At 54.8% G+C, this 57,671-nt stretch carries 48 protein-coding genes and 3 pseudogenes (2 of these 51 only partly in view); 28 read left to right on the top strand and 23 right to left on the bottom strand.

The features are described from left to right. The 3 genes from NYE69_RS01220 to NYE69_RS01210 all read right to left on the bottom strand — a co-directional run. Positions 1-61 carry the beginning of a carbohydrate ABC transporter permease gene (locus NYE69_RS01220; RefSeq protein WP_340923015.1) on the bottom strand. It extends 833 nt beyond the left edge of the window, so 61 of the gene's 894 nt are visible here — the first part of the coding sequence; its start codon is at positions 59-61; its stop codon lies off the left edge, out of view. Positions 62-164: 103 nt separating this feature from the next. Beyond that, positions 165-1,454, bottom strand: coding sequence for an ABC transporter substrate-binding protein (locus tag NYE69_RS01215; RefSeq protein ID WP_316560347.1), 1,290 nt, complete (start codon positions 1,452-1,454; stop codon positions 165-167). A 128-nt stretch (positions 1,455-1,582) separates the two neighbouring features. Continuing rightward, positions 1,583-2,614 (bottom strand): LacI family DNA-binding transcriptional regulator, encoded by a 1,032-nt coding sequence (locus NYE69_RS01210; RefSeq protein WP_340923007.1) that lies wholly within the window; start codon positions 2,612-2,614, stop codon positions 1,583-1,585. Positions 2,615-2,941: 327 nt separating this feature from the next. On the opposite strand from NYE69_RS01210, the gene NYE69_RS01205 reads away from it, so the two are divergent. The 4 genes from NYE69_RS01205 to NYE69_RS01190 all read left to right on the top strand — a co-directional run bounded on the left by NYE69_RS01205 (position 2,942) and on the right by NYE69_RS01190 (position 6,522). Then, the gene (locus tag NYE69_RS01205; protein ID WP_316560345.1) at positions 2,942-3,718 is read left to right on the top strand and encodes a TetR family transcriptional regulator; all 777 of its coding nucleotides are present in this window, start codon (positions 2,942-2,944) and stop codon (positions 3,716-3,718) included. A gap of 131 nt (positions 3,719-3,849) precedes the next feature. After that, entirely contained in the window at positions 3,850-4,785 is a 936-nt protein-coding gene (locus tag NYE69_RS01200; protein WP_340930236.1) for an alpha/beta fold hydrolase, read from the top strand. A gap of 125 nt (positions 4,786-4,910) precedes the next feature. Next, a complete protein-coding gene (locus tag NYE69_RS01195; protein WP_340923004.1) occupies positions 4,911-5,783 on the top strand; it encodes a M15 family metallopeptidase in 873 nt (290 codons plus the stop codon). 199 nt (positions 5,784-5,982) lie between these two features. After that, positions 5,983-6,522, top strand: coding sequence for an NADPH-dependent FMN reductase (locus NYE69_RS01190; RefSeq protein ID WP_316560343.1), 540 nt, complete (start codon positions 5,983-5,985; stop codon positions 6,520-6,522). A gap of 522 nt (positions 6,523-7,044) precedes the next feature. On the opposite strand, the gene NYE69_RS01185 is transcribed toward NYE69_RS01190, so the two are convergent. Next, the gene (locus tag NYE69_RS01185; protein WP_340922999.1) at positions 7,045-7,959 is read right to left on the bottom strand and encodes an IS1595 family transposase; all 915 of its coding nucleotides are present in this window, start codon (positions 7,957-7,959) and stop codon (positions 7,045-7,047) included. A 368-nt stretch (positions 7,960-8,327) separates the two neighbouring features. On the opposite strand from NYE69_RS01185, the pseudogene NYE69_RS33575 reads away from it, so the two are divergent. Then, positions 8,328-8,469: pseudogene (locus tag NYE69_RS33575) on the top strand (IS4 family transposase); the annotation flags it as partial. Positions 8,470-8,614: 145 nt separating this feature from the next. On the opposite strand, the gene NYE69_RS01180 reads toward NYE69_RS33575, so the two are convergent. Then, entirely contained in the window at positions 8,615-9,649 is a 1,035-nt protein-coding gene (locus tag NYE69_RS01180; RefSeq protein ID WP_340922996.1) for a phosphatidylglycerol lysyltransferase domain-containing protein, read from the bottom strand. Between the two features lie 111 nt (positions 9,650-9,760). Continuing rightward, positions 9,761-11,083: an MATE family efflux transporter gene (locus tag NYE69_RS01175; RefSeq protein ID WP_328271946.1), complete on the bottom strand. Its 1,323-nt coding sequence runs from the start codon at positions 11,081-11,083 to the stop codon at positions 9,761-9,763. A 278-nt stretch (positions 11,084-11,361) separates the two neighbouring features. Between NYE69_RS01175 and NYE69_RS01170 the strand changes: the two genes are divergently transcribed. The 3 genes from NYE69_RS01170 (at position 11,362) to NYE69_RS01160 (ending at position 15,366) form a co-directional block, all read left to right on the top strand. Beyond that, on the top strand, positions 11,362-12,378 hold the full coding sequence (locus NYE69_RS01170) for an SDR family oxidoreductase (RefSeq protein WP_340922993.1): 1,017 nt from the start codon (positions 11,362-11,364) through the stop codon (positions 12,376-12,378). Between the two features lie 482 nt (positions 12,379-12,860). Beyond that, positions 12,861-14,156, top strand: a complete 1,296-nt coding sequence (locus NYE69_RS01165; RefSeq protein WP_340922990.1) for a GntP family permease — start codon at positions 12,861-12,863, stop codon at positions 14,154-14,156. 67 nt (positions 14,157-14,223) lie between these two features. Next, the gene (locus NYE69_RS01160) at positions 14,224-15,366 is read left to right on the top strand and encodes a glycerate kinase family protein (RefSeq protein WP_340922988.1); all 1,143 of its coding nucleotides are present in this window, start codon (positions 14,224-14,226) and stop codon (positions 15,364-15,366) included. 173 nt (positions 15,367-15,539) lie between these two features. Here the strand turns inward: NYE69_RS01160 and NYE69_RS01155 are convergent, their stop codons facing one another. After that, entirely contained in the window at positions 15,540-16,568 is a 1,029-nt protein-coding gene (locus NYE69_RS01155) for a CdaR family transcriptional regulator (RefSeq protein ID WP_240752205.1), read from the bottom strand. Positions 16,569-17,087: 519 nt separating this feature from the next. On the opposite strand from NYE69_RS01155, the gene NYE69_RS01150 reads away from it, so the two are divergent. Next, positions 17,088-18,149: an LLM class flavin-dependent oxidoreductase gene (locus NYE69_RS01150; RefSeq protein WP_340922985.1), complete on the top strand. Its 1,062-nt coding sequence runs from the start codon at positions 17,088-17,090 to the stop codon at positions 18,147-18,149. Positions 18,150-18,452: 303 nt separating this feature from the next. Here the strand turns inward: NYE69_RS01150 and NYE69_RS01145 are convergent, their stop codons facing one another. Next, a complete protein-coding gene (locus NYE69_RS01145) occupies positions 18,453-19,088 on the bottom strand; it encodes a flavin reductase family protein (RefSeq protein WP_340922982.1) in 636 nt (211 codons plus the stop codon). Between the two features lie 141 nt (positions 19,089-19,229). Here NYE69_RS01145 and NYE69_RS01140 point away from each other — a divergent pair, with 141 nt between their 5' ends. Then, positions 19,230-19,925, top strand: coding sequence for an ArsR/SmtB family transcription factor (locus NYE69_RS01140; RefSeq protein WP_340922977.1), 696 nt, complete (start codon positions 19,230-19,232; stop codon positions 19,923-19,925). Positions 19,926-19,946: 21 nt separating this feature from the next. On the opposite strand, the gene NYE69_RS01135 is transcribed toward NYE69_RS01140, so the two are convergent. Beyond that, entirely contained in the window at positions 19,947-20,678 is a 732-nt protein-coding gene (locus NYE69_RS01135) for a guanylate kinase (protein ID WP_340922974.1), read from the bottom strand. An 88-nt stretch (positions 20,679-20,766) separates the two neighbouring features. On the opposite strand from NYE69_RS01135, the gene NYE69_RS01130 reads away from it, so the two are divergent. After that, positions 20,767-21,051, top strand: a complete 285-nt coding sequence (locus tag NYE69_RS01130) for a hypothetical protein (RefSeq protein WP_340922972.1) — start codon at positions 20,767-20,769, stop codon at positions 21,049-21,051. 196 nt (positions 21,052-21,247) lie between these two features. On the opposite strand, the gene NYE69_RS01125 is transcribed toward NYE69_RS01130, so the two are convergent. After that, positions 21,248-22,300 (bottom strand): C40 family peptidase, encoded by a 1,053-nt coding sequence (locus tag NYE69_RS01125; protein ID WP_340922969.1) that lies wholly within the window; start codon positions 22,298-22,300, stop codon positions 21,248-21,250. A gap of 70 nt (positions 22,301-22,370) precedes the next feature. Next, entirely contained in the window at positions 22,371-23,657 is a 1,287-nt protein-coding gene (gene serS / locus NYE69_RS01120; RefSeq protein WP_340922966.1) for a serine--tRNA ligase, read from the bottom strand. Between the two features lie 299 nt (positions 23,658-23,956). Here serS and pcp point away from each other — a divergent pair, with 299 nt between their 5' ends. Then, on the top strand, positions 23,957-24,562 hold the full coding sequence (gene pcp, locus NYE69_RS01115; protein WP_340922962.1) for a pyroglutamyl-peptidase I: 606 nt from the start codon (positions 23,957-23,959) through the stop codon (positions 24,560-24,562). A gap of 366 nt (positions 24,563-24,928) precedes the next feature. Here the strand turns inward: pcp and NYE69_RS01110 are convergent, their stop codons facing one another. Beyond that, entirely contained in the window at positions 24,929-26,008 is a 1,080-nt protein-coding gene (locus NYE69_RS01110) for a bifunctional transcriptional activator/DNA repair enzyme AdaA (RefSeq protein ID WP_340922959.1), read from the bottom strand. Between the two features lie 208 nt (positions 26,009-26,216). Here NYE69_RS01110 and NYE69_RS01105 point away from each other — a divergent pair, with 208 nt between their 5' ends. Beyond that, positions 26,217-27,266: an agmatine deiminase family protein gene (locus tag NYE69_RS01105; RefSeq protein ID WP_328274034.1), complete on the top strand. Its 1,050-nt coding sequence runs from the start codon at positions 26,217-26,219 to the stop codon at positions 27,264-27,266. A gap of 25 nt (positions 27,267-27,291) precedes the next feature. Next, positions 27,292-28,170 (top strand): N-carbamoylputrescine amidase, encoded by an 879-nt coding sequence (gene aguB / locus NYE69_RS01100; protein ID WP_340922951.1) that lies wholly within the window; start codon positions 27,292-27,294, stop codon positions 28,168-28,170. 89 nt (positions 28,171-28,259) lie between these two features. Here aguB and NYE69_RS01095 read toward each other — a convergent pair whose 3' ends face one another. Next, the gene (locus tag NYE69_RS01095; RefSeq protein ID WP_340922949.1) at positions 28,260-29,306 is read right to left on the bottom strand and encodes a hypothetical protein; all 1,047 of its coding nucleotides are present in this window, start codon (positions 29,304-29,306) and stop codon (positions 28,260-28,262) included. A gap of 691 nt (positions 29,307-29,997) precedes the next feature. Between NYE69_RS01095 and NYE69_RS01090 the strand changes: the two genes are divergently transcribed. After that, entirely contained in the window at positions 29,998-30,897 is a 900-nt protein-coding gene (locus NYE69_RS01090; protein WP_340922946.1) for a DMT family transporter, read from the top strand. Here NYE69_RS01090 and NYE69_RS01085 read toward each other — a convergent pair. The 5 genes from NYE69_RS01085 to NYE69_RS01065 all read right to left on the bottom strand — a co-directional run bounded on the left by NYE69_RS01085 (position 30,827) and on the right by NYE69_RS01065 (position 35,186). Continuing rightward, positions 30,827-31,237, bottom strand: coding sequence for a hypothetical protein (locus tag NYE69_RS01085; protein WP_340922944.1), 411 nt, complete (start codon positions 31,235-31,237; stop codon positions 30,827-30,829). The two genes, NYE69_RS01090 and NYE69_RS01085, sit on opposite strands and share 71 nt — an antisense overlap. Positions 31,238-31,389: 152 nt before the next feature. After that, complete coding sequence (locus NYE69_RS01080; RefSeq protein ID WP_340922941.1) at positions 31,390-32,298, bottom strand: SDR family oxidoreductase; 909 nt, start codon at positions 32,296-32,298, stop codon at positions 31,390-31,392. A 67-nt stretch (positions 32,299-32,365) separates the two neighbouring features. Then, positions 32,366-33,904, bottom strand: a complete 1,539-nt coding sequence (locus NYE69_RS01075; protein ID WP_340922938.1) for an aminotransferase class V-fold PLP-dependent enzyme — start codon at positions 33,902-33,904, stop codon at positions 32,366-32,368. A 133-nt stretch (positions 33,905-34,037) separates the two neighbouring features. After that, positions 34,038-34,517, bottom strand: a complete 480-nt coding sequence (locus tag NYE69_RS01070; protein ID WP_036618869.1) for a DsrE/DsrF/DrsH-like family protein — start codon at positions 34,515-34,517, stop codon at positions 34,038-34,040. Between the two features lie 93 nt (positions 34,518-34,610). Continuing rightward, complete coding sequence (locus NYE69_RS01065; protein ID WP_328271097.1) at positions 34,611-35,186, bottom strand: DUF421 domain-containing protein; 576 nt, start codon at positions 35,184-35,186, stop codon at positions 34,611-34,613. A 900-nt stretch (positions 35,187-36,086) separates the two neighbouring features. On the opposite strand from NYE69_RS01065, the gene NYE69_RS01060 reads away from it, so the two are divergent. From NYE69_RS01060 to pgmB, 7 genes are all read left to right on the top strand, one after another. Further along, positions 36,087-37,097 (top strand): LacI family DNA-binding transcriptional regulator, encoded by a 1,011-nt coding sequence (locus NYE69_RS01060; RefSeq protein WP_036618872.1) that lies wholly within the window; start codon positions 36,087-36,089, stop codon positions 37,095-37,097. Positions 37,098-37,240: 143 nt separating this feature from the next. Further along, positions 37,241-39,592, top strand: coding sequence for a glycoside hydrolase family 65 protein (locus tag NYE69_RS01055; protein WP_340930234.1), 2,352 nt, complete (start codon positions 37,241-37,243; stop codon positions 39,590-39,592). Between the two features lie 73 nt (positions 39,593-39,665). After that, a complete protein-coding gene (locus NYE69_RS01050; protein WP_340922929.1) occupies positions 39,666-40,964 on the top strand; it encodes an ABC transporter substrate-binding protein in 1,299 nt (432 codons plus the stop codon). A gap of 71 nt (positions 40,965-41,035) precedes the next feature. Further along, positions 41,036-41,932 (top strand): carbohydrate ABC transporter permease, encoded by an 897-nt coding sequence (locus tag NYE69_RS01045; protein ID WP_340922926.1) that lies wholly within the window; start codon positions 41,036-41,038, stop codon positions 41,930-41,932. Between the two features lie 15 nt (positions 41,933-41,947). After that, positions 41,948-42,787: a carbohydrate ABC transporter permease gene (locus tag NYE69_RS01040; protein ID WP_328271095.1), complete on the top strand. Its 840-nt coding sequence runs from the start codon at positions 41,948-41,950 to the stop codon at positions 42,785-42,787. Between the two features lie 21 nt (positions 42,788-42,808). Then, the gene (locus NYE69_RS01035) at positions 42,809-45,016 is read left to right on the top strand and encodes an alpha-L-rhamnosidase-related protein (protein WP_340922923.1); all 2,208 of its coding nucleotides are present in this window, start codon (positions 42,809-42,811) and stop codon (positions 45,014-45,016) included. 374 nt (positions 45,017-45,390) lie between these two features. Continuing rightward, entirely contained in the window at positions 45,391-46,065 is a 675-nt protein-coding gene (pgmB, locus tag NYE69_RS01030; RefSeq protein WP_340922920.1) for a beta-phosphoglucomutase, read from the top strand. Between the two features lie 580 nt (positions 46,066-46,645). Here pgmB and NYE69_RS33570 read toward each other — a convergent pair. From NYE69_RS33570 to NYE69_RS01015, 4 genes and pseudogenes are all read right to left on the bottom strand, one after another. After that, positions 46,646-46,812 (bottom strand): annotated as a pseudogene (locus tag NYE69_RS33570) (transposase); the annotation flags it as partial. Between the two features lie 760 nt (positions 46,813-47,572). After that, a complete protein-coding gene (locus NYE69_RS01025) occupies positions 47,573-47,953 on the bottom strand; it encodes an AbrB/MazE/SpoVT family DNA-binding domain-containing protein (RefSeq protein ID WP_328269676.1) in 381 nt (126 codons plus the stop codon). A gap of 264 nt (positions 47,954-48,217) precedes the next feature. Beyond that, on the bottom strand, positions 48,218-49,543 hold the full coding sequence (locus tag NYE69_RS01020) for a transcriptional regulator (RefSeq protein ID WP_340922915.1): 1,326 nt from the start codon (positions 49,541-49,543) through the stop codon (positions 48,218-48,220). A gap of 78 nt (positions 49,544-49,621) precedes the next feature. Further along, positions 49,622-49,771, bottom strand: a pseudogene (locus NYE69_RS01015) (Tn3 family transposase); the annotation flags it as partial. A 195-nt stretch (positions 49,772-49,966) separates the two neighbouring features. Between NYE69_RS01015 and NYE69_RS01010 the strand changes: the two are divergent. The 6 genes from NYE69_RS01010 to NYE69_RS00985 all read left to right on the top strand — a co-directional run bounded on the left by NYE69_RS01010 (position 49,967) and on the right by NYE69_RS00985 (position 56,319). Continuing rightward, positions 49,967-50,668 carry a response regulator transcription factor gene (locus NYE69_RS01010; RefSeq protein ID WP_328269675.1) on the top strand — a complete coding sequence of 234 codons (702 nt, stop codon included), beginning with the start codon at positions 49,967-49,969 and terminating at the stop codon, positions 50,666-50,668. Beyond that, positions 50,661-51,758 (top strand): HAMP domain-containing sensor histidine kinase, encoded by a 1,098-nt coding sequence (locus NYE69_RS01005; RefSeq protein ID WP_328269674.1) that lies wholly within the window; start codon positions 50,661-50,663, stop codon positions 51,756-51,758. Before NYE69_RS01010 ends, NYE69_RS01005 begins: the two co-directional genes overlap by 8 nt. 155 nt (positions 51,759-51,913) lie before the next feature. Continuing rightward, positions 51,914-52,834 (top strand): carbohydrate ABC transporter permease, encoded by a 921-nt coding sequence (locus NYE69_RS01000; RefSeq protein WP_340922906.1) that lies wholly within the window; start codon positions 51,914-51,916, stop codon positions 52,832-52,834. 29 nt (positions 52,835-52,863) lie between these two features. Further along, positions 52,864-53,736, top strand: a complete 873-nt coding sequence (locus NYE69_RS00995; protein ID WP_036618898.1) for a carbohydrate ABC transporter permease — start codon at positions 52,864-52,866, stop codon at positions 53,734-53,736. Between the two features lie 16 nt (positions 53,737-53,752). Then, positions 53,753-54,913 carry an efflux RND transporter periplasmic adaptor subunit gene (locus tag NYE69_RS00990; RefSeq protein WP_340922903.1) on the top strand — a complete coding sequence of 387 codons (1,161 nt, stop codon included), beginning with the start codon at positions 53,753-53,755 and terminating at the stop codon, positions 54,911-54,913. Positions 54,914-54,984: 71 nt separating this feature from the next. Then, positions 54,985-56,319, top strand: coding sequence for an extracellular solute-binding protein (locus NYE69_RS00985; protein ID WP_328272214.1), 1,335 nt, complete (start codon positions 54,985-54,987; stop codon positions 56,317-56,319). Positions 56,320-56,397: 78 nt separating this feature from the next. On the opposite strand, the gene NYE69_RS00980 is transcribed toward NYE69_RS00985, so the two are convergent. Then, positions 56,398-57,671, bottom strand: the 3' portion of a protein-coding gene (locus NYE69_RS00980; protein ID WP_328272213.1) for an S-layer homology domain-containing protein. The gene runs 637 nt beyond the window's last position; only the last 1,274 of its 1,911 coding nucleotides appear in the window; its start codon lies beyond the right edge, outside the window — the gene reads right to left on this strand; its stop codon occupies positions 56,398-56,400.

Below are 57,671 nucleotides of genomic sequence, written 5' to 3'. Positions count from 1 at the left end.
ACATGAGGTTGAGCCAAAACGGCGCGTTGCGATGGAGGCGCGCAGCCCCTGTACTTTTCATACTAGGTATCCCTTCTTTTGCGTGAAGTAGGTAAAAGGGGCTTCCTGAAGCAAGCCCCTCAGTCATAACGCTTGTAATTCTCTATGTTCGATGGGTGGCCATCTTACTGTTGACTAAGCAAACGATCGACATTTTCCTTCATCGCCTTGGAGAAATCCTGCGCTGTTATGCCGCCGGACAGAATTTCCTCCCCCTTGGTCGTCAGCACGTCCCACATGCCGCTTGGCAAGTACAGGCGGTCGAAGTACGGGAATACGCGGACATCCTTGAATTGCTCATAATAAGCGGTGGCCTGTCCAAGGTCGGCGGTCACGCTTTTGAATGCGGCGGGGGAGCCCGTTGCTTCGGACATCATTTTCATATATTCCGGTTTTGCATAGAAAGCGAGGAATTTCTTCGCTTCTTCGAGCTTCGGCGAATCCTTCCAGGCCGCCAAAGTGTTGCGTTCGCCGCCGGAGAAGTTCGGCGCGTCCCCGGCAGCCATGGCAGGCACCGGCATAATTCCGAATTTCAGATCGGGGTTTAACTTCAGCGCGTCGGCGGTAAACGCCGGACCGGTCATGACAAAGGCGATTTGATCTTGAGCAAACAAAGCCGGGATATCGGAATATTTCGCCGTCAGCACATCTTCATTCATTAAACCTTTGTCGGACAGCTCTTTGAATTTTTCGGCAAGCGGCGTCCAGTTGTTCCAGTCGAACGTGTTGTCCAGCAAAGCTTGCGCCTGATTCGGTTCGGGGCTGATCAGCAGCGAGTTGGCAAAGTAATCGAAAAATTGCCCGATCGTCCATGAATCTTGACCGGCAAAATAGAACGGAATGACGGAGCCGTTGCTTTCGGCCTTGATCTTCTCGCCGGCCGCAATCATCTCATCGATTGTCGCAGGGATTTCGATGCCGTACTTCTCCAGTACGGCGGCATTAAACGTAATGCCGTCCTTCGATTCGTTCAGCGGCAGTGCGTAGACTTTGCCTGTTTCGTCCATCAGCACATTTTTGATCGTATCCGTCAGATCGGCCGTCCAGGCTTCTCCGCTCAGATCCGCAACATAGTCTTTGTAACGGGTTTTTGCCCAGCCGTGCGTGTCGAATAAATCGGGAAGCTGGTTGGAGGCCATCATCATTTTGAGAACGCTGTCATAATCGGCCCCCGGGTATTGCACTTCAATTTCGACATTCGGGTTTTCCGCTTTATAATCGGCGATTACCTTTTTCAGCACTTCTTGCGAAGAACCGTCCGATGCCGTACTGTACAAGCTAAGGGTTATCTTTTCTCCACCCGCTCCGGAGGATGAGCCGGACGTCTGGGCGTTATTATTGCTTTTGGAGCTGCCACAAGCGCTTACAATCAGGACTAAAATCAGCAGCAGCATAGAAATGGATGTTTTTTTCATATTTGTCCTCCATAAACCTGTCGGATGATTGTTTTTTGATTTGGGCCATCATATACTACAGAATGGAATAATCTTTTTCTTGGCTCCCTTTATGGGAGTCCTTTTTTTGCTTGCGCCGCGTTACGATGTCATTTTGTCTTTGCGCCGCAGCTCTCTCTCACTATGAGCCGGGTTGGCACTACAACGCGCAGCGGAACGTCGCGGCCCCGCAATCTTTCGGCCATCAGGTTCACCGCTGACCGCCCCATTTGTTCGCTGTAAATTTTGACGGTCGTGAGGGGTACGCTGGCAAATGCCGCCATTTCAATATCGTCCATCCCCACAATTGCAACATCATCCGGTACCGAGAGGCCCGCTTCCTTAATCGCCCGCAGCGCGCCTATAGCCATGGGGTCGTTGGCAAAGAAAAAAGCCTCCGGCAAATCCCCTTTGGCGATTGCGCTTTGCATCAGTTTGTATCCGCTAAGAATCGTCCAGTCTCCGACATACACATTGCGTTCGCGGTATAGCTTGTTGGCCCGCATGATGTTTTCGAACGCTTTCCGGCGCTTTTCGGGAATTTCGCTCATTGTGCGTTCAAGTCTGTGCATAAATTCCTGGCCGCCGACAAAACCGATGTTCCGATACCCGTGCTCCAGCAAATAGCTGAGCACATCGTTCACGGCCTGCTCCAAATCCACGACAACCGCGTCGATCTCTCCGACTTCCGGGGTGTTGGCCACGTATACTGTCCGATCGCGTTTCGGAAAAATCTCATGCAAATCTTGCGGATCGACGTTACCCACGACAAACAGGCCGTCCAGGTTGCTGAGGTCCCGATATTCCGGCGAGTCCCCGTACATCCGGATTGTTTTGACAATATCAAAGCCCAGTTCGGCACATTGGTTCTCAATACCTTGACGGATCGACAGAAAGTACGGGTCCTGCTGCTCCTGTTCGCCAGAATTCCATAGCAGCAAACCGAGATTATGGCGCTGTTCGGACAGTGCATGCGCTTTCTTTTTGGATTTGCGGGGTTTGTAGTTCAATTGCTCGCACACGGCGTAAATCCGTTGGCGTGTTTGCGGCGTGACCGCTAAAGTGGCGTCTTCATTGAGCACCCTGGATACCGTAGCGATCGAAACTTGAGCCTCCCTGGCGATGTCGCGAATCGTTGCCATTCCAAACCTCCTTCCTTGTTTCGTTAAGTAATGTTTAGTAAATCACGAATACATTATAGCAAACGAATAGCGTATGAACAATTGTTATTTTGCAAAAAACATGTGTAAATTCCGTGTTATTGCAACGTCTGGCAGTTTGAAATAAGGTTGGTTCATTTTTTGGAACGGGTGTCCATTCTTTAATATTTATAACAATGTTTAGTAAACAAATGTGAAACGAACTTTTAGGTTTTACCTTTTTGACAATTTTATCTGTTTAAAATATGATATTTACATACTTGTTGGTATGTGGTGTTGCAAACTTGTTCCTGATAGGAGAAATGAACGTTGAACCACCGCGATAAAATCATTCAGGCATTCATGAAGTTGGCCGGGCGGCTGCCTGCGGACAAAATCAGCTATGAGGAAGTGGCCCGCGCCGCCGGCGTGCATTGGACAACGGTGCGCAGACATTTGGGCGGCAAAGATGATATGCGGGCTATGCTGGCCAGCCGCGGGGCAGAGCCGGAGGGCTTGCCTGCGGATACGCGGACGCGCGTGCTGGATGCCGCCATGGAGGTGTTCGCCCGGCACGGTTATGCCAAAGCCGCGATGGACCAGGTGGCGGCCGAGGCCGGGTTCACGAAAAGCGCGATATATTGGCATTTCGCAAACAAAAGCGAGCTGTATCTGGCCATTTGCGAAAGAAATCTAAGGCAGCAGGAGCAGCTGCTGCCCGCCCAAATCGAAGCGATCGCCCGCGCGGAGGATAAAGTTCGGGCTTTGACGGACTGGCTGAAGGGCCAATTGGCCGCCTGTATGGTAACCCCCGATCGGCCGATGCTGTTTTTTGAGTTTTTAACCTCCAGCCGCAACCCGGAGGTCCAGGACAAGATCCGCGGGCTGTTCGCGGGGTTTTACGCCAAAGTCGCAGAGTTGCTCCGCGATTGCCAAACGCAGGGGTGGCTGCGCGGCGATATCGATCCGGGCTCGCTCACGCTGTACACCCAGACGGTTATGAACGGAATCGTTCTTTCGTGGCTGCTGGCCCCTAAGGAGCTAAAGCTGGATCAATTCGCCCGGGATGCCGCAAGGCTGCTGTGGGACGGATTATCGCCGCGATAAGGGCGGAAGACTTTTTCCGGCTTCATTGGAAATTTATTTCGATGAAGCCGTTAATTATAACATTAACATACTGATTAGTACGTTGCTGCGTTGGCGTTTCGGAAAACCAAAAGGAGGAGAGGGGAGAATTGGTGATACTAACTGTATTGCTGGGATTTGCTGCGATAATGCTGGCGGCGTTCTACGGCTACAACCAATTGAAGTTTCGGCAGGCGGAAATGGAATTCCCGCCATCCGGAAAGTTTGTGGAGGCGGATGGAATCCGCCTGCATTACCTGGAACGGGGGCAGGGCAGGCCGGTGGTATTTTTGCATGGGGGAGTTTTATGGAGCCGTGATTTTGAGCGGGTCATGGAACTTGCGGCGGCCAAGGGATATCGAGCGTTGGCTTTTGACCGCCCCGGATACGGGCACAGCGGCCGCCCGAAGCACGGCCCGGTTACACCGGCCGATCAAGCCCGGCTGCTGCATGAGGCTTTGAACAAGCAGGGAGTGGAGCGGCCGATTCTGGTCGGGCATTCCTGGAGCGGATTGCTGGTCCTTGCATACGGGGCCTTGTATCCCGATGATCTGGCGGGGATCGTGACGCTGGGGGGCGGCATGTATAAAGAAGGATATCCGGCGGAAAAAGGCGATCCGATCTCCAGAATCGTGATGATGCCGCTGGCGGGGCGGATCGTGATGAATCTTCTGCTGGCAACCTTGGGGAGAGTCATGGCCCGACAAATCATGAAAGCGACCTTCGCCCCGGAGCCGGTTCCCTTCGCTTATGAACAGGAAACGTTGGCGCTGTGGCTCCGGCCGTCCCAGTTCCGGGCGAACCGGGAGGACGTGCTGGCTTTTGCTCCGGCGGCCGCCGAGATATCCCCGAACTATCGCCGGATTCAGGCGCCTGCCGTCATCGTCGTCGGGCGGCGGGATCCTTTTCCGACCAAGGAACACAGCTATCGGCTGCACCGGGACTTGCCGAATGCGGCGCTGATGGAGCTCCCCGACGCCGCGCACATGATCCCCCATCATCATCCGCAAGCTGTCATCGATGCCGTGGAGAAGCTGGCTCGCGAATGAACCTTCTGAATCCATCCTCCGGCGGGATAAGCGGAAACTTAAGAAAAACTTTATTTTTATACCCATTTCTTCTTAAAAAATTTTGACTATCCTTAAGGAATGAAAGGTTAGGAGGAATACGAGCCATGAAGAAATGGGTGTTTTGTGTGCTGGTCCTGCTGCTGCTGGGCTACGCTTTCGTTAAATTTAAAGTCAGCGATTTATCCGCGATTCCGTTGGATAAAATTACGCTTACCGACGATAACCCCCAAGCCCCGGCGGACCGGGGATTCACGATAAAAATCACGGGGGAGCAGGTTTATCGGGGCGATCTGCTGCTGGTCAATCAAGACCATCCGGTTCCGGATCAAGGTCCGGAGGAGGAAGCACTCAGTCTGGTTCAACATGATGAATTACTCCAAGGTTTTGGCGTGATGGATAACACGGTTCGGCTGTCGGAAAGATTGGCTGGAAAATTTATCGAGATGGCCGCCGCCGCAGGCGAGGACGGAGTGAATCATTTCCTGATCACCAGCGGGTATCGGGACGAGCGGCGGCAGGATGAGCTGTATCGTCAAATGGGAGCGGAATATGCGATGCCGGCGGGATATAGCGAGCATAACCTGGGTTTGTCACTAGATATCGGCTCGTCAGAAGCGGAGATGAACGTTGCGCCGGAAGGCAAATGGTTAAAAGAGAACGCATGGAAATACGGGTTTGTACTGCGTTATCCGGAGAACAAAACCGCGGTGACCGGCATTCAATACGAGCCCTGGCATTTCCGTTATGTAGGCCTGCCCCACAGCGCCATTATGCAGAGAAACGACATGGTTCTGGAAGAGTATCTCAACTACCTGAAAGTGAAACAAGCCGTTAAGGCCGACGTCAACGGCCAGACCTACCACGTATTTTATTTTCCCGTCACCGATGGCGGTACAATCCGCGTTCCGGTCGAAGGAAGTTATGAGCTTTCCGGAAATAATGTGGACGGTGTGATTGTAACTGTGCATGAGGAATAGAGCGGACGAATATATTTTTAACAAACTTTTTGTAAGCAGCTTGACAAATGGAACCGCCTGGGTTTATGATTGTTTCAGAATCAAGCATCTCAATATAAAGATAATATTTTAGGGATGCAAGCAATATACATGGCGGTGTAAACTCATGGGTCTGTTGGACAGAATATTTGGAAGAACAACGAATAAGGAGGAGACAAACGTGTCAAAATTGAACATTGGGATTATTTTGGGAAGTACCCGCGATGGCCGCGTCAGCCCGCAAGTGGGAGAATGGGTGAAAAAAATCGCCGACGCGCGCGGAGACGCGAACTATGAAATCGTCGATATCGCCGATTATAAGCTGCCGCTTCTGGGTGAAGCCGACGCTTCCGAGCAAGCGGCGAAGTGGAATGAAAAACTGAACTCCTTGGACGGCTTCGTGTTTATCGTGCAGGAGTACAACCACAGCATCACCGGCGCGCTGAAAAACGCGCTCGACTACGCACGCGAAGCCTGGAACAACAAAGCGGCCGGCATCGTGAGCTACGGCTCGGTCGGCGGCGCCCGCGCGGCTGAACACCTGCGCGGCATCCTTGGCGAATTGTCCGTGGCCGACGTTCGCGTACATGTTACGCTGTCGCTGTTCACCGATTTCGAAAACTACAGCGTATTTAAACCGGCTGATCTGCACCTGACCAACCTGAACGGCATGCTGGACCAAGTGCTCGCTTGGAGCGGCGCTTTGAAGACGCTGCGTTAATGGCATAAACGAACGAAAAGGGCCGCCCCAAAAGTAGACTTAAGCTACTTGGGGCGACCTCTTTTTTTAAGATTATTTATAACTCGACTTTCACAGAGCAAAAATCAGCTTGAGTCCCTGCGTTGAAGGCTTGAGGATAGGGAAGTGGGGGGGGGAGGGGCGGCAGATCAACACTCGCTTTCCGGAGACTTTGCACGATTATCCCGTTTGATCAGGTAGCTAAAGAGAAAGACAAGCTCGGAAAATATTTGGTGAAGAAGCAGATAGGTTCGAGATAATTTAGACGGGCTTAGGAGAAGGAATCATATCATATTTAGGGGAGGTGAATATAGACCGGATAAGAGATCAAGACAGGGGATCAAGATAGGAGATCAAGGACAAGATGCGAGGGAAACGAAAAGACCGTGATTTTGCTGTAGCCTGAACTCTTCCGTCTGCAGCAACGCCCGTACTGTTCATGCTAACCCCTACCCAATTAAGTTGATCCGCATCAAGTTAACCCCCACCGTTCAAACATCACGATCAGGCCGCAGCCGCAAGGGGCTGATTCGGTCGGCGCCCGATCAGCCGGCGGTAAGGGATCGCCGGAATCGCCACACACATGCGCAGTAACTTCTGCCGCATCGTTTCTTCCGCTCCGGGCAGTCCTCCGGACAGGCGCAGCCGGCGGCATCCGGTGTATTCGTTTAGATACGCCTGCAGATGCTTCAGTCCCAAGGCTCCATACGTACTTTTCAGCGATTCCCACGCCTCTCTCACCACTCTCCGCAAGGGAGCATACAGCCGAAAGGCCTGAGGAAACAACTGTACCGCCGATGAACGAACATCCACATGCCCGCCAATAAACGCGGTTAGATCGTGACGGTTTGCCCTTTCTTCGCCTCCCCGCTTATACGGCACCAGGCGGATTTTGACCTGCTCCGGCTCGCCCGACTCCGTGATCGTGCAGCCGGCTACGACCGCCGAGGCGTACGGATGCGAAAGCTGACACCGGGACGGATTACGCCCATACTGATCGCTGTTCACCTTCACGTCTCCGGAGAGCAGCTCCCGGGCATCAAACTCCCCGACGGCATGGCGTATTCGGTGCAACATTGACCAGGCGGTCTTGTAGGCGACCCGGATCACCTTGCTCAGCCGCAGCGCCGAGATGCCGCCAGAGAGCAGGAACAACTCCAGCGCATGAAACCACTTCACCAGGGGGAGATGCGTTCCTTCAAAAATCGTGCCGACCAAAGGCGATGTTTGATGCTTGCACTTTCCGCACTCAAACAAAGGGATATGCCGGGAGGTCAGACGGCTGCACCGGGTGTGAGCGCAGCGCGGGCAGACAAAGCCGTTTGGCCACTTCATCGCGATTAGCGCCTCCATACAATCCTGCTCGCCGTTAAAACGGCTGCTGAATGGTTGAAGTTCCGTTCCCGCATTGATCTCCATGTTTACTCGCCCCCGAATCAAGAATACACGAACATAAGTTCCATTTATTTCATTATACCAAACATGCGTTCTCTTATCAAGCTGAAAATCTCACCTGAACCGCCTTATTTTTTCCTCATCTTTTCTGTTTTTTCTTCTCTCTTTTTTTGGAACCCTTTGCTCTAGCCCTCCCGCTCCCTGAACGAAAGGAATAATCGTGCAAAGGCAGGCAGCAGGCAGGAACACCAAGACACGAACCCTTTAGACAGTCCCTTTAGCCCCCTCACCTGGCGTCGATTTGTGACACTGTTCGAACGGCTACGGTGCAAAAGATAGATACGCTGACCCCGCCGGATCGTGACGTCTCTACATCGTTGACGCTTCCATAGTTGCTCGACTTGATCACCGAAGCAGCCCAAAAAGCCGGGAAGACGCTGTCCATCTCTGATTCAGCGTCAACTCCGGCAATGGATTGCTGCTTTATCCAGCTACATCAAGGCTTGTCTGCCGATTTTTTGCTGCGAAAGTTGAGTTATAAGTTTTCAGCGGGGCTGAGCACTTCTATAATCGCAAGAAAACTACCGCTATACGCGGTCTGGCTTCCTTGAGAGTACGTCGATAGACGTTTTTCTTATGGGAGAACAAACGGCGGCTTGCTTTCATATTGGAGCCCGATTTAAGAAACGAAGTTGGAAAGCATCTTGTCTTTTGCCGGCTTCCTGTTCCCGGGAGCAGTATGGATCATCAGCATGAGTACGGTGAGCGTAACCGGGAGGCCCGATGGAGGATAGACCAAGTACACATCCTTCCATGCGGGGGCAAACTTGTTCTTGTAATCGTACAGCCCCTTGAAGTTATAGAACTTGTTCCCGTATTTATAAACCCATTTGGCAAAAAGAAGGTCGTTTACGTTGGCCAAAGGAGCCATGCCCAGACTGCAAAAATCGTATCGCCGCTCTTGCGCCCACAAAAACAGGGAGGCAAACAGCACATCCATGGCGCCATGCGGACAGGCCTTCGTATACCGCATCAGGTCCACGGTGATCTGGCGGGGCGCGGCCGCATCCCGCGAATCCGGCGAGGACGGGGGCGGATCGCCGCCAAGCGTGGCAAAAGCTTCGTATTCTCCATCCGGGCCGATCAAGACGGCGACGGGGAACCGGTTGACATACTCACGGGAGAACGAACCCACGGAGAAGCTTTTCTCTTTCCGCTCACCGAGCCATTCCCCGGAAATCTTGTGCAGCCGGTCCAGGAACCGGTCCTCAAAAGGCGGGTGCAGCACCGCAAATGTGAAGCCGGCCCGTTTCAATTTATTGATCCGGCCGCGCAGCTTCAGCCACGCTTTTCCATGCAAATGGAACTTCGCCAGATCGACCTGGGCCTCCTCCCCGATTTTGGCATACTGGAGCCCGTGCTGCTTGTATAGCTGCAAAAAGGAGGACTTGGCCTGATAAAAAGCCGGGATGTACCCGTGCTCGCGGCAGTGATGCATAAACTGGCCGATCACCCGCGGAATCGCTTCCGGTTTGCCCAGGGGATCGCCCAACGCGATTCTGCGGTTCCCCAGGCTGCGGTAGACGATGCAAGCTTCGTGCTCGGAATCCCAAAACCATTTTTTATCGCCAAGGTAGTATAAGTGCGTATGCGAGTTGTGTCCGCAGCTTTGCAGCAGGCGCTGCAAGCGGCGCTCTTGCGTGGCGTCGATCAAAGGTACCTCTCCTAAACTGGTAATTTCCATGTGATGCAGGACGCCAATTTGCGTCGAATAGATTAATCATCGGCATTTTCCGCAGGCATTTTTAGAGGGACTTGCCGCGCTTTAAATCACTTTATGGGCATACCACTTCTTCCCGCGGAACCGCCACAGGAAAACCGCGCCGCGCACGCCCCATTCGGAGCACATCGCCAGCCAGACGCCGGTAATGCCGAAGCCCAGCGTAATGCCGAGAATGTATCCCAGCACGACCCGGAACAGCCACATCGTCAGCATCGAGGTCAGCGAAGTGAACCGCGAGTCTCCCGCCGCCCGCAGCGCGGAAGGGAGGATGAAGCTGACCGCCCACAGCGGAACCTGGGCGATGGTGCTGATCAGCAGGACCGCAAATATATCGCCGACGATTTCGGCGGGAGGATCGAACAAGCCGACGAGCGGCCGGAAGAACGGCATCAGCAGAAGTCCGACCACGGCTAGGGAAGCGGAGCCGAGCCAAAGGAACGATTTGATGAACTTCCGGGCGTCGGCAATATTTCCGCTCCCGATGCATTGCCCGACGACGGTGACAATCGTCAGCGACAAGGCGCTCGCGGGGATTTGGAACACCATGGCCAGCGAACCGCCGATGGCGTTGGTCGCGATCGCGTAGGTGCCCAGGCTGACGATGAACACCTGGGTGAGCAGCTTCCCGCCATTAAAAAACATCTGCTCCGCGGCGAACGGGAGCCCGATGAACATGATTTTGCGCAGCATCGACAACGGCAGCTTGAACAGGTCGCGCAGGTGCAGCCGCAGCGTTTCCTCCATTTTGAACAAATAAAACAACGCGCAAATAGCGCCCGCATACCGGGCGATGTTCACGGAAAGGGTCATCCCGACCACGCCCATGTGGAGTACGCTGATGAACACCACATTCAGCAGCACGTACAGTAAATTCATGATGAGGGAGAGGGCCAGCGAGGCCCGGGTCTTCCCGATCCCCCGCAGTCCCGCGCATACCGCCTGCACAAGCGCCAAGCCCATGTAGGAAATGCTGCTGCCGATCAGATAGACTCGGGCGCTGTCCAGCACATCCGGGGAGGCGGAGCCGAACAGCAGGCTCATGACGGGGTTGTGCAGCCCGATCAGGAGCAGGCCGATGGCCAGGGCCATCAGGGACACCGAGGTGACCGTGCCCGCCGCGGCCCGGGAGACCATGCGGTCATTGCCGCTGCCTTTGTATTGGGCTACGACCACTGTTCCCCCGGTGGCCACGGCGACAAAAACATTGATCAGGAACACGTTCAGTGAGTCGACCATGTTGACGGCGCTGACCGCGGCGACGCCCGAGGAGCTGATCATCGCGGTATTCACCAGATTAAGGCCTACGATAAAGGCCTGATCCACCAAAATCGGCAAAAACAAGGCGATCACCTGCCGGTAATCCATCGATTCGCCGGATAAATATTTGTCGAGTAAGCCGCCCTCTTTTTGCAGACGGGCCAGAACCTGTTTCAAAGGAATCACATTCTTTTCATGTAATGGAAAAAACTCTTCGGACGAAGAGCTTGAACGAATCGCAAGATTAGCGATAGGGTTGAAGATAACATCACCGGCGCTATCTGTCAATGAAGTCGGATGGATCACCGAAATTTGCCCGCTTTCAACCGATACTTTTAAATGATACCATAAAAAAAGCAAGGCAAAGCCATAGGGGAGGGATTTTTTTGAAAGCGCTGTTTATCGGAGGAACGGGGACGATCAGTTCGGCGATTACGAGACAGCTGGCGGAACAGGGCTGCGAGCTTTACCTTTTGAACCGGGGAAGCCGGAATGGGGATTTGCCGGCCGGCGTAAAAGTCATTCAAGCGGATATCAATCATGAGGACGAAGTCAGGGGGCTGCTGGCGGACCAAACCTTTGACGTGGTGGCCGATTTCATCGCTTTTGAACCGTCGCAGGCGGAACGGGACTATCGTCTGTTTAACGGCAAGACGAAACAATATATATTTATCAGCTCGGCGTCCGCTTACCAGACCCCGCTGTCGGATTACCGCATCACGGAGGGAACGCCGTTATTAAATCCTTATTGGGCTTACTCCAGGAACAAAATCGCCTGCGAGGAGTATTTGATGAAGCAGTACCGGGAGCAGGGCTTTCCGGTGACGATCGTCAGACCGAGCCATACTTATGGCGAGCGGTCCATTCCGCTGGGGGTGCACGGAAGCAAAGGCTCGTGGCAGGTGGCCAAACGCATGCTGGAGAACAAGCCGGTGATCATTCACGGGGACGGCACGTCGCTGTGGACGCTGACCCACAACAGCGATTTCGCCAAAGGGTTTATCGGGCTGATGGGCAATATCCACGCCATCGGCGAGTCGGTGCACATTACCTCGGACGAAAGCGTCACCTGGAATCAAATTTATGAAATTATCGCCGATGCCCTTGGCGTCAAGCTGCGCGCGGTGCATGTCGCTTCCGAATTTCTGGCGGCCAGCGGTCCCTATGATTTGCGGGGCGGGCTGCTCGGCGACAAGGCCAACACCGTCGTGTTTGACAATGCCAAGCTGAAAAGATTGGTGCCCGGTTTCACAGCCACAACACGGGCCGATCAGGGCATCAAACGGACGGTGGAATACATTTTGGCGCATCCTGAGTATCAGACGGAGGATCCGGAGTTCGACGCCTGGTGCGATAAAGTGATCGCAGCATTGGAGACGGCCGCCAAGGCCGTAAGCGAATAGACGAAATTAGACACAATAAACCGAAAGGAATGCGCCTGATTCATTCAGGCCACGGGACGCCAGCTTGGCGTCCCTTTTTGTTCATCCTCCACGCCTGGCCCGAAATAGCGGAGCTTTATGGCTTTATTTTTCGGATTTGAGCACATTTATCCCCATTAGCGGAACTTTATGTACTTATTTTTCAAGAAACGCAGCAGATTTGGGGCATTTCCCGGCGGGTCGGGAAAATAACGACATAAATTTCCTCTATTTCTCTCAAAGTGGGGGGACCGCCGGAATAGCGGCATTTTTTGCTGTTATGTGTTCGTCGCTTAAGTTTGCATCAGGGCGGGCGTGTGATTTTCAAGCGGCTTTTGGCGGATTTACCGTGCGAATTATCATAGTGCATTTGCACAATACATTTCGTCCCTTTATCAATATTTTTTCCGGCGGGGGCCGATTATACTGAAAGCGTGTTCAACAAATGCATAGGAGGAAGACAGATGGAAGGATTAACGATCAGTTGGATTGGCGCTTTGGCGGGGCTGGCAATAGCCATCGTTCTGATATTAAGAAAGTTGAATCCGGTTTATGCGTTGTTTTTGGGCGCGATTGTAGGCGCTTTAATTGGCGGAGCCAACCTGGAAGAGACCGTCGGCGTGCTGGTCAGCGGGACGCAAAGCGTGATGGGGACGGTCATCCGGGTGCTCGCCGCCGGCGTGCTGGCCGGCGTGATGATGGAGTCGGGGGCGGCCGAGACGATTGCCCAGGCGATCGTCAGGAAGTTCGGCGGAAGTAAAGCGATTCTGGCGCTGGCGCTCGCGACCATGATCATTACCGCGGTGGGCGTATTTATCCCCGTTGCGGTATTGATCGTAGCGCCGATCGCCTTGTCGGTCGGGAACAAGATGGGGATCTCCAAGATTGCCCTGCTTCTGGCGTTATCCGGCGGCGGGAAAGCGGGGAACATTATTTCCCCCAACCCGAATGCAATTGCCGCTGCGCGCGGCTTCAACCTGGACTTGAGCCAAGTCATGCTGGCCGGCCTGATTCCGGCGGTTTGCGGCCTGATCGTTACGGTCATCGTCGCCACGCTGCTGAAAAATAAAGGAGCCAAAGTAACCGATGCAGAAGCAGTAGATGAGGCGGTAGACACGTCGAAATATCCCCCGCTGGGCAAAGCGATCGTAGCGCCTTTGGTCGCCGTCGTCCTGCTGATGATCAATCCGATCGGTTCGCTGTCGGGCATCGAGGCGCTGGCGAAGTTTAAAGTGGACGCCATGTACATTTTGCCGATTGCCGGAATCATCGGGATGCTGGCTATGGGCCAGGGCAAGAAGATTTTGGAGTACACCGCCTCCGGCTTGAATAAAATGACGGCAACCGTGTTGATCCTGATCGGCGCGGGCGGCATCGCCGGGCTGATCTCCGCTTCGGATCTGTCGACGCAGGTGGTGTCCCTGATTGAAGCTTCGGGGATTTCGGGTACCTTCCTGGCGCCGATTTCCGGTATCCTGATGGCCGCGGCTACCGCATCCACATCGACGGGCGTCATTTTGGCGACGGGTTCGTTCGGACAAGCCATCCTCAATATGGGCACGGCTCCGCTGGCGGCGGCGGTGATGGTCCATACCGGGGCCACTGTGATCGACTCCCTGCCGCAGGGCAACTATTTCCACGTTACGGCGGGAGCGATGAAAATGACGATCAAGCAGCGGATGGGCCTCATTCCTTACGAAGCCATTGTCGGCGGAACGATGGCCATTGCGGCGACGTTGATTTACGGATTTTTGTTCTAAAGTCAAACTTTAACACCATACGAGGATAGCGAAAGTTTGCTTTTACAATTATAGACGGGGTGAGAAAATGAAAGCGAAAACATTTGTGCTGGCGCCGGACTCGTTCAAAGAGAGCATGACGGCCAAGGAAGTGTGCGCTGCGATGGAAAAGGGGCTGCGCAAAGTTTACCCGCAGGCCGACTTTATCCACGTTCCGATGGCGGACGGCGGTGAAGGCACGGTGCAGTCCCTGGTGGACGCTTCCGGAGGGCGGATCTATACGAAGGTGGTAACCGGGCCGCTCGGGGAGCCGGTGACGGCACAGTACGGCATTCTGGGCGACGGAGAGACCGCCGCGATCGAAATGGCCTCGGCCAGCGGGATTCACCATGTGAGCAAGGAAACGAAAAATCCGCTCATCACGACCACTTACGGTACCGGCGAACTGATCCGCGAATGCCTTGAAAAAGGCATCAAGCGGATTATCATCGGCATCGGCGGCAGCGCCACCAATGACGGCGGGGCGGGCATGGCCGAGGCGCTGGGCGCCCGGTTCCTGGATGCGGACGGCCGGGAGCTGCCCCGCGGCGGCGGAGCGCTAAAGCGGCTGGAGCGAATCGATATTTCCGCGCTTGATCCAAGGCTGCGGCAGGTGAATCTGATTGTCGCCTGCGATGTGACGAATCCGCTGTGCGGCGAGCATGGCGCGTCCCATGTGTTTGGCCCGCAAAAAGGCGCCACGCCGGAGATGGTGCGGCAGCTCGACGCCGGCCTGGCTCATTATGCGGACATTGCGAAGCGGCAGCTCGGCAAGGACGTGCGCGATATCCCCGGCGCCGGGGCGGCCGGCGGGCTGGGAGCGGGGCTGCTGATTTTTACGCAGGCCGTGCTGCGGAAGGGCATCGAGATCGTTATCGAATATACCGGCCTGAAACAGAAAGTGGCGGCGGCGGATGTGGTGTTTACCGGCGAGGGCGGCATCGACTTCCAGACGAAATTCGGCAAAACCCCTTACGGGGTAGCCAAAGCGGCCAAAGAAGCAGGCAAAAAAGTCATCGCCGTCGCCGGTTACATCGGCGAAGGGATCGAAGCGCTGTACGAGGAGGGCATCGACGCGGTGTTTGGCATCGTTCCGGGCGCGGGCGATTTGGAGAAGCTGCTGGCCGAAGGGCCGCAAAACGTGGAGCGCACCTGCGAAAACATCGCCAGAGTGTTGAAGTTGAGCGAGTGATCCAGAGTGCTGAGCTGAGCGAGTAGTCCAATGCTAAGGCTGAGCAAGTATCCTGAGTGCTGAAGCTTAGCGAGAGCCGACGTGGGCGGGCGAATGGAGTCCGCCCTTGTACAACATGGAAAGCCGAGGGAGAAAGGTTGCGTCGTATGCGCCCTTTCTCTTTTCCTTGCCCTTTAGCTGTACAGCGACAGCAAGCCGTGAATAAGCTCAAACAATTGCAGCACATTCCGCGGATCTTTGCCGGTCACGGTTTCGATCCGTTTCAGGCGATACTGGAGTGTGTTGCGGTGGATATTTAGTTCGGCCGCCGTCAGGGAAACGCTGCAGTTGTTGTTGATGAAGCTGCGCAGCGTCTCCAGCAATTCTGCGGAATCCTCTAGCTTGCCGACGGCATGCAGGTCGGCGGACAGTTTTACTTGGCTCAGGTTGACCAGAAACGGAACCTGCTCATAATAGATCGTCCGCACCGGCAGCTTCAAAGCCAGCAATACGCCCATGGCCGACTTCGCCTGCCGGCAGCTCTCCGCGATACTGTTCTCAAACCGGCTGACGGAGATCAATACATCAGGTTGTCTTTTCAGCAGCTGGCGAATCAGCGGCTCTGTGTCCGATTCGTGCTGCACGAGGATGAGGCAAGTGTCTTCTTCCAGGAGAAAAGAAGGATAAGGCCGCAGGAGCTTAGACGCCTCTTCGTCCCATTGGAGATGCTTCAGATAAAGCGCCGCGGTTTTTAGCAGCAGGTCCAGCTTGTAGGCGGCGGCTTCTTTTTTCAGCTTCTGGGTGTACGGTCCTTGCGCGGCAAGCAGCATTTCCAGGAACGCCTTTTTGCGGGTGGCTTCATGCGCCAGATTTTCCAAAGCGGTTTTCTGCTCGATCAGCAGCGCTACGGTCGTCCTTACGATATTGCAAAAAGGCCGGACCTCGTCCGGATTGCCGCTGATGCCAATGACGCCGACGCGCCGGCCGTCGATGACGATCGGTTCGTTGGTGCCTTTTTTCTCAAAACGCTTGTCCTCCCATACCTCCACCATTTGTCCCGTGGCCAACGCTTTGACGGCCCCCTGGTGAACGGTGCCTACCCTTTCTTTTTTGCCGCTGCCGACGATAATCCCCTGGTCATTCATAATATTAATGTTATAGGGAATATCCATCATCATTTTATCTACGATTTCCTGGGCCTGCTTCTCGGAAAGCTGAAACATTTCGGGGTCCTCCTTCGGAAAAAGAATCCGCCTGCCATCATTTTACCCTTTGGCAAAAAAGTATACATCATTTGTGCATTTGCATGAAATGACAAAAGACGTAAGTCCGGTACTCTAGGAATCGGGTTAGTCCGTAACGGACCCTAAAGACTCTGTTCGCCCGAAAAAGCGGGTCCTAAATTGTAGCGGTCACAGGAGGTGTAATTTCCTGCAGATTCGTAAAAATTGCCTCGTTTAGAGCAAAATAAGGTCAGTTGTGTCCGTTAAGATAGGGAATAACCAGGAAACGCCCCTAGCGCTGCATTAACTTTTGCTTAAGATTTCCCGTAAACCTACCCGAAGATCTAACGGTTGTAGCGGCTGCTATTTTATGAAAAAGGACCCTTTCTAAATGAAGAATTTCGAATATGGGTATGCAGAAGCGTACAGTTCATATACAAGCGCTTTTCTTTTGCTTTAATGAGAAAAATATAGTAGAATACAAAAATATAGTTAATATAATGAAGCGGGGGACCGATCATGGAAATAGGAATCAGCACGTTTGTGGAAACCACGCCGGACGTTGTTACCGGTGAAGTCATCAGTCATGCGCAGCGGCTGCGCGAGGTAGTGGAAGAGATTATTCTGGCCGACCGGGTGGGGCTTGACGTTTTTGGCGTCGGCGAGCATCACCGGAAGGATTATGCAGCGTCTTCGCCAACCCTTGTCCTGGCAGCAGCCGCGCCGCAGACGAAACGGATTCGCCTCACCAGCGCGGTGACCGTATTGTCGTCGGACGATCCGGTCCGGGTGTTTCAGGATTTCGCCACGCTTGACGGCATCTCGAACGGACGTGCGGAGATTATGGCGGGGCGCGGTTCTTTTATCGAGTCCTTTCCGCTGTTCGGATATGATTTGAACGATTACGACGAACTGTTTGATGAGAAGCTGGACCTGCTGCTCAAGCTGCGGGAGTCGGAAAAAGTAACCTGGCAGGGCAAACACCGCCCGGCGATTCAAAACCTGGGCGTCTACCCTCGTCCGGTGCAGAATCCGCTCCCCGTATGGATCGGCAGCGGCGGCAATACCGAGTCCGTCGTTCGCGCCGGGCTGCTTGGATTGCCGCTGGTGCTGGCGATCATCGGCGGCCGTCCCGTCCAGTTTGCGCCGCTGGTGAAGCTGTATAAGCGTGCGGCGGCCGAGGCCGGACACGACGTTTCCAAGCTGACGGTGGCTTCGCATTCGCACGGGTTTGTCGGGGATAAGCTGGACGAGGCGGTCGAGAAGTTTTTCCCGCCGACCCAGGCCGGCATGAACATCATCGGCCGGGAGCGGGGCTGGGGCTACTACAGCCGCGCCACCTACGATGCGGCCCGCAGCCTGGAAGGCGCACTGTACGTCGGCGATCCGGAGACGGTCGCGGCCAAAATCATCCACCTGCGCAAAAACGTAGGCATCACCCGGTTTATGCTGCATTGTCCGCTCGGCACGATGCCTCACGAGGACGTCATGAGATCGATCGAGCTGCTCGGCACCGAGGTGGCGCCTCGCGTCCGCGAGGAAATCGCCCGCTGGGAAGCGGAAGGCGGGGAAGTGGAGTAAGTTAAAGCCAAAAAGCGCGAGTAATAGGGGAATGTGTCCTTATCCTCTATGCTCGCGCTTTTTTATACACGAAATAGTTCTTTGGAAGCAGGGGAATTGTTGGATAATAGAGAAATAACGGAAAGGAAGAGATATCGGACTATCAAGATAAGGGAAAAGGCCGGCAGCTTGATTTTTAAATGATGGCTTCGGTCTTCAATGCATTACTTCCTGGTTAGGGGCTTATTTTGTTGAATAGAGAAGCGTTGGGCGATTCTGAACCGGGGATCTCGGGATGATGGATTCCGAATCCCCTTAATCTTCTCAGCTCTCCGCCCGGAACGTCTTCCCCAGCCGCTCCCCCAAGCCGAAATAGTGGCGGAAATTGTAGATGAGCGGGCTCCATTTGCTCGGGGCGATGCGGTTTTCGTCCAGGAGGATGCCGCGGTGGGCGTGAACCCTCACTGCCCGGGTTTCGACGATGGCGAAATCCGGAGAATGTTCCGGGACGCGCAGGGACAACACCTCGGCTTCGATCTGCAAGGGACATTCGCGAATGCGCGCGGGTTTTACTTGATGCGATACCGCCGGCGTTAAGCCGCTGGCCGCAAACTTGTCTTTTTCGAAGTTAAAGCCCATATCCAGCTTGGCTTCCGGCACCGGATTCTTGCCGGTTGTCGGGGCCAAGCGCTCCACGTTCTCCCACATGGACGGGCTGGGAAGATTGATGACACATTCGCGGTGCCTGTCCAAATTTTCCGCCGCTTTTCCGGTCAGCCCGATGCCCAGCACGATGATATCTCCGAGCGCCCACGAGGAAGAGATCGGACTGATATTGACGGTGCCGTCCTCGTTTAACGTATTCAGCAAAATCACCGGGGTTCCGTAATATAAAATTTTAGGCCGGATCACCTTGGTTTCAGTTGGCCCTGCTTCCGTATTGTCCGTGTAATGCTCCATCTTAGCTCCTCCTTTAGTAACTTTCTCCGAACTGCTTTCCCAATTGTATAATAAGGACATTTCCACTATGATCGAAGTATGGATTGCATAGCAAAATAAAGCCGTCATACGAAAATCCACGACAAGGAGGAAGCAACTTATATGGCAATCGTAAACACCAATGTGGCGCTTATCGCCTCGATGGTCAGCGACGCCTCCCGTTCGGCCATACTTAACGCCCTGATGGACGGAAGATTCCACGCGGCCGGGGAGTTGGCCCGGATGGCGGGCATCCAGCCGCAAACGGCAAGTTTTCATTTGGCCAAAATGGTTGATGCCGGGCTGATTGCCGTCGAAAAACAGGGCAGGCACCGGTATTACGGCATCCGGAATCCGGAGGTCGCGCAGGTGATGGAATCGCTATTGTCCATCGCGCCGCCGGTGAAGATTAAATCGCTTAGGCAATCGGCGGAAGAACAAGCGCTGCGCAAGGCACGCACCTGTTACGATCATTTGGCCGGAAGCCTGGGGGTGAGCTTAACCCAAAGCCTGGTCCGGGAGGGGATATTGCTGGAAGGCGAGAACGGATTTGAAGTAACGAAAAATGGGGAAGCTTTTTTTGAAAATTTTCAAATCGATCTGAACCGGGTAAAAAGAAAACGCCGCTCATTTTCCCACAAATGCCTGGATTGGAGCGAACGGCGTCATCATTTGGCCGGAGCGCTGGGCCACGCCCTGCTGGATAGGCTGCTGGAGCTGAATTGGGTGCAGCGTCTGCCGAATACGAGAGCGGTCAAAATTACGCCGCAAGGCAAAGCCGGGTTGAAAGAAGCTTTCTCGCTGGAGGTAGAGGATTAACAGCCTCCGCCTGCTTAGTTCCTATATTCGCTCCTGCAGAAACAATTTGATTTTTTCAAGCGTCGCGGCCGTTTCGATATTTTGCAGCAAAAAATCGCTTTCCCGCTTGTAAATCACCTGGTCGGAGTAATTCCGCAAATACTCTTCGAGCACCTCGGGAGGAGTTCCTTCCCGCTCCAGGCGAAGCCGGATATCTTCCTTGGTGACATACAGAAAAATCCGGATAGCGTCATCGCCGTATAACTTCCGGAATGTCCGGACGCCTTCGTGGTTTACGACGACGATTGCGGCCTGGCGCTGCTGCAGCGCCTGCTCCAGCTCAAGCTTTGCGATGCCGTAGCCGCCCCGTTCGAGGCGAACGGCCTCGCACAGCTCGTCCTTGTCCTGAAGCGCCCGGAATTCGGCGTCGGAGATGAAATGATAATGCTCTCCGTCCCGTTCACCCGGTCGAGGCGCGCGTGTCGTATAAGGGAGCACATAAGGAATACCCAGCTCGGAGCTCAACCGCATGGCAATTTCTTTGCGCCCGGAGCCGCTTGTTCCCGTGATGACAATGACCTGTTGCTTCGCGGCGCCGCCGAACTCGCCAGCCTCGCTAGCCTCACCGGCCTTAGAGGTTTCGGCGGTTATGCCCGTTGCTTCAGGCTTGCCGATTGATTCGGGGGGAACGGGAGACGTTTTTGACGATTTCAGCCATTTCCACATCGCTCTCCGTGCGCGCGGCGAGGACCGGACTTTCGCCCTGCGGCGCACGGATTCACCTCCTTGCGGCAAAATTTTCTCTATATCATGTATTTCGGCAGATTTTGGTAAATTCGTTACGTTTGCAGGTGAAATTGTAGTGCTGGCATGCGATTCGGTCATCGAGGCGCTCAAGGAAGACAGACCTCGTTTAGCGATAGTTTTTCCCGTGATTATGAAATTGCTCAGCTCCGCTGAGGAAGCGGGGGAAGGGTGGCGAAATGCAAAAGTGCAGGCGGTTTTCGCAAAATTCCCCGAAACAGGTGGTTCAGATGCAAAAGTGCAGTTCATTTCCGGTCATAAGTTACTTTTTTATCGGATAGCCCTAAAAAGAGATGCACTTTTGCATTTCAATCGCTCTAAAATGGTGATTTGCGGGAAATAGAATGCACTTTTGCAGTTGATCCCATCGGGGCACCCTTCTTCCCGTGAAAAACAGGCAAACCCGGCTGCAGGCCTTGATCCAATTTGGCTTGATGTTGGCCCAAATAAATAATCTAAAAAAGACCCGCGGAGGAGGCTTGAAAAACACTTCCACGGGTCTTTTGCGTCTCAGGATTCGCCAGCCCGGCGCCGCCTCTCTAAAACACCCGGCGCGCGGTTACGAACCGTTTTCTCCATTGGCCGTCAAACTCCCCGATATGTACGCCCTTCTCATTGGAATAGGTGTGGAGGATTTTATTGTTCCCGGCGTAAATGCCGACATGGCCGATGTCCAGCCCGCGTGAGCTAAAAAAGAGCAAATCGCCCTTGCGCAGTTCGTTTTCGCCGACCTCTTTGCCTTCTTTGGCTTGGTCATAAGAGACGCGCGGCAACTCAATCGACAGCACGCTCTCAAATACGTGTTTGACAAAAGAAGAGCAATCGAACGTATTCGTTTGATCCGGCGAAGCTCCGAATTCGTAAGGCGTTCCCTCGAAGGTTTTGCCGTAAGCGATCAGCTTGTCCGCTTGTTTTTCCGCTAACGCGTCGCTGGTGTAATCGGTGTATTTCGGCTTGGCGGACACATATCCGCTAAGTGCGTCCGGAGTGCGCGCTTCCAGCCAGAAGGCGCCGACCTCACGGGCTACGTGAATCTTGCTGCCGGCGGGCAGCAGTTTAACGGCGTTGCCTTCCGCGTCAGGCTTGCTGCGAAGGTAAACACTCTGCTTAATCGTCGTATCGTAATCGAAAGCCGAAGCGATCCGCACTGTCCGTCCGGCTCCGTCCCATTCCACCTCGCTGCCCAGCGCTTCGCTCACGAAGCGGAGCGGAACCAGCGTGCGACCGTCCGCGATTTGTCCGGGAACCGCGAGCGCCAGCGTTTGACCGTTCAGCTGCGCTTCCCGCTCGCCGATCCGGTAAACAAGGGTCGTGCCGTCTTTGGCCGCCGTTACTGTTTTGTTCTCCCCGTTCCATGCCGGCTTTGCGCCTAAAGGTTCAAAAACGTCGCGGATGGGGACGAGCACGGTTCCGTTGACCAAGACCGGCGGGACTTCAGGCACAAGCGGCTTCCCGTCCAGTTCTATGGCAATGCGGCTGTCCGCACCGGCTTGCCCCTGCTGCGCTGTACCGGCGGCGGCCGCCTCCGCCGAGGCGGACAATACCAGAGAGGCCGCCAGCATACACGTTATCGTGCGTTTTCGTTTCGTCATAAGATCACCTATTTCTGGATAGTCTTATATATTTAAACGGTGCCGGTGCGGATTAGTTTTATAGTAAATATTACCTATATGGTGGTGCGATCCTTTCCAATCCGTTCATGTACTTGCGCAGCGCCTGCGGAATCCGGATGCTTCCGTCTTCTTCCTGGTGGTTTTCCAGCAGCGGGATCAGAATGCGGGGCGAGGCCACCGCTGTGTTGTTCAATGTGTAGCAGTACTGCAGTTTGCCGCTGTGATCCTTGAACCGGATGTTCGACCGGCGGGCCTGAAAATCGAGCAGCTGCGACGACGAATGGGTTTCCCCGTACGCCGCCCGGCTCGGCATCCACGTTTCGATATCGTATTGTTTGTACGTTTTTTGCGACATGTCGCCGCTGCAAACAGCCATTACCCGGTAAGGGAGTTCCAGCAACCGCAGGAGCTCCTCGGCGTTTTCCGTAATTTCCTGAAAAAGCTGTTCCGAGACCTCTGGGTCGTTTTGGCAGAGGATGACTTGCTCCACCTTCGCAAACTGGCGGACCCGGTACAACCCGTGCACGTCTTTGCCGGCCGAGCCCACCTCGTTCCGGAAGCAAAGCGATGCCGCGGCCAGCTTGAGCGGGCGGGCGACATCAACGATTTGATCCTCGAAATACGAGACAAGCGGCACTTCCGACGTACCGACAAGACAGCGGTCCTCCTCGGCGATCCGGTAGGTCTGATCCTGGCCAAGCGGGAAAAAACCGGTGTTTAGCATCGCCGCGGGCCGAACCATTAACGGGACCTCGAACAGTGCAAACCCTTTGGCAACCAGCAGGTCGACGGCCAACTGCTGCACCGCCCGGTGGAGCAAAACGCCAATGCCGGTGAGGTAGTAATTGCGGCTTCCGGCCGTTTTGACGCCGCGGGGAATGTCGATGAGACGATGCAGCTCGCCGAGCGCCACGTGGTCCCGCGGTTCAAAGCCAAACGCCGGGGGCTCGCCGGCTCGCCTTACTTCCACATTGTCCCGGTCCGACCTGCCTATGGGCGTGTCCGGCGAAATCCGGTTAGGCACGAGCAGCATGAGGTCCCGATATTCCCGCTCCGCTTCCTGGAGTTCATGCTCCAGACCGGTGAGCCGGCGGTTTAGCGTTTTGACCTCCCCTTTGCACGATTCGGCCTCCTCCACCGCGCGCTCACGAACAAACCCTTGAATACGCTGGGTCAACCGGTTCCGTTCCTGCCGCAAACGCTCGACCTCCAGCAGCAGCGCCCGGCGCTGATCATCCCGGCGGAGCAACTCGGGGATCGCAAGATCAATCCCTTTTTGCTCCGCGATTAATTGAACCTGTTCCTGATGCTCCCGAATCCACTTGATGTCTAACATGGCTATCCGCTCCTTTGGTTATAAAAATACAAAAAGCGCTCTCGTCCGATTGGGACGAGGAGCGCTTGTATTCTCGCGGTGCCACCCAAATTGACCGAACGGTGTGATGCCGTTCAATCCACTTGCTTCCGCGGTAACGGGCGGATCCGGTTAACTTAGGGGGAAGGAGCCGTCTTTTGCCGGCTTCCCCTTGACGAAAACGCCTCCGAGTTGGATGCTCTTCATAGGCATGATTCCGATATATTTTTCACAGTATAGCGTAGATGGTGTTTTTTATTCAAGGGTGAGAAGGGAATTTGATGAAAAAAATTTTGTTAACCGGTTTCGAGCCTTTTGGCGGAGAGCGAATCAATCCGGCCGTGGAGGCGATGAACCGGCTGAAGGGCCGGACTCTCGGCCAGCATGTGATTGTAGGGCTTGAGCTGCCGACGGTATTTGGCAAATCAACGGACACGTTGATCGCGGCGATGGAGGAGATGGGGCCCGACATCGTTATTGGTTTAGGCCAGGGCGGGGGCCGTGCCGAAATCACGTTTGAGCGGATCGCCATTAACATGGATGATGCCGCGATTCCCGACAACGACGGGAACCAGCCGCTCGATTGGCCGATCGTGGCGGAAGGGCCGACTGCCTATTGGTCCACGCTGCCCGTCAAGGCTATGACGGACCAACTCCGGGCCCGTGGTATTCCGGCTTCGGTGTCCAATACGGCCGGCACTTTCGTGTGCAATCATTTGTTTTACGGGCTGATGCACCATATTGCCGTCAGCGGCCGGCCGATCCGGGGCGGCTTCATCCATGTTCCTTATCTGCCGGAACAGGCGGTGCGGCATCCCGGGGCCCCAAGCATGGCGCTGGATCAAATCGTTTTGGGCCTGGAGCTGGCGATCGGCGTCTTGACGTAGTCAGCGTCTAAATCCAGGCCTTCAAAATATAGCGGAACTTTATGTGCTTATTATCCGGAGCCTGGCATGTTCATCCCCATTAGCGGAATTTTTTGTCCTTATTTTCTTATGAATGGGCCAGAACCCGGGCATTTCCTGGTAATTCGAGAAAATAGCGACATAAAATGCCTCTATTTCTCTCAATGGACGAATATTGCTGGAATAACGCCATTTTATGCCCTTATATTTTCTCCGAGACGGGCAGCGCATCTACAACTAGCTTAATTCGCTTAACTCGCCTCGCTTAACTCGCTCCACTTGCCCAACTCCCAAACTCATCCCCCCATTTGCGCCACTAACTCTATTTACTTAATCCGCTCAACCGACTCAACTCATATAACTCGCGGCCGTCCGCACACCGTCCCCGCCGCGTTTCTCATGGTTCAGCAGCCAGCTTTTGCGCGACAGGCCGCCGCCGTAGCCGCCCAGTTCGCCATTCGAGTTGATGACGCGGTGGCAGGGGATGACGATGGCGAGCTGATTGGCTCCGTTGGCCTGGGCCACGGCGCGGTAACCCGCCGGATTCCCCACGGCAGCGGCCAGCTCGGCGTACGAGCGGGTTTCTCCGGGCGGGATTTGCTGCAGCTGCGCCCACACCTGCCGCTGAAAAGGCGACCCCAGCAAAAACAACGGGGTCTTGAATTCGCTTAACCCGCCGTCAAAATAAAGCGCCAGCTCTTTCTCAATCGAGCGGACCGGCGCGGTGACGCCGGGGATGACCGCCGCTTTCGTCCGCTGGCGAAGCCGCTCCACCTCGCGCTCCAGCCCGCGGCGATCGACGAACTCCAGCAGATACAAGGCCGCTTCGTCGGCGATGGCGATCATCGGCCCCAGCGGCGTATCGAGCCAGGCCGCCCGTAAAATCCGGCCCTCATCCAGCCGGGTCGGCGGCGCGCCCATAATCCGGGAAAACGCGTCGCGGAACCCGCTGCTCGATTCGTAGCCTATGGAAAGCTGGGCATCGATCACGGGCTGGCCGGAGCGAATATGCTTCATCGCCAGGCCCATGCGGCGGGCCCGGGCATATTCGACGAAGGTCATGCCGAAGCGCTTCTTGAATTGGCGGCGCGCCGTCGACGCATCGACGGAAAGCTGCCGGAAATCCTCGTCCCTCCAGCGCTTCTCGGGATGCAGCTCCACCGCTTCCACCAGCCTCCGGACGAGATCGGACGCCTCGCCCGGGGGAGACAGCGGACGGCAGCGCTGACATGGCCGAAAAGAAGCGAGCAGCGCTTCTTTGGCGGTCTCGAAAAATTCGCAATTTTCCAGCTTCGGTTTCCGGGCCGGGCAAGTGGGCCGGCAGAAGACGCCGGTCGTTTTCACACCGACGTAGAACAAACCTTCGTATTCCGTGTTTTTTTCCAACAAAGCTTTATAAAATTCCTCTTTGCGTTCCGTGGGGATCATGCGCGGCCTCCCTTGAAATTGGTTAGATAAATTATACCGCTCACCAGCCCGCCCCGCCGCCGAAAATCGGGCAGCGATTTTTTCGCTCCGGCCTGTCCCGCAGGCGGTCAACACTTCCATTGTGGGCGGGTATGTTTTGTTATATGATATCATGGTGAACCAGGAATTCATGATCTAATGATTTTAAATACAGGGTGTGAGGGAAACGATGTATCCTAGAGACTTGAACTATAAAATGCCGGCCGAATGGGCGCCGCACGAGCGCACGTTTATTTCCTGGCCGGTGCAGGCATCGATGTGTTATCCCGGGCAGCACGACGCGGTCTGCCGGGGTTATGCCGAATTCATCGCGGCGATCGCCGAATTCGAACCGGTGACGGTGGTCGTCAATCCGGACGATTTGCAGAAGGTGCAGAAAATCTTCAGCGGCGGCAAACACCGCCACCCGATCGAATGCCTGCCGATCGCGCACAATGACGCGTGGCTTCGCGACAACGGCCCGACTTTCCTCGTGAACGGCGAAGGCGAGTTGGCCGGGGTCAACTGGCGGTTTAACGCCTGGGGCGGCAAATATGCGCCATGGGATTTGGACGACGCGGTCGCGCCGCAAATTCTCGAAGCGCTGGGCGTGAAGCGGTTTGACGCGCCGCTCGTGCTGGAAGGCGGCTCCATCCATACGGACGGCGAAGGCACGCTGCTGACGACGGAGGAGTGCCTGCTGAACGCGAACCGGAACCCCCAGATGAGCCGGGAAGAGATCGAAACGGCGGTGAAAAATTTCGCCAACGTCGATCAAATCATTTGGCTGAAGCGGGGCTTAAGCGGCGACGAGACGGATGGCCATGTCGACAACGTGGCTTGCTTTGCCGCGCCGGGCAAGGTGATTTTGCAGGTGTGCACGGACCCGGAAGATGAAAATTATGAGATTACCCAGGAAAACCTGGCGATCCTGAACGCCGCGGTGGATGCTAAGGGGCGCAAGCCGGAGATCATCCAAATTCCACAGCCGCCGCGCACCATGTATGAAGACAGCCGCTTGACGCTAAGTTATTTGAATTTTTATTTCGTCAACGGCGGCATCATTTTGCCGGTGTTTGGCGGCGCCGCGGCGGGAACCGACCGGCAGGCGGAGCGAATCTTAAGCGAGGCGTTTCCGGACCGCAAAATCCGCACGGTGGACGGTATGGCGATCATCCGCGAGGGCGGCAATGTGCACTGCACGACCCAGCAAATGCCGGCGGGCCGGGTACGCGCTTAAAATCAATGATAAAGGGGGACCCCAGATGAGAAATGTGAAGGTGGCGGCCACGCAAATGAGCTGCTCCACGAATAAAGAAGAAAACATCGCCAAGGCGGATAAGCTGGTCCGCGAGGCCGCCCGGCAGGGAGCGCAGATTATTTTGCTGCAGGAGCTGTTCGAGACGCCTTATTTTTGCCAAAAAGAAAAATCGGACTACTACGTCTATGCCACCGAGCTGGAAGAGAACGCGGCGATCCGGCATTTTCGCCAGGTGGCCAAGGAGCTGAAAGTGGTGCTTCCGATCAGCTTCTACGAAAAAAAGAACAACGCCCGCTACAACTCGCTGGCCGTGATCGACGCCGACGGCGAGGTGCTCGGACGCTACCGGAAAAGCCATATCCCGGATGGGCCGGGGTATGAGGAGAAGTTTTATTTTAACCCGGGCGATACCGGCTTTAAAGTGTGGAACACGCGTTACGCCAAAATCGGCGTCGGCGTGTGCTGGGATCAATGGTACCCGGAAGCCGCCCGCTGCATGGCGCTGATGGGGGCCGAGCTGTTGTTCTACCCGACCGCGATCGGCTCCGAGCCGCAGGACGGCTCAATCGACTCCAAGGATCACTGGCAGATGTGCATGCTCGGGCATGCCGCCGCGAACCTGGTGCCGGTCGTCGCTTCCAACCGCGTCGGCGAGGAAACGGACGAAGATTCCAGCATCACGTTTTACGGCTCGTCCTTTATCGCCGGGCCTCAGGGCAACAAAATCGCCGAAGCGAACCGCACCGAGGAGACCGTGCTGGTGGCGGAGTTCGACCTTGATCAGTTGGAGACGCAGCGCATCGAGTGGGGAATTTTCCGCGACCGCCGGCCGGATTTGTACAAAATCATCACTTCCTACGACGGCGAGCTGCGTATCGACTAAGCGCGTAATTTCATAAAAAATCAGGCCCCCAATTTCGCCCGAAGCCGTGATTGGGGGCTTTTGACGGCAGCATGCGGCGCAAGACTGGATCATCCTTGTCCGGTCGTAATCTCGGGGTTGGCGTCCATGATCGCTTCCGCCGCCTGCATTAGCCGGGGCAGATAGCGCAGCCCCTCCCCGGCGCGGGCGAGAAGGTCGGCGGAGCTATATATGCCGAGGTCGGCAAGCATTCCGTTGAAACCGGGGAGCGATTTTTTGTGCAGGGCCGGAGCGTCGGCGGCCAAAATTTTGAGGCAGCGGGCAAAGGTAGCGACGATCCAGAACACCGCCTCCTGATGGCGGCCGCCCCGGATCAGCTCGCGGCTGCCGTCGATTGCGGCCGGGCGCGCCGCGGCGGTGATGTCGCTGCTGAAGAAGAACGGCGTACGGGCGTGCTCCGCGGCTGCGTCAAAAGTCCGGGCCAGCGCGTCCAGATGGGATTCCGCCTGCTGCGGCCCGAGTTGAGTGCAGCCGAGCAGCCGCAGCAGCTCGGGGTACCTGGCGCTGAGCTCGTAGTCAGCCAGTACCTGCCGGGCGGCGAGGTAACGCAGCCGTACGGTAGGGTTGCGCAGCGCGGACGTAAGCAGGACATGGGTCATGATCCCGGTCGGAAACAGCCACGCCGTCACCTGATCGTGCCACGGCGCGGAAGGATCGATGCCGCGAAGCCCACGTTCTATACGTTCTCGGGCGTTTTCGCAGCGGCGGCGCACCCATGGCCGTTCGGCGAAACGGGGGGCCACTTCCGTCTGCAGCTTACGCAATCGTCCCGTCGGATCAGCGATGATCGTATCCGTCCGGAAGCTTCCGGCGAGATGATAATCCGTCAAGACGTTCTCGGCGGAGGCCAGTTGGCTCCAGGGCAGGTATGTTACCTCAAGGAGCGCTTTCTCGAAGAGAAATTTTCCCGGCTTGAGCGGTGGTTCGGTTTGAGCGGTCACAACGATAACATCGATGTCGGAACTTGGGGACATTGGCGCGTCATCCGGCAGACCAACCGTTGAACCGCTAAAATAGGCTCCCAGGAAATCGGCCTCCCGGGCGGCGTGCTCCGTCACCCACTGGGCGGCTGCCGTTCGTGCGGACCCTACTTTCATGAGCATCCTCCTCCATTTCATGGAACATCGACATTTCGATCACAGTCGAAGCGAAGCCGTGCTACAATCGGTATCGGTACACCGCGGTAAGAAAACTCAGTCTGCCCGAGCCCCTCTAAATAAGTGACTTTTATGTCCTTATTTTCCGGAGGTGAGCATGTCCATGGCCATTAGGGGACTTTTACGTTCTTATTTTCCAATAAACGGGGCAAAAAGCGCCATTTCCCTGCAGTTCGAGAAAATAACGACATAATTTCCCTCTATTTCTCTTGAAGTGGGTGATCTCGCCGAATTAACGCCATTTCTGGTCCTTAGTTTCCGCCTGAGCACTAACGTTTGCGTTAACTCTTGCACAAGACAACTTGCAGCCCTGATGTTTTCCGGATTTCCCGCCAAAACTCAAGTTTCCGAGCCGATTCTATCGCCCGCCGGAAATCTAACGGTTGCAGCAGCTGCTATTTTACGAAAATGGACCTTTTCTAAATTCTAACGGTTGCCATCGCCGTTATTTGCCTGAATCTAAGCAAAAGTAGTCGGGTTTAAGTAAAATAAGCGCCATGGCAACCGTTACAATTTTAAATCAGCGTTTTTGGCACAAATAGCGGTTGTGGCAACCGTTAGAACATGTAGCTCATCTTACTATAGATAAAAATACTTTAGCGCAAACGCTGAAAGAAAGAAGGGATTAGGAGTGGCGCGTCCGCTTTATTTTGCATTGATTCTATTAAGCTTGATTTGGGGAGGTTCCTTTTTCTTCATCAAAATTTTGCTGCCGGACTACGGCCCATGGGCGATCGCCTTCTTGCGGTCGGCCTTCGGGCTGGCAACGATCTCCGCGGTGATGCTGATCCTGCGCAAGCCGTTTGGCTTCCGCAGCATTCCCTGGCTGCCGATGGCCGTCATGGCGCTGGTGAATACCGCGATTCCCTGGGCGTTCATCGGCTTCAGCGAAACGCGGCTGACGAGCGGCATGGCCTCGGTGTTAAATGCCACGACGCCGCTGTGGACGCTGGCTGTAGGGGTGTTGTTCTTCCGCGCCGTCGCGGGCCGGAGGCAGTGGCTGGGGATGGGCATCGCCTTCATTGGAATCATCGTCCTGCTCGGCGTAAGTCCTACTTCGATCGTTTCGGTCGACGGGCTCGGCTTCGCCTGCATGCTGGCGGCCACCCTATGTTATGCGATCGGCTCGCACTTGTCCAAGAAGCTCTCCGAAGGATTGTCGATGTATCAGGTGACGTTCGGTACGCTGCTGTGCGCCATGCTCGGCAGCGGCGTCATGGCCGCGGCGACCGAAGGCGTCTCTCTGGCGCCGCTGGCTTCGCCCGCCACGCTGGGCGCGGTCATCGGCCTGGGCGTATTCGGCTCGGGCTTGGCTTATATCCTTTTCTATTTCATGGTGCAAAAAGGCAGCCCGCAGTTCGCCACGACAGTCACTTATCTTGTGCCCGCCAGCGCGATTATCTGGGGCTTTGCGCTGCTGCACGAGGCGGTCGGCTGGCGTCTCTTGGCCGGGCTTGTGTTTATTCTCGGCGGCGTCTACCTCGCCAACAAAAAAGGGGGGCGGTCAACCCGCTTGTCGAAGACGGCCTGACCGTTTGGCCTCCTGCCCGTCCGCCCGTCCGCCAGCCTGCATCTGCAGCCCGCTTGGCCGCCCGTCCGCTAGCCCGCGTCTGCCTGCCCGGCTTGGCCGCCCGTCCGCCAGCCCGCGTCTGCAACCGGCTTGGCCGCCCGTCCGCCAGCCCGCATGTGCTGCCTGCTTGGCCGCCCGTCCGCCAGCCTGCATCTGCAGCCCGCTTGGCCGCCCGTCCGCCAGCCTGCATCTGCAGCCCGCTTGGCCGCCCGTCCGCCAGCCCGCATCTGCAACCTGCTTGGCCGCCCGTCCGCCAGCCGGTGTCTGCAGCCCGCTTGGCCGCCAGGCCGTCAGCCCGCATCTGCCCGCCCGCTTGGCCGCCCTGCTGCCCGGCCGCTTGCCCGCCCGGCCGTTTGCCCGTCCGGCCCCCTAAAAGTGCATGCTCAAAAGGCGGCTATTCGCCCCGAGAAGGGTTGACTTTTTGAACTATCTCTAAAAGAAGGCCGCACCGGTCTACGAGTAGCGGATCAGGCCTCCGTTGACGTGGAGCACCTGGCCAGTGACATACAGCGAATCGGCCGACGCCAGATACACATAGGCCGGCGCCACCTCAAACGGTTGCGCGGCGCGGCCCAGCGGAATGTCGTCGCCAAGCGTCGCCGCGTGCCCGGCCGGGTAGGTGCTCACATTCAGCGGCGTCCATGCCGGTCCCGGCGCGACCGCATTGACGCGGATCCCCTGATGCGCCAGAGACAAAGCCAGCGAGCGGGTAAAGCTGACGACGGCTCCTTTAGTCGCCCCATAAACGATCACGTTCTTATCGCCTTCATAGGCGATCCGCGAGGCGGTGCTGATAATGGCGCTGCCCGGCTTCAGGTAGGGGAGAGCCGCTTTTGTCAGATAAAACAACGGGAAAACATTCGTGCGGAATGTGTCTTCCAACTGCTCGTCGGAAACGTCCAGGATGCTGGGGGTGAAAGGCTGCACGGCGGCATTGTTGATGACGATGTCGAGGCGGTGAAAGCGGCGGAGCGTCTCGGCTACGATGTCCTGCGCCGACTCGGACCGGCGGAGGTCGCGGGGGAGCAGCAAGCATTGACAGCCGAACTGTTCAACGTACTGCTTCGTTTCCTCCGCATCCCGGTGTTCGTCCAGATACACGATCGCCAGGCTTGCTCCCTCTTTGGCGTAAACTGCGGCGATAGCCCGGCCGAAACCGCTGTCGCCCCCGGTAATGACGGCTACCTTGCCTTGCAGCTTGCCGCTTCCCTTATATCCGGGATAGTCGAAAATCGGCCGCGGCACCATTAAATACTCAAAGCCCGGCATCCGGTTTTGGTGTTGAGGCGGAAAGGTTAACGGCTTCGTTTTGTTCTCGGTGACATATCCGTAAGGGGGATAGGTAGGGTATCCGGACTCCATCCGACTCACTCCTTCTCACAGGATCACTGGCATCGCCATACGTTATGCGCTTTCCGGCGGAATATGCCTATCCCCTGGAGAATTCGAACCATTCCTCGCCAAACGCCGGCCGCTGTTCGCGAACATGCCGCCATTCGTTCGTTCGCGGTTCATAGATGTAGTCTTGTTTCCACTCCTTGATATTCTCCGTGACCTCCCGGACCGCGGCGCCGATAAATGCGGCTTCCCGATGCGTCATTATCGGATGAAGGGACACGCGGACCCAACCGGGCTTCCGCGATAAATCGCCGGCGGCGATCAGGCCGGCGATTTGCCGGGACGAAGCGCGGTCTATGCCCAGCAAATAATGGCCGTACGTCCCCGCGCAGGAGCAGCCGCCCCGGACCTGAATGCCGAAGCGGTCGTTCAGCAGCTTCACCATCAGGTTGTAGTGAACGGATTCCGTGACAAAGGACACGATCCCAAGCCGGTTCCGCCCGGGTCCGCCGAGAATGTGCAGCCCCGGAACGGATTCGAGCTGCCGCAGCAGCACCTCCGTCAGCTCCCGCTCGCGGCGCAGCATGCGCTCGATCCCCATCCGCTCCTTCAGCTTCAGGCATAACGCCGCGCGCACCGCCTGCATCACTCCCGGCGTGCCGCCGTCCTCCCGCGTTTCGGGGTCGGGCCAATACTGGTACTCTCCCCAAGGGTTGGTCCAGGAGACCGTACCGCCCCCGGGATGATCGGGGACCGGCTCGGCGCCCAGCTTCGCATTCATGACCAGCACGCCGCTTGTGCCCGGGCCGCCGAGCAATTTGTGGGGGGAGAACAGAACGGCGTCGAGCCGGTCCTCCGGGGCTCCCGGCGGATGCATATCGATGCGTACATAAGGAGCGCTGGCGGAGAAATCGACCACGCTGATTCCGCCGTGCTCGTGCATGATCCGCGACAGTCGGTGATAGGGCGTTTCAAAGCCCGTCACATTGGAGCAGGCGGTAAAAGCCCCCACCTTGACCTTCCGCTCGCGGTACCGGTGGAGCAGCCGCTCCAGGTGCTCCGGGTTAACGCGCCCGTCGGCCCCTGGGGGAATGCAGACCACTTCGCCGATCGTTTCCCCCCAGGAAATATGGTTGGAGTGGTGCTCCATATGCGTGACGAAGATGACCGGGCGGTCCCGCTCGGCCATCGTGGACAAGGCCGCTGTCCGCCAGCGCCGCGGCATTTTCAGTCCCAGCAAACGCTGCAGCTTGTTCACCGCGCCGGTCATCCCGGTCCCGGCAAACAGGAGCATATCGTCCGGTCCGGCGTTGACGTGGCGTTTGATGATGCGCTTCGCTTCCTCGTAAGCGGCGGTCATCGCCGTGCCGGTCAGATTGGAATGCGTATGCGGATTACCCGCGAACGGACCCAACTCCTCGGCCAGTTTCGCTTCGATCGGCCGGTACAGACGGCCGCTGGCCGCCCAATCGGCATAAAGCAGCCTTTGCCTTCCGTACGGGGAAATAAAGCTCTGGCGGTAACCGATCGTATTTTCCCGATAAAAATGGAACTCATTTTCCTCCGCGATGTTGCGCCGCCCGTTCAACCCGTGTTCGTGCGCGGCGGTACCGATTTTGGCCTGCAGCATGCCGTGTCTCCCCTTTAGGCTTCTTTTAAGATCGGTTTAGGTTACGTACATTCGCCCAAAGGGGTTAAGCGGAAGTTAGAATTGTCGGAAAATTGTAATAATTTGGATAAGTTATCCACCCTGCTTCATGCCTTTAAATAAACAACTGGATATCGGATTCCAGCGCATCGCGCAGATAGGTCTGAGCATCGATGATCTCCAGTTCGGGAATGAACTCCTCCGGTTTGAGGCCCATAATTTCCACGGAGAGCTTGCAGCCGTAGAATTTGATGTTCTTTTTTCGCGCGCCTTTCAAAAAATGAATCAGCTTCGGAGCCTCGTTGTCTTCGATCATCTCCGTCAGCATCCGTTTGCCGAGCCCGCTGAAATTCATCCTGGACAACGGCAGTTCCTCCGGACCTTTGGGGGTCATCCAGGTCATCAGTTTTTCGTACAGCGTTTTGTCCTCGAGGGTCATTTTGTCGGGATCGCGCACGAGAAACAGCCCCCAGAAGGCGAAGAACATCGTCACCTCCACCTCGATATCCCGCGCGGCATTCGCCAGGATCAGTCCGGCCATCGCTTTGTCGTATTCACCGCTGAACATCAGCAGGTTCATTCTTTTTTGTCCCATCTTTTCCAGCCTCCATCGCAAGATGACTCTAGTATGTTGTTGGCAGCGGTCGGTTATGCCGAATTCATGAATTGGCCATACATGGGAATTCCTTTATTGCAATTTGGGATTGACTGAGGTGGGATGATGGTTTTGGCGCACTTCCTGAAAAAGGACGGATTGGTCCAGGGACATGCCGGGTTTGAGCCCGAAAATACGCTCCAGATCGCCGACGGTGACGGGGCGGGCATACTCCATCAGCTCGTATCCGATCTGTCCGTTAGGCTCCAGAGTGGCCGTCTTCACATCAGCGATGTTGGAGACGCCTATCTGTCTTAACCTTACCTCCAACTGGTCTACGGTTATACGCAGCTTGCGCATGTTGTTCGGCACCACCTGTCCGTTTTCGATCACGATGATGGAACGGCCGCTGAGCAAGTGCTCGAACCAGTCCCATTTTAACTGCAAGTATTCAACGACAATCAGCCAGAAGATGAATACTGCCGCCGAAGCCAGCGCTTTCCACAGCGGGTCGAAGACGACCGGCTGAACCATCAACGTCCCGATCGAAATGATGATTACGGTGGTTGCAGCGGTTGATTGCGCAATCGATTTTCTGCCGGCAATCCGCAGCAGCACGATCCCGGCCAAGACGAGAACCGAGGATTCCCATACCCAAGACCAATTCATCAACAGTTCCTCCTTATCCAATCCAAGAATTCATGGTTAAGTTGGATTTTTTTTCTTGAATTTATGCAGAGGGTAATCCGGCCCGTCCCTCCGCCTTTAATTGGATAAATCCATTAGATTAGCAGAAATCGGACGCTATTTTGAACACTCATTGGAAATATCCAATAGATCTTGCTCAAAGCGCCGTTTTATGTCCTGTCGTGCCGGAATCTATTGGAATTATCCAATCTCACCACTCCATCTGAAAATAGACTTCAATTCTATTGGATTTTTCCAATTAACCACTCGGTTTTAAGTCCCGCAAGAGCGAAAATTCGGCGAGCAGGCGCTTTTGCCTTTTTACTGCCGCAAAACGAGGGCTGGTTTGCGTCTTTTAAGATGGAGGGAGAGTACGATTTGAGGAATATATACGTTTGGTTTATACACAGATGAGGTGTACGGAATAGCCGAATTTACGATAAACAAAGACGGGGCCTTCAAAGACTACTCGATCGAAACCGAACATAATCAAATCGAGGTGAGCGGTTAACCAATCGGTTGCTATTTTGCCGGCATTCTATACAATAGAACTTGAACCTTATAGTGCGGGTTCAAAAAGTCGGCTTTTCAGCACCGAGAAGGTTGGATGAAGCCAGGGACGAAAGGAGCGGAGCGTACGTTTTGGGTACGTGAGCAACGGAAGGCCCGGCTGAATTCAAGATTCGACGTCGAATCCGCTTCATGATCTGCATCGTGATAAGAAAAACACATATCGACGTACCTTCTAGGAAGCCAGACCGCATTTAGCGGTAGTTTTTCTTGCGATATAAGGAAGCGGAGGCCTAAGACGTCTATTCATTCTTATATCTTCAAAAGACGACTTTTTGAACTACCTCTTAATAGAAATGTTGTGGTGAAAAGATGGTATCGATCAAAGATGTGGCCAAGCGGGCCAATGTGTCGATTTCGGCGGTATCCAAGACGTTGAACGGTTATTCCGACGTCAGCGAGTCGACAAGGCAAAAGGTGATGAAGGCCGCGCAGGAATTGAACTATTTCCCGAATATGCTGGCCAAAAATTTGAAGCACAAAGTAACGAAAACGATCGCGCTGATCATTTCCAACTTTGAGCAGGCCAATGGCAAAGACGGCGTAATGTTCCAGATTATGAGCGGGGTTTACGCGGCCGCCCAGCATTACCAGTATGAAGTCGTCATCTACACGCGGAGCTTGTCCGAGCAGCAGGACAAATCCTACTGGCAGTTTTGCCAGGAAAACAAAATCGCCGGGGTGGTCATTTCCGGCCTGCGCACCAGCGATCCTTATTTCGAAGAATTGGTGAACAGCGAACTGCCAAGCGTTGTCGTCGATGCGAATATCGTCGGCCCTCATTCGGGTTCCGTGGCCACGGACAACCTCAGTGCCGCCAGGGAGGCGGTAAAATACTTAATCGGCAAAGGCCATCGGGAGATCGGCCTGATTAACGGGCATCCTTTTGCCGCGGTTAGCGTGGATCGTCTCGAGGGGTACCGCCAAGCTTTGGAAGAAGCGGGTTTGCCGTATCGTCCCGAACGCGTGATCGACGCGAATTTTAACGAGGAGGAAGCCTACGAAGCCGCGGACGGCTATTTGCGGGACAATCCCGGAATCACCGCCGTTTTTGCGGTCAGCGATTTGATGGCGATCGGATTTATGACCCGCTGCCGGGAACTGGGCATAGCCATTCCTGATCAGCTCTCGATCATGGGATTTGACGATATCGTACTGTCCAGCTATACGACGCCCAGATTATCGACCGTCAAACAGGACTTTACCAAGATCGGTTATTCCGCCTTTGAACAGGTGGTTAACATGCTGGAAAAGCAAACGGCCGGCTATCATAAAATTCTTCCGTTCGAAATTGTTGACAGAGAGACGATTAAGGTGCAATAATGGAGTCGAAAACGTTTTCGTATAAGTAATGCCTTTTTTATTTTGCTGCAATCGAAATCGTTTTCGAATTTTTTCCATCATTTCGAAAACGATTTCGATTGCGCTTTCAGAAAAAAGAAAGTGATATGGAGTGGATGACTGCAATGCTAAACTACAATCCGGCAAGTACGGAAGAACTGCGAAACTGGACGTTCTCCGAGAACGAATTTGATCCGCTGGCCCTCGGCAAGTGCGAGGCCGTAATGTCGCTTGGGAACGGCTACATGGGGCTGCGTTCGGCGACGGAAGAACCCTACATCGGGGAAAAAAGAAATTTGTTCGTCAACGGCACGTTCAACAAGTTCGATGAGTTCGAAGTAAGCGAATTGCCGAATGCGGCCGACCTGACCAAACTTGACATCCGGATCGACGGCACGCGCTTGTCGCTGCAGCTCGGAACGGTGACCGAGTATGAACGCAGGCTCAATCTGCGGGATGCGGAGCTGGTTCGCAGCTTCGCATGGGAGCACCGGGGCCAAAAAATCGCCTTCACGTTCCGGCGGTTCGTCTCGTTGGCCCATCTGCATCAGATCGGCATGCAGGTGGAAATCCGTTTGCTGCAAGGAGGCGCGCGCCTCTCGATCAACTCGGGCATCGACGGCCAGGCCGGCAACAGCGGCAGCCAGCATTTTCATGAAGGCGAGAAGCGGATTTACGACAAAACGTATTTGGAGCTCATTCAGACGACAACGGAGTCGAAAATCGACTTTGTGCTTGGGGCGGCCCACCGCTTGGAAGTTAACGGCAGCCAGGCCGATATCGCCCCGAAAATGGACATCGACCGCCGCAAGGTAGCCGTCACCTATTCGCTTGACCTGGCGGAAGGGGACGCGCTCGTGTTTGAAAAGCTGGCCGCCGTTTACACCAGCCGCGACCGCGAGTTCGCCGAAGGCGCGACGCTGGACGCGCTCCGCGAGACGGCGCTGCACGAACTGAAGGAGATGCACCGCGCCGGATACGATGAGCTGTTCCGCCGGCACCGGGAAGCCTGGGCCGATGTCTGGAACCGGTACGACCTGTCGATTCAATCGGCCCATGATTTCGATCAGCTGGCCGTCCGCTTCGCGGTCTACCATCTGGTCGCCATGACGCCCGCGCATGACCGCCGCATGGGGATCGGCGCCAAAGGCTTAAGCGGGGAAGGCTACAAAGGCCACTCCTTCTGGGATACGGAAATTTTTATTTTACCGTTCTATATTTATTCGAATCCGGAGGTTGCCCGCTCGCTGCTGGAATACCGTTACCTGGGGCTGGAAGGAGCGCGGGCCAAGGCGCGCGACAACGGTTACGAGGGGGCGATGTATCCTTGGGAAGCGGCCTGGCCGAGCGACGGCGAAGTGACTCCCGTATGGGGAGCGGTGGACGTGGTTACCGGCGAGCAGACCAAAATCTGGTCCGGGTTTATCGAGCAGCACATTACCTCCGACATTGCGTACGCGGTCTGGCATTATTACCAGGCGACCGGAGACCGGGATTTCATGCGCCGCTGCGGGTACGAGATCATCTTCGATACGGCCAAATTCTGGGCCAGCCGGCTGGAATGGAACGAGGACCGGGGCCGCTACGAAATCAACGGAGTTGTCGGGCCCGACGAATACAAAGAACATGTCGACAACAACGCGTTCACCAACTATATGGCCCACTTTAATCTGGAGTTGGCCATGGAATACTATAACGTGCTGCTGGAAGAAGACAAGGAGCTGTTCGCCGAGCTGAACGCGAAGCTTGGCCTGGAGCAGGCCGTGTCCGATTGGGCGGCCAAGGCTCCGCGCATTTATTTGCCTAAGCCGAACGAAGCGGGGATCATCCCGCAGGATGATACGTATTTGCAGAAACAAATTATCGACCTCACCCCATACAAACAGCAAGAGAGGGTCGGCGGTATTTTCGACGATTACAATCTCGACCAGGTGGGAGAAATGCAGGTATCCAAACAGGCGGACATTATGATGCTGTTTTTCCTGCTGGAGAACCGGTTTTCCCCGGAAGTGAAAAAAGCCAACTACGATTACTACGAAGAAAAAACGCTGCACGATTCCTCGTTGTCCTTGTCGACGCATTGCATTCTGGCCAACGATCTCGGGGATCGCAGCCTGGCTTACCGGCTGTTCCGGCGGGCCGCCGAAATCGATCTCGGCCCGTATATGCATTCGTCCGACGCGGGCATTCACTCGGCCTCGCTGGGCGGAATTTGGGAGTCCGTGGTCATGGGCTTTGCCGGTGTGCGGATGCTGGGCGGAGAGCTGCATGTGAACCCCAGACTGCCGGAGGCGTGGGAGACACTATCTTTCCCGCTGTATTGGCGGGGCGAGCGCCTGCGGTTTACGCTGGACCGCCAGCGCCTCCATATCCAAGCGGAGGACGCGAACGCGGAGGTCGCGCTAATCATACATGGACAACGCGTACAGTTTACCGGTGAACTGCACTACGATTACGAGTTGATCAAGCAATCTTAACGGACCGTAGCTCCGGTATTTCGGCAGAATCAACGGTTTTTGATTACAGGCTAATTAAGGGAGGTCATTAAAGATGAACAGAAAATGGTCGGCAGCAGTTATTTTGATTATGGTTGCGGCGCTGGTTTTATCGGGATGCGGAGGCGGAAAAGGCGCTTCCGGCGGCGGGAGCGCGGAAGGCGGGAAAGAAAAAGTAAACTTGACCTTCTCCGTCTGGGGAGACGTGAACGCCGGCGCCAACGAGCAGAAGCTGGCGGATGAATTCAACGCGGCGCATCCGGATATCCAGGTCAAATTCGAACCGATTCCAAGCGACGGCTACGGCACGAAGCTGACCACATCGCTGGCCGCCGGGCAGGCCCCGGACGTGTTCCTGATCGGTGAAGGCGATTATTTCAAATATGTCGATAAGGGTGTCATTGAACCGCTTGACGATTATTTGAAGAATGACAGCTCCTTCTCCCTGGACATCTTCCAGAAGGACCTGATCGACAACATGAAGATCAACGGCAAGCAGTATTATTTGCCGAAGGATTTCAATCCGCTGGCCTTGTGGTACAACAAGCGGATGTTCGATGAAGCGCAGCTCCCGTATCCGACGGACGACTGGACCTGGAATGACCTGATTGCCGCTGCGCAGAAACTGACCAAAAAAGACGGCGGCAAATATACGCAATTCGGCTTCAACGCCACGAAATGGGAGTACCCGATTTACACTTATCTGTGGGATCACGGAACGGACATCGCCAACGAGGACGGCACCCAAGCGGAAGGTTACATGAACGGCGACAAGACCGTGGCCGCCCTGGAAAAATACGTGGCCTTGTCCAAAGGAGAAGGCCGCGTCTCCCCGACACCGCAGGATACGGAAACGATGGGCGGAGACTCTTCGATGTTCATGACCGACAAGCTGGCGATGATGGTGACCGGACGCTGGATCAAAGGGGATCTGGACAAGTCGGATGTACAGTATGGCTCGGCTTTGATCCCCAAAGGGGAAGACGGGACTAGAACGAGCATCATCGCCAGCGCCGGCTGGGCCGTCAACGCCGCCAGCAAGCATAAGCAGGAAGCCTACGAGCTGGTAAAATGGCTGTCCGGCACCGACGCCCAGAAGCTGCGCGCGGAGAACAGCAAGGTGCTGCCCGCCACCGTCGCCGAACTGGATCAGGTGAAGGAGGCGGAAGTAGCCGACAAACCGGTGATCGAAATGATGAACTACGCGAAAAAGCCGGTCACAATGCGTTCCGCCAACGGGCCGGTGTTCGTCGAGGAATTCACCAAGGCGCTGGAGAAAATCTTGCTGGGCAAACAGGATGTCAAGGGGGCGCTCGATGAAGCCGCCAAAAATGTGGACGGTAAAATCAAGTAAGCGACCGGCGGGTGAAGCGGGGGGCGTGCAGCGCTCTTCGCTTCACCCCGTCTCATCAAGGAGGTTTTTCCATGCGTAATTCAAAATCGGAACGCGCCGGGTACTTGTTTATTCTTCCCTGGTTGCTCGGGCTGCTGCTGTTCACCATCGGCCCGATGCTGTTCTCCTTGCTGCTGGCTTTCAGCAAATGGGACATCATCACCGGGGTCAAATCGATCGAGTGGGTCGGGCTGGACAATTTCCGGGCGATTTTACAGGACGATCTGTTTTACCAGTCTTTAAAAGTGACCTTTGTGTTTGCGCTTGTTTCCGTGCCCCTGTACCAGATTCTCTCCCTGCTCGCGGCGATGCTGCTGAACATGCGCAGCCGGGGCATGAAGCTGTTCAGACTGATTTACTTTATGCCTTCGGTCATTCCGGCGGTCGCCGTGTCGATGATGTGGGTGATGATCTTTAACCCGGAATACGGGATTCTGAACCGGGCTTTGGCCTTGTTCGGCATCCAGGGCCCGGCCTGGCTGCAGGACCCTTCCTACGCGCTGGGTGCGCTGATTGTCATGGGCATCTGGGGGATCGGCAACACGATCATCATTTATTTGTCCGGGCTGCAAGGGGTTCCGGAAGAAATGTACGAAGCGGCCGAACTTGACGGGGCGGGCCGTTTGCGCCGTTTTTCCAGCATTACGCTGCCGATGATCTCGCCGACGATCTTTTTTAATTTGATCATGGGGATTATCGGCGGATTCCAGTATTTCACCCAGGCCTTTGTCATGACAAACGGCGGGCCGCTCAACTCGACGCTGTTCTACAATTTGTATCTGTACAACAAAGCGTTCCAGGATTATGAAATGGGTTACGCTTCCGCGCTGTCCTGGATTTTGTTCGTGATCATCCTCGTCTTCACGCTCCTCGTCATCCGCAGCTCTTCCATGTGGGTGTACTACCAGGGCGACGACGAAAAGGATTAAAGGAGGCGCAAGCAAATGGAACAAAGGCTCAAAAAAATAACCATATCCGGGATCGTAAGCCAACTGGTGCTGATTGCCGGAGCGGCGGTGGTCATCGTTCCGCTGCTGTGGACTTTTTTTACTTCTTTAAAAACGCCGGCCGAGGTGTTTAAAGACAACTTCTTCCCGACGACCTGGCTGTGGAGCAATTATGCCGACGCCGTGCGGGCGATCCCGTTTTTCACCTTTTTACTCAACACGCTGATCATTCTGCTTCCGGTGCTGATCGGAACCGTATTTTCGGCGGCTTTATGCGCCTACGGCTTCGCCAGATTCCGCTTCAAAGGGAAAAAAACGCTGTTTCTCATTTTGCTGGCGACGATGATGCTGCCTTCCCAGGTGACGCTGATCCCGATGTTTATCATGTTCAAGGAAGCGGGCTGGGTCGATACGTTTTTGCCGCTGATCGTGCCGTCCTTTTTCGGGGGCGGGGCGTTTAATATCTTTCTGATCCGCCAATTTATGCGGGCTATCCCCCGCGATCTCGACGAATCGGCGTTTGTGGACGGGGCAAACCGGATGCAGATCTTCTTGCGCATCATTTTGCCGTTGTCCATGGCGCCGCTGATCGCCGTAGCCATTTTTACCTTTATGGGCGTTTGGAACGATTTCCAAGGACCTTTGATTTATTTGAATTCCACGGAAAAATACACCCTGGCGCTGGGCCTCTCGATGTTCAAGGGGCTCTACAATGTCGAATGGAACATGCTGATGGCGGCTACGATCCTGATTATGCTGCCGGCGCTGATCGTCTTTTTTATCGCGCAAAAATACTTTATCGAAGGCATCTCCATCTCTTCGGCGATTAAAGGCTGATTTATATCAAGGAGGAAGTTCATGAGCCGATTAACGAGCAGACACCCACTTAATCTTTATTATCACGGTGGCGAATACGTCAAAATTTGCGGCTCGCAGGACGGGTATTTCCCCGATTTCGGCCATCATCTCGCGGGCGAGATGGGGGGCGTGTGGCTGCATCCGATCAAGCTGCTGGACGGTTTTTGGCTGAAGGTCACGGATCTGGAACGGGGCATTTCCGTCTGGGCAAGAGCCGACGCTTTTGTGAGTGAGCCTTGGGGCGGCCGTTTTGAATACGATCACTGGCTGGGCCATATCCCGGTTTCCATCGAGCGTTCCCAATTCGCGCCGGAACGGGAAAAAGGGTTCGTCGCCGATTACCGCGTCTTTGCCAATGCCGGGCAGCCCGTACGTTTACGGTTGGAGCTGCTCGTGCGGACGGACCTTCGCCCGGTCTGGTTTTCGGAGCAGGCCGGCGTCGTGGACGGGGAGCGGGACGTACCGGTGGAGATCGCAGGCCGCCAGGCGCTGGTCAAGGATCAGGAGCATCCGTGGTTCGTGCGGGTGGGGACAGACCTGCCGGGGACCGCAGTCGAAGCCGATCCGGAGTTGTACGGGCCTGAATTTACGGCGGGAGCCGGCTGCGGGGTTGCTTTTGCCGCGGAGGTGGAGCTTCAGGCAGGGGAAACGTTCGATTTCCGGCTGTTTGCGGCCGGTTCGTATACCTCGCGGGAGGAGTGCGACCGTACCTACGAGCTGATTTCGCAGCGGCATGAAGCGCTGCTTGCGGAGAAACAGGCGCTGTACCGGGAGATCGCGGAGCGGGCCAGCCTGGAAATCGAGGGCGAACCGGGATTAAACGAAGCTTTTGCCTGGGCCAAGTGGAACAATCAATGGCTGGTGCAGACGGTCGACGGGCTGGGCCGCGGCTTGACCGCCGGGGGGCCGACGTATCCCTGGTGGTTCGGCTGCGACAGCACCTATGCACTGCAGGGCGTGTTGGCCATCGGCGACCCCGTGCTGGCGAAGGATACGCTGGATTTGCTGCTGCAAAAGTCCGAGGAAACGAACGGCAACGGGCGGGTCGTGCATGAGATCACGACGCTGGGGGCGGTGGCCAATCCGGGCAATACCCAGGAGACCGCGCACTATATCGCGTTTGTGTGGGAGCTGTTTCAATGGACCGGCGATGAAGCGCTGCTGCGCCGCCACTATGACTATTGCCTGAAAGGGATTGATTGGCTGCTGGGAGAAATGGACCCCGATGGTGATTTGTTCCCTTCCGGCTACGGGATTATCGAAATCGCCGGGCTCAACATGGAGCTGATCGACAGCGCCGTTTATACCGCCCAAGCGCTGCGGGCGATGGCCGCCATGAGCGGGTTCTTTGGCGAGCATGAGCGGTCGGCGAAATACGGCGAGCTGGCCGAGCGGGCGGTCGAGGCTGTCAATCGGGTCTTCTGGCGCGAAGCGGAAGGGCTGTACGCCGACGCCGTGGCGCCCCGCGAAATGGTCGCGGCCAAGCGGGGGACCATGGTGGCCCTGGCGGAGAAACACGGGGTTGCCGGGTACGGGGAGTACATGGAGCGGATCCTTCAGGACACCGCCGGCCAGGAAGGAGACATCCCTTGGCTGCTGAACAAAAACTGGGTAATCGTCACGCCGATGGAGGCGGGTATCGCCGATCCGGACAAAGCCGCCAGAGCGCTGGAAACGATGCGGTCGGACGTTTTTGTCGGCGAATATGGCACCTATCTGTCCGGCATCCTCCAGCAGGGGACGATGACGATTTCGACCGGCGTCCATGCTGTGGCCGAAGCAGAAAACGGCCATCCGGACGAGGCGTTGGAACTGCTGCGCCGGCTGCTGCGCACGTTCTCCGCGGCGCTGCCCGGCTCTTTTTCCGAGATGTCCCCGGACTACGGTTGCGTGGTCCAGGCCTGGACCCTTTACGCGCTGGCGGTGCCGGTCATCCGCGGCTTTTTCGGCGTCCGGCCGCAGGCGCACCGGCGCGTGCTGCGCTTGAACCCGCAGCTGCCGGCCGCCTGGCAAGACCGCGAATGTAAGCTAAACGGGCTGAACATCGCCGGCGCCCGGTTTGACATCGTGATCAGGCCCGGAACGGACGGGCAGGGCCGTGTAGTCACCGTGCGCAATGATGAAAGATGGCGCGTGGTGCTGGAGCTGAACGGGGAGCGCCTGGAAAGCGACGAGCCTTGGATCGAGTGGGAAGTTGGCGGGAAGTAGGGGGAAGTAGAAGGAAGTAGAAGGAAGAGGAAGGAAGAGGAAGGAAGAAGAGGGGAGGAGAGGGAAGATACTCGATGATTTGGGGCGTTTTTCACTAAAAAACTCCACCTGGCGCCGATCCTTAAAATTCACCGCCCGGCCCAACGTTCTGATTGGAAAAATCCAATAGAATGGAAATTCAGTCATAAATACAATGCCTAGATTGGATATTTCCAACAGATGAGGTTCAGCAGACGCAAAACGGCGCCATTCGGGGAAAATCTATTGGATTTTTCCAATAAGAGCTCAAAATGCGTTTGGTAGCTGGAAATTCTATTGGATTTATCCAACGTGGGGTACTATTGAAAAAAGTGGATAGGAGTGTTCTGGACAATATGGAATTGAAAGCGGTCATTTTTGACTTGGACGGGGTGATCACCGATACCGCCGAGTATCATTTCATCGCTTGGAAGCAGCTTGCCGAAGAACTGGGCATCGCCATCGACCGGGCGTTTAACGAGCAGCTTAAAGGCATCAGCCGGATGGAATCGCTGGAACGTATTCTTGTTCACGGCGGGAAGGCGGATGCTTATACGCCGGAGGAGAAAGAGGACATGGCGCGGCGGAAAAACGAGCATTACGTTTCACTGCTGGAGCGCCTGAAACCGGAGGATACGTATCCGGGCATACGTGAGCTGCTGCTGGAAATGCAGCGCGAGGGGATTCCGGCGGTCATCGCGTCGGCCAGCAAAAACGCGCCGCAGATTCTCCGCGCTTTGGAGCTCACGGAATTATTCAGTTACGTGGTGCCGCCGGATTCGGTTAAGCGGGGCAAACCCGCCCCGGATCTGTTCCTGCGCGGAGCCGAGGAGATCGGCGTGCCGCCGAAGGCATGCATCGGCGTCGAGGACGCCCAGGCCGGGATCGAAGCGATTAAGGCGGCGGGTATGACCGCAGTGGGCATCGGCGAGGAAGCCTCACTCACCGCGTCGGGGGCGGACGTTGTCCTGCCGGATACCGCACGGCTAAATGTGGCTTTTTTACGGAAAACGTTGGACTTAAAAAGCTAAACTGTTCGAACCAAGTGTAGGGGCGGACCGAAGTATTATCACTTCGGCCGGCCCCTTTTTGGAGTAAAAATAAAACAATCTATGCTACGATTTAGATGCCAATAAAAATAAATTTACAAATCCCTAATTAGCTTCCTCTCTAAAGATATCAACGTCTTCGTTTATCGCAATATATCACCTTCACCAATTTTCTTTAAATAAAGAGGCTCAAAACCGAGATCAGTGCTTGACAAAATAAATTATACTTTGGCTCTGAGGTGGCTATCTATAGCGTTCGTGTCTTGGTATCCCTGCATGCTGCTTTGCACAATTATCCCTTTTATTCAGAGGGGAGAGGGTGAGGCTAATCACGGTCCTTTCATTTTTTTCGGTGTCTTGCCCCATTCCTCCCGTCAGGTCTGCTTTACTTCTCCATAAACCTCCTTCTTACAAACCTGTCTAGCGATCTCGAACATGCTGCTTCTCCCAAACCTATTTTCTTCTCCTGAATTTATCTTCCTCTCTGCTTCCGGATCAAACGGGATAATCGTGCAAAGCGTCCGGACAGTGGATGTTGATCTGCCGATATTTCTTGCCACGATCGGTTACATTCAACAAGAATGCCGGTTTTGTAGCGCCCATAGTGTCTTGTGAAGTAATGACGACGTCGATAAACCTTGATGCGATTATAGAGCCCTTCGACTGTTGCGTTTGTCCAGCGACAGGATGGTAGTTCACGATCTCTTCTTGCCAATTCTGCATCGTTTCAGCGAGAAGTAACAGTTGTTACAACGGTCTTATTTAACTTCTGTATAATATTTGTGTAGCCAGTTAGACAATTCGATATTAGGTCAAATGTAAATTGGAGGTATAAATAATGAAGCCCATTCGTTTTTTAATGAAATCATTTCGATTTTGGATAGTTTTAATTCCATTTTTCGTTATTGTTATAAATATTTCGGGAAATGATGATTACAACATACTATTGGCCATATTTAGTCCGTTGGTCTGGTTATACGAATCCTCTCTTTTTGTACGAAAAGCAGATATTCCAATGACGGTAGTTTATCTCACCACATTAGCTTTCTGGTATCTTGTTGGTTTCATTTTAGATCGACTACTACAAAAACTAAGAAAAAACAAAACCTAAATAGATTTATTCGAAATTAGTTCATATACCATCTCTTTTTGGGAAATATGGTAATACGAGTCTGTACATATCCAGTAAACGACTGAATTTTTCCAATGCAAAGCAAAAAGAGTTATAATTCGACTTTTTTATTCCATTTCCAGAGAAACTTGAAGAAGGGCATTCCCCATGTTCCAGGAACGCCTTTCCGTTGATGAATATTCGCTTCTATTCCAGCCGGTTACATAGCATACGTTCGTATGTATGTCTCAAACATACATTTTCTATTAGCTCTCTGCTGATTTCATAAGACGAAGTAGTTGACTGACTCTCGACGGCGAAACGCCGATCCTTTCCGCCCACTTGGATTGATTTTCAGATGGATAGATAGCCATCACTTCATTGAGCTTTCGGATTAACACTCGTCTTTTGCCGGGGCCGCCGTGCAGCTCCTGAGTCTGGATCGTTCCGATTCTCCAACGCCACCGCAATTTCCAGGTTAGCCGATTGTTGACTCCCTGCTTGCTGTTCAGGGAACAGTTCCTGTAAGCATGCCGCGCAAATGAAGCGTTCCCGGAAGTATATAAGCTGCTCCATCGATTGGCAGAACAGGCACTCTTGTGTCCGGTACGGGCGCATCATGATTCTTTGGGATGCATTGTCAATAAAAAACTCTATGGTATCGCCCTGGCCTATCCCAATAAAACGGCGTAATTCAATAGGGATAACGATTCTCCCAAGCTCATCAAGTGGCCTGACAATCCCGATGCTTCTTATCATTCCTGATTCCCCCGCTCCTGGTAGAAAAACCACCGGAGCCTTGTGTGGAATCCGGTGGTTTTAGCTGATGTGTAAATTATAGCGACTTGCCATCTAAAAATCATGATAGAGATTCGAATTAACCTCCAACATGTAAGCCGAGCGTCCCCATAAGTGGTCCTGCACTTACTCCTACACTTATCACCAATAGGAATAGAAAATTAATGGCGTACAACAGAGTATTTTATTCATACCCTTTTCCACATTTCCATTAAATGATGATCTCTACCTTCGATTTGGCAGATGCAACGTTTCTAAAACATTCATTAGTCTCACACTCTGACGTATAGAGCTTTCGTCGTTTATCATAGTAGATTTTTTGAGGCCATCCATCAATGATTTAAATCCTTGTTCATAATTCTCTCTGAATAAATAATAGTCAGTTAATTCATTTAGCAAACCAATGAGCTGATTATCGGTATTTTGTTGATTATAGATTTCGTTTTCTTCCTGTTCCAGAACGTTAGACAATACGCTTTCAAACTTAGCAAGAATATGATCGACGTTAATCTTGTATCGGTTAGCTACTATCATGATATTCCATAACCCCGTAAGTATTTCATTTTCCTTCTTCTCGAAGTAATTCACATATTCCGGAAGCAACTCTACATCGCCAGCCATTAACTTGGTCAACAGAGTATTCGCTTGAGTCCATTCCTGAAACAAGTTCTTCCAGTGTAGTGTTTCTTTATCCGTCTCCTTGACCCATGCTAAATCAGCAGCTTCACTGAGAATTTGCAGGGCCAATTCATAATCCTCTTGTTCATAATACGCATCGCCTATTAGCATATTACCAAAGACAACATAAAAAAATAGTGGCCGGGGCAGTTTCTTAACAAGGTCATGGTTATTCTTTTTCCGGGAGTGGGACAAAGAGTACTGAATTTTAGCTAGACGCTTTAGCTTTTTGCTAATTTTAAGGACCTTATCCCAGCGACGCAAAGAACGATAGGTATCCGCCAAATTCTTCAATGCATCCAGTTGGTCGATTTCATCAAGCCGCTCCGCGAAAGGCTCAAACTGGATCGCCGCCCGGTAGTTTTGTTCCTGATCGGACCCGAGTCTAGTTAGGAACAACTTGTACTGGCAATAAGCCAACCGCTCTGAATGCTGATTTTTTTCGCTTAGCGCTACACTCTCGTAAAGAATCGCTGCTGCCATCCGTTTTCCTTGCGCAATTAAATCTTCCGCTACCTCAAACAAGGGAGATGAATATACAAGGTTATCCAGCAATAGATTTACGGTTTGTTTAATGCAATCCAGCTTATCCAACTCTGCGCACCGGTACAAGAAAGGTTTGATTCTGCGCCAATTCGGCGCCACTTCATTCAAGCACTCCTGGATGTACTGCTCATAAAAATGCCCATCGGGGAGATTCATCACCGTAGTAATCCGGTCAAGTTGATGCACGGAAAGCACTCTCTGACTGTGTAAAATAGCACTCATCGTGCCCGTATTCAATCCGGCCTGCTTGGATAGTTGACTAATATTTAACCCATTCTGTTTTGAAAATTGCTCCAGCGCTCCGAGAATCGTGGTTGTATCATTCAAACCAACCACCTCTGATAAATTTTGGGAATATATCATAAATATAGCCATCTTTTAAACAATGGTCAATATAATTGACTAGATGTAGATCAAACAGTTCTTCAGGAGGTGAAGCGACAGTACGGTCATCTCCTGATCCTCTAACCGGTTGGCAGCTATTTCTCCGCCTTTTCCGTAAAAAATGAAACTGTTCGCCGAGTTTCAATTCTCCACAACATTCAAGCCCGAATCTCCCCAGCTCTTCGCTAATCATTAATATAAATTTATTTTTTTCCAAAAAACCACTCTATTAACAACAAAACAAATGCAACCAACGAAACTATCAATGAAAAACAGAACGGAAGTAGTAAATGATTATCACTAATACCATTTGAAATCGCAGGCTGATCTCGGTTATGCTGTCCATGAAAAGGAGAGAGCCAAGCGATGAAACCAATCACGATTCTGATTGCTGATGACGAGGCGGAGATCGCCGATCTGATTGAGCTGCATCTGGTCAGAGAGGGCTACCGCTGCATCAAGGTATCCGACGGGCAGCAGGCGGTTGACGCCGTGCGGACGCAGCCGGTCGATTTGGCGATTCTGGACATCATGATGCCGAGGCTCGACGGGTACGAGGCTACGCGGCAAATTCGCGAGCGGCATCATCTGCCGATTATTTTTCTGAGCGCCAAGGCCAGTGACCTCGATAAAATTACCGGGCTGGTTCGCGGCGCGGACGATTACATGACCAAACCGTTTAACCCGATGGAACTGGTGGCCCGGGTGAACGCGCAGCTGCGCCGCTTCATTCAGCTTAACCCGTCGGCGGGAGCGCAGGCGGGCATTCCCGTGCTGGAGGCCGGCGGGCTCGTCATCCATCCCGAGGAGCGGACCGTATTCCTGTACGGCGAACGGGTCGAGCTGACGCCCAAGGAGTTCGATATTTTATATTTGCTGGCCAGCCATCCGAAGAAGGTGTTCAGCTCGGAGCATATTTTCCGGCAGGTGTGGGGCGAGGCTTATTACGAAGGCGGAAATACGGTGATGGTGCACATCCGCACCCTGCGCAAGAAGCTGGGAGAGGACCAATACAAACACAGGCTGATCAAAACCGTCTGGGGGGTAGGTTACACGTTCGATGGTTAAATCCAAATTCCGCAGTTTCCGTTTTCAAATGATCAAGTTGTTCGGGCTGAGTATGCTCTTGTCCGCCGGCACTACTTTTCTGATTTACTTGGTGTTACGGCGGTATTACCATACGTTGTTTCGAGAAAATCCGATGTTCGGAATCCGCGAAACGATCAGAGATATCGGCGATATTAACGTGTTCCTGATTATTTTTTTTCCGATCTCATTTTTCTACTTCTATCTGCTGACCCGTCGTTACGTCGCTTATTTCCGGGAGATTTCCCGGGGAATCAACCAGTTGGCCGGAGGCGACTTCACCAACCGGGTCCATGTTCCGTCGAGAGACGAACTCGGAGATATCGCGCGGGACATCAACCTGGCCAGCGAAAAACTGCAGCAGGCGGTGGAGCGGGGCGATTTCGCCGAAACCAGCAAAGAGCAGCTGGTGCTCAACCTGGCCCATGATTTGCGAACGCCGCTGACCTCCGTGATCGGGTACCTGGACTTCATACTGCAGGGCAAAGATCTGAGCGCCGAACAGATGAAGCATTACACCTCTATCGCCTACACCAAATCGCAGCGGCTGGAGAAGCTGATCGACGAGCTGTTCGAAATCACGCGGATGAACTACGGCAAGCTGAAGCTGAACCACGGGCCGCTCGATCTCGGCGAGCTGCTGGCCCAATTGGCTGAAGAACTGTACCCCCTGTTCGAAAAAAACGGGCTGACCGTCCGCCTTGACCTCGCGCCGCAGCTGACGATCTCCGGGGACGGGGACCTGCTGGCCCGCGTGTTCGAGAACCTATTTACCAATGCCGCCCGTTACGGTAAAGACGGCGGGTTCATCGATATCCACGGACGGCTGGAAGGCGGAAACGCGGTCATTCGCGTCATCAATTACGGGGATTCCATTCCGCCGGATGAGCTGCCGCATCTGTTTGACATGTTTTTCACCGGCGACCGGGCGCGGACGTATCAGGGAGGCAGCACCGGTCTCGGCCTGTTCATCGCCAAAAATATCATCGAACAGCATGAGGGCTCCATTTCAGCGCAAAGCGATGTCATCCGTACGCAGTTTGAAGTGCGCTTGCCAAAATTAGGGATTTAAATACGTGTTCAAAAAGTAGGTTTTATGAAAGCATATGCCCCATCCGGCTGAATTCAAGATTCGACATCGAATTAAGAAAAATTTAAGATTTACCCCACTTTTGATTTTAAAAGTCTGCCCTATGCTTAAAGGCATGATTGCAGGAGGACTGGAAGATGAAGAAGCGGGGTTTTTTGCGTGCGCCGAACGGCCTGAACCGCCGGCTGGGCCTGGCCCGCCCGTTGCGCGGGGACGGGGCGGCGGCGTGGTTGTTTCTGGCGCCGAGCGCGGCCGGGTTTGCGGTGTTTTATCTGATTCCGTTCGGGATGAGTCTGATGTATTCCTTCATGAGTGGCACTTCCGGCGGAAGCTTCGTCGGCCTGGCGAATTACCGCGAGCTCCTGTCCAGCGATTCGTTCCGGAAAGCGGCGGCCAACACGTTTTATTTCAGCGCGCTTGGTGTCCCGCTGATGCTGGTGCTGTCGCTGGGACTGGCGCTGCTGTTGAACCGGCAAATCTATCTGCGAAAGTGGCTGCGCACCTCCTACGTCTTGCCGCTGGTGGTGCCGGTCGCCTCGGTCATCATCATCTGGCAGGTGGTGTTCGAGTGGAACGGGGCTTTGAACTATGCGCTCAGCCATTTCGGGATCCAGCGCGTGGACTGGATGAAAACCGCCGCCGCCCGGTATGTAGTCATCGTCGTGTATTTGTGGAAGAACGTTGGCTACAACGTCATTTTGTTCCTGGCGGGCCTGCAGCAAATTCCGCAGGATTACTACGAAACCGCCCGGGTCGAAGGCGCCGGACCCTTTCGCCGGTTTTTGGGCATCACGCTCGTTTACTTAACGGCAACGACGTTTTTCGTGGTCATCATATCGATCATCAATTCGTTTAAGGTGTTCCGGGAGACGTATTTGCTCGCGGGAGATTACCCGCATGACAGCATCTACATGCTGCAGCACTACATGAACAACATGTTTGTTTCGTTAAACATCCAGAAGCTGACGGCCGCGGCGGTGCTGATGGTCGCCGCCATCCTGGCGATCGTCCTGGTCTTGTTCGGGCTGGAGCGCCGCTACCGGAAGTTTATGGAATAGAGAACTTGTACAAATAGGAGGCGGACGGCGTGCAAGTGATCAAAGCGGTGCAAAAAGCTCTGCTGACGGCGTTCCTGGGGGTGATCGGCTTGCTGCTGCTGTTCCCGGTCGTCATTACGTTCACCAATTCGCTGATGACGGAACAGGAGCTGGAGATCAATTACGGGGTGATCGGAAAGCTCACGGAGGTGACTTCGACCGGTGCCGGAACCTTCGTCAATCTGAAATGGGTGCCGGACCAGGTCACCTTGGAGCAGTACGGCCGGCTGTTGGTGTATACCCCGAAATATTTGGTGATGTTTTGGAATTCCGCGGGACTGGTGCTGCCGATCATCGCCGGACAAACGGCGGTGGCGGCGATGGCCGCCTATGCGCTTTCCAAACTGCGGTTTCGCGGACGTGACGCGCTCTTCCTGGTCTATTTACTGTCGATGCTGATGCCCTTTCAGGTGACGCTGGTCCCCAACTATATCATGGCCGATAAGCTGGGGCTGCTGCACAGCCCGGGAGCGGTGATCCTGCCGGGCGTGTTCGCCGCGTTCGGGGTATTCATGCTGCGCCAGTTCATGCTGCATATCCCTTACGCTTATATCGAAGCCGCCAAAATGGACGGCGCCGGCCATCCGCGGATATTCCTGGCGCTCATCCTGCCGATGGTCAAACCGGGACTGGCGGCGCTAGTGGTCTTGCTGTTCGTCGATTATTGGAATATGGTCGAGCAGCCGCTGATCTTTCTGGACCCGCTCAAGCAGCCTTTATCGGTCTTTCTATCGAGATTAAGCGGAGAATGGGGGACGGCTTTTGCCGCATCCATGCTGTACATGTCTCCGATGGTGCTGTTGTTCCTCTATGCGGAGACATATTTCATCGAAGGCGTGCAGTTGTCCGGGATCAAGGGATAAGGGGGGATGCAAAACGATGGAGTTAGCGAAAGAGCAGGCTGATCGTAAACGGAAAAAACTGATTTTCACCGTCTTTATGCTGCTGATGGGGGAACTGCTGTTTTTCACGTTTTTCAGCAACACGCTCCAATCGGTGACCTTACCGAAGGTCCGGACGGTGCAGGCGGCGGCCGGGGGGCTTACATACAAGCTGGAGGGCAGCGGGATCTTACGGCCGGCAAAGCAGGCGGAGCTGGCGAATCCGGCGGGCTGGAAGGTCCGGGAAGTGCTCGTGAAGGAAGGCGAAGCGGTTAAAAAAGGGCAGAAGCTTGTGCTTTACGACAGCGGCGCCGCCGAGCGTGAGCTTGAGGATGAGCTCGCAGAGCTAAAGAAGCAACGAATCGCGCTGCAAAACGTTCAGGATCAATTTATTCAGGCGACGGTTAGCGGAGACGATTCCGCCCTTCGTACGACTAAACGCGAGTTGGAAACGCGAAAGCTCGATATCTCGGTGCAGGAGCGGAAAATCGCGGGGCTGCAGGAGCAGTTAAACCGCGAGCGGGAACTTTTGGCCCCGTTTAACGGGGTGATTGAGGAAGTGAATGCGGTGGAGGGCTTGGCCTCGGCGGGACTGCCGGATGCGGTGGTATCGAGCGGCAGCGCGGGATACCTGCTGGAGATTGCCGTCGACGGGCCGCTGATCGGCCGTCTCGGGACCAGGGTCGGGCAGAACATCGAGGTTGAGGTTGCCCAGGCCGCCGATCAACTGGCGTACAGGCTGGAGGGCACGATCGAAGAAATAGCCGATGCGGGATCGCGGATCTACGGTTCGTCGGAGAACGGTACCGGAACGCAGGAGGCTGTGCCGCAAAAGCTGCTGCGCATCCATGTGGCCGATCCCGGCCTGAAAGGGGGCGAGCAGGCTTCGGTCAAGCTGGAGCAGGTTTCCTCCGACAAAGGCTGGGTGCTTCCGAACGAAGCGGTTCATCGCGACGGCGAAAAGCGGTTTATTTTCAAGGTGGAGGAACAGCTGGGCGCTTTGGGCAATGTGTTTGTGGCCCGCAAGGTGCCGATCGAAACGAGCGCCGTGAACGAAGGGGAAACGATGATTCCGGCGGATCTCCTGTATGAAGGAGACCTGATTATCCTGGAAAGCAGCGAGCCGTTGCAGGACGGCAACCAGATTCGTTTGCAATAAATTGTTGAAAACCTGACTTTTTGAACACGGACTTTAAATAAAGATGTGAGGAGAACAAGGAGGTATATCCCATGAAAAAACGGTTGGCAATGACACTAATTGGAGCTTTAATACTTTCGGTGGCGATGACCGCATGCGGAGCCGGCGGCGGAGGGCCGGAGACGGGCGGGAAGAAAGAGCAGCCTGCCCAGGAAGGGGGCAAAACCCGGCTGACCTTATCGGTTCAGGAAATGACTCCTTTTTATCAAGCGTTGGAGCGTAAGTTTGAAGCGAAATACCCGGACATCGATTTGAACGTCCAGGCTTACAAGCAAGCCGGAGAAGAGAGTGAGCCCGGCGATTTGGAGGAGTACCGGAAGTCGATCAATACGGAGTTGCTCTCGGGGCAAGGAGCAGACGTGTTCGAGCTCGATAACTTGCCGGTGGGCGATTATGTCGGAAAGGGCCTGCTTTTGAACATGGATTCGCTGTTGAGCCAGGATAAGACTGTGAACACGGACGATGTGCAAATGAATGTGCTGAAAGCGATGAAGGAAAGCGGCGGCCTGTACGCTGTTCCGGCCGGCTTTAGCCTGAGGGCGTTTATCGGCGACGGCGAGGTGTTGAAAGACGCCGGCATCGAGGAAGGAACCTGGACCTGGCAGGATTTTGCCGATGTTGCGAAGACGTTGACGCAGGGCAAGGAAGGCATTTATGCGATGGCGGATTACCCGCCGGAGATGCTGACGCAGGAAATGGTGGTCGACAGCTACGGGACATACGTGGATTCGGCGGCGAAAAAAGCGAAGTTCGATTCGCCAGAATTCGTGGCGCTGCTGCAGCAAGTGAAAAAGATGTACGATGACGGCTTCATGACCGGGAACCCGGCAGAACTTGGCAAGCAGCTGTTTTATTCCGCCGTCTTGTTCGAACCGGCCGATGTAATCAACGTTACGCATGCGTACTTCGACCACCCGCAACTGTTGCAAAAGCCCCACAGCGCGGAGCAATCCGGCGCGATGCGGATCATTCCCCTTACCCAGCTTGGCATCCGTGCGAAGACGCCCGTCCCGGAAGAAGCCTGGAAGCTGGTGAGCTTCCTCCTGTCCGAAGAGGCGCAATCTATACGAGAGCGCAGCGGATTTTCGCTGCTCAAATCGGTGAACGGGCAAAAGCTGGAGGAGATCAAGCAGCAAATCGGGGAAGGCACCTACAAACTGCCTGACGGAAAAGCCGTGAAGGCGGAGGATGAGGAATTCACCCGGTTCCAGCAGCTATTGGATACGGTGGACCAATATTCGCAGCTCGACGGGAAGGTGATCGCCATCGTGGGTGAGGAATCGTTGGCGTTCTTTAGCGGGCAAAAATCCGCGGAGGAAGCGGCAAAATTGATTCAAAACCGCGTGACGACCTTTTTGAACGAATAAAGCAGCGGGGATATGGCGGTTCATGAACCGGACCATATCCCCGTTTTCCGCCTCCACGAAGAAGATCACGTTCAGGTATTACTTCGGTGCTTCCTCCGGCGTGATCTCCGCCTCCCCCGGGATATCGATAAAGACAGGCTCGGACAGCATCACGGGATTCCGGGCAAAATCCCAACCGCCGATTGCGACGATGCGGAATCTGCCTGGGCTCTGGAGCTTCAGGTAAGCAGCCGTGCTTGGGTTCAGCTCGATTCTGAATTCATGGCGGCTGAGCATCGTCACGGTGTAATCTCCGAAGGGATTCAAGTGCTTCGTGTCCTCGTCCGTGAAGTCGCCGCTGGCCGAAAAATCAAGCGTGATGCCGCCAAAGTCCGGCGAAACCGACAAATCCTCACTGAAGGTTAAGCTAATCGTTCCGTCTTCGTTATACGTGCTGCCGGTTACGGTTGGCGGCGTCTCGTCAAACGTAATCCGGAGTTCCTGACTGCCGAGCACGACGCCGTTTTCCCAAAGATTAAAGAACAGGGACGCTTCCGTGTTTTCCGTCGCTTCCTTGGCAGGAATCATGATGATCCCGTCGTTGGACGGAATAATAGAAACGAGATCGGAGTATGTGCTCAGCGTAACCGTAGCGATCACGGCATTGGTGGACGAATCGGTCACGTTGAAGGCGCCTTTTTCCGGAGCGTATTTGATGCTTCCGGCCGTTTCACCGCGCTTGACTTGCAAGAAGTCCCTGATATTCCGCTTGTTGTAGGAGTATTCCGCTCTTTCGGATTCGGATGTATCCCCGGATGAAATCGTAACGGCAGCCTGATCCGGTAAAAGAACGCTGTTCAGATAAAGCGCGGCTCCCTCCGCCAGCTTGATTTCAAGCGGCAGCTCTTGGGCGGCGGTCAATGACACGGGTCCCGAAGGCGCCGACACATTGCCGGCGGCGTCGACCGCGTAAACCTTATAATCCCCTTCCGTGAGGCCGGAGGTAGGGATTTCGGCCATGCCGCCGGCTGCGGAAACGGCCGCCCCGCTGGCGGATGCTGCGGAGACCAGGGCATCCAAATCTGCCTTGGTCAACGGATTTTTGGCGGCCGGGACAAGGTAAACATAGCCGGCTTCGCTGGATTTGACGGCAACGGCTTGTCCGATCTTCACCGGTGAAGCGGATACAACCGTGACCGTGGGGGCGGTTGTATCCGGCCGGTTTGTACCACTGCCGCCACCGCTGCTATTGCTGTTTTCGCGGCCGGCAATCAAAGTTCCGCCGCCGCTGTCCGTCCCGCTTGCCGCAGGAGTTGTTTCAGGCTGCTTGGATGCGTCCGTATCACCTTCGGAAGGCTTCGTGTCCGGAGAAG

The sequence above is a fragment of the Paenibacillus sp. FSL R5-0527 genome, from assembly GCF_038008055.1.
Taxonomy (GTDB): domain Bacteria; phylum Bacillota; class Bacilli; order Paenibacillales; family Paenibacillaceae; genus Fontibacillus; species Fontibacillus macerans.
This window is presented reverse-complemented; position numbering and strand designations above follow the sequence as displayed.

Bases quoted from the DNA above. Each gene is read 5' to 3' on its own strand.
- NYE69_RS01215 (WP_316560347.1), bottom strand. From the start codon at position 1,454: ATGAAAAAAACATCCATTTCTATGCTGCTGCTGATTTTAGTCCTGATT.
- NYE69_RS01210 (WP_340923007.1), bottom strand. From the start codon at position 2,614: ATGGCAACGATTCGCGACATCGCCAGGGAGGCTCAAGTTTCGATCGCT.
- NYE69_RS01195 (WP_340923004.1), top strand. From the start codon at position 4,911: ATGAAGAAATGGGTGTTTTGTGTGCTGGTCCTGCTGCTGCTGGGCTAC.
- NYE69_RS01185 (WP_340922999.1), bottom strand. From the start codon at position 7,959: ATGGAGATCAATGCGGGAACGGAACTTCAACCATTCAGCAGCCGTTTT.
- NYE69_RS01175 (WP_328271946.1), bottom strand. From the start codon at position 11,083: ATGGATTACCGGCAGGTGATCGCCTTGTTTTTGCCGATTTTGGTGGAT.
- NYE69_RS01165 (WP_340922990.1), top strand. From the start codon at position 12,861: ATGGAAGGATTAACGATCAGTTGGATTGGCGCTTTGGCGGGGCTGGCA.
- NYE69_RS01160 (WP_340922988.1), top strand. From the start codon at position 14,224: ATGAAAGCGAAAACATTTGTGCTGGCGCCGGACTCGTTCAAAGAGAGC.
- NYE69_RS01155 (WP_240752205.1), bottom strand. From the start codon at position 16,568: ATGTTTCAGCTTTCCGAGAAGCAGGCCCAGGAAATCGTAGATAAAATG.
- NYE69_RS01150 (WP_340922985.1), top strand. From the start codon at position 17,088: ATGGAAATAGGAATCAGCACGTTTGTGGAAACCACGCCGGACGTTGTT.
- NYE69_RS01145 (WP_340922982.1), bottom strand. From the start codon at position 19,088: ATGGAGCATTACACGGACAATACGGAAGCAGGGCCAACTGAAACCAAG.
- NYE69_RS01140 (WP_340922977.1), top strand. From the start codon at position 19,230: ATGGCAATCGTAAACACCAATGTGGCGCTTATCGCCTCGATGGTCAGC.
- NYE69_RS01125 (WP_340922969.1), bottom strand. From the start codon at position 22,300: ATGACGAAACGAAAACGCACGATAACGTGTATGCTGGCGGCCTCTCTG.
- serS (WP_340922966.1), bottom strand. From the start codon at position 23,657: ATGTTAGACATCAAGTGGATTCGGGAGCATCAGGAACAGGTTCAATTA.
- pcp (WP_340922962.1), top strand. From the start codon at position 23,957: ATGAAAAAAATTTTGTTAACCGGTTTCGAGCCTTTTGGCGGAGAGCGA.
- NYE69_RS01110 (WP_340922959.1), bottom strand. From the start codon at position 26,008: ATGATCCCCACGGAACGCAAAGAGGAATTTTATAAAGCTTTGTTGGAA.
- NYE69_RS01105 (WP_328274034.1), top strand. From the start codon at position 26,217: ATGTATCCTAGAGACTTGAACTATAAAATGCCGGCCGAATGGGCGCCG.
- aguB (WP_340922951.1), top strand. From the start codon at position 27,292: ATGAGAAATGTGAAGGTGGCGGCCACGCAAATGAGCTGCTCCACGAAT.
- NYE69_RS01095 (WP_340922949.1), bottom strand. From the start codon at position 29,306: ATGAAAGTAGGGTCCGCACGAACGGCAGCCGCCCAGTGGGTGACGGAG.
- NYE69_RS01085 (WP_340922944.1), bottom strand. From the start codon at position 31,237: ATGCGGGCTGACGGCCTGGCGGCCAAGCGGGCTGCAGACACCGGCTGG.
- NYE69_RS01080 (WP_340922941.1), bottom strand. From the start codon at position 32,298: ATGGAGTCCGGATACCCTACCTATCCCCCTTACGGATATGTCACCGAG.
- NYE69_RS01075 (WP_340922938.1), bottom strand. From the start codon at position 33,904: ATGCTGCAGGCCAAAATCGGTACCGCCGCGCACGAACACGGGTTGAAC.
- NYE69_RS01070 (WP_036618869.1), bottom strand. From the start codon at position 34,517: ATGGGACAAAAAAGAATGAACCTGCTGATGTTCAGCGGTGAATACGAC.
- NYE69_RS01065 (WP_328271097.1), bottom strand. From the start codon at position 35,186: ATGAATTGGTCTTGGGTATGGGAATCCTCGGTTCTCGTCTTGGCCGGG.
- NYE69_RS01060 (WP_036618872.1), top strand. From the start codon at position 36,087: ATGGTATCGATCAAAGATGTGGCCAAGCGGGCCAATGTGTCGATTTCG.
- NYE69_RS01055 (WP_340930234.1), top strand. From the start codon at position 37,241: ATGCTAAACTACAATCCGGCAAGTACGGAAGAACTGCGAAACTGGACG.
- NYE69_RS01050 (WP_340922929.1), top strand. From the start codon at position 39,666: ATGAACAGAAAATGGTCGGCAGCAGTTATTTTGATTATGGTTGCGGCG.
- NYE69_RS01045 (WP_340922926.1), top strand. From the start codon at position 41,036: ATGCGTAATTCAAAATCGGAACGCGCCGGGTACTTGTTTATTCTTCCC.
- NYE69_RS01040 (WP_328271095.1), top strand. From the start codon at position 41,948: ATGGAACAAAGGCTCAAAAAAATAACCATATCCGGGATCGTAAGCCAA.
- NYE69_RS01035 (WP_340922923.1), top strand. From the start codon at position 42,809: ATGAGCCGATTAACGAGCAGACACCCACTTAATCTTTATTATCACGGT.
- pgmB (WP_340922920.1), top strand. From the start codon at position 45,391: ATGGAATTGAAAGCGGTCATTTTTGACTTGGACGGGGTGATCACCGAT.
- NYE69_RS01025 (WP_328269676.1), bottom strand. From the start codon at position 47,953: ATGATAAGAAGCATCGGGATTGTCAGGCCACTTGATGAGCTTGGGAGA.
- NYE69_RS01010 (WP_328269675.1), top strand. From the start codon at position 49,967: ATGAAACCAATCACGATTCTGATTGCTGATGACGAGGCGGAGATCGCC.
- NYE69_RS01005 (WP_328269674.1), top strand. From the start codon at position 50,661: ATGGTTAAATCCAAATTCCGCAGTTTCCGTTTTCAAATGATCAAGTTG.
- NYE69_RS01000 (WP_340922906.1), top strand. From the start codon at position 51,914: ATGAAGAAGCGGGGTTTTTTGCGTGCGCCGAACGGCCTGAACCGCCGG.
- NYE69_RS00990 (WP_340922903.1), top strand. From the start codon at position 53,753: ATGGAGTTAGCGAAAGAGCAGGCTGATCGTAAACGGAAAAAACTGATT.
- NYE69_RS00985 (WP_328272214.1), top strand. From the start codon at position 54,985: ATGAAAAAACGGTTGGCAATGACACTAATTGGAGCTTTAATACTTTCG.